43 protein-coding genes and 1 pseudogene (1 of these 44 running past the window's edge) are annotated in these 49,724 nt (G+C 65.5%); 21 read left to right on the top strand and 23 right to left on the bottom strand.

Features of this window, described 5'->3' with window-relative positions; genetic code table 11:
* The 3 genes and pseudogenes from RQI43_RS11970 to RQI43_RS11960 all read left to right on the top strand — a co-directional run.
* Positions 1–481: pseudogene (locus RQI43_RS11970) on the top strand (AI-2E family transporter); the annotation flags it as partial.
* Between the two features lie 4 nt (positions 482–485).
* Positions 486–1,874, top strand: a complete 1,389-nt coding sequence (locus tag RQI43_RS11965; RefSeq protein WP_056427349.1) for a pentapeptide repeat-containing protein — start codon at positions 486–488, stop codon at positions 1,872–1,874.
* 68 nt (positions 1,875–1,942) lie between these two features.
* Positions 1,943–4,921 carry a response regulator gene (locus RQI43_RS11960; protein WP_311275283.1) on the top strand — a complete coding sequence of 993 codons (2,979 nt, stop codon included), beginning with the start codon at positions 1,943–1,945 and terminating at the stop codon, positions 4,919–4,921.
* A 138-nt stretch (positions 4,922–5,059) separates the two neighbouring features.
* Here RQI43_RS11960 and RQI43_RS11955 read toward each other — a convergent pair whose 3' ends face one another.
* Both RQI43_RS11955 and RQI43_RS11950 read right to left on the bottom strand, forming a co-directional pair.
* On the bottom strand, positions 5,060–5,392 hold the full coding sequence (locus RQI43_RS11955; RefSeq protein ID WP_056427239.1) for a hypothetical protein: 333 nt from the start codon (positions 5,390–5,392) through the stop codon (positions 5,060–5,062).
* Between the two features lie 117 nt (positions 5,393–5,509).
* On the bottom strand, positions 5,510–5,707 hold the full coding sequence (locus tag RQI43_RS11950; protein WP_056427242.1) for a hypothetical protein: 198 nt from the start codon (positions 5,705–5,707) through the stop codon (positions 5,510–5,512).
* A gap of 273 nt (positions 5,708–5,980) precedes the next feature.
* On the opposite strand from RQI43_RS11950, the gene RQI43_RS11945 reads away from it, so the two are divergent.
* Complete coding sequence (locus RQI43_RS11945) at positions 5,981–6,898, top strand: glycosyltransferase (protein ID WP_311275282.1); 918 nt, start codon at positions 5,981–5,983, stop codon at positions 6,896–6,898.
* Between the two features lie 42 nt (positions 6,899–6,940).
* On the top strand, positions 6,941–7,891 hold the full coding sequence (locus RQI43_RS11940; protein WP_311275281.1) for a rhamnan synthesis F family protein: 951 nt from the start codon (positions 6,941–6,943) through the stop codon (positions 7,889–7,891).
* A gap of 554 nt (positions 7,892–8,445) precedes the next feature.
* On the opposite strand, the gene RQI43_RS11930 is transcribed toward RQI43_RS11940, so the two are convergent.
* The 4 genes from RQI43_RS11930 to RQI43_RS11915 all read right to left on the bottom strand — a co-directional run bounded on the left by RQI43_RS11930 (position 8,446) and on the right by RQI43_RS11915 (position 15,426).
* On the bottom strand, positions 8,446–12,657 hold the full coding sequence (locus tag RQI43_RS11930; protein ID WP_311275280.1) for a glycosyltransferase: 4,212 nt from the start codon (positions 12,655–12,657) through the stop codon (positions 8,446–8,448).
* Between the two features lie 136 nt (positions 12,658–12,793).
* Complete coding sequence (locus RQI43_RS11925; RefSeq protein WP_056427259.1) at positions 12,794–13,549, bottom strand: ABC transporter ATP-binding protein; 756 nt, start codon at positions 13,547–13,549, stop codon at positions 12,794–12,796.
* Between the two features lie 7 nt (positions 13,550–13,556).
* Positions 13,557–14,345, bottom strand: a complete 789-nt coding sequence (locus RQI43_RS11920) for an ABC transporter permease (RefSeq protein ID WP_156467756.1) — start codon at positions 14,343–14,345, stop codon at positions 13,557–13,559.
* Between the two features lie 148 nt (positions 14,346–14,493).
* Complete coding sequence (locus RQI43_RS11915; RefSeq protein ID WP_056427262.1) at positions 14,494–15,426, bottom strand: LysR family transcriptional regulator; 933 nt, start codon at positions 15,424–15,426, stop codon at positions 14,494–14,496.
* A 99-nt stretch (positions 15,427–15,525) separates the two neighbouring features.
* On the opposite strand from RQI43_RS11915, the gene RQI43_RS11910 reads away from it, so the two are divergent.
* The 3 genes from RQI43_RS11910 to RQI43_RS11900 all read left to right on the top strand — a co-directional run bounded on the left by RQI43_RS11910 (position 15,526) and on the right by RQI43_RS11900 (position 17,196).
* Positions 15,526–15,888: a hypothetical protein gene (locus RQI43_RS11910; RefSeq protein WP_056427265.1), complete on the top strand. Its 363-nt coding sequence runs from the start codon at positions 15,526–15,528 to the stop codon at positions 15,886–15,888.
* 162 nt (positions 15,889–16,050) lie between these two features.
* A complete protein-coding gene (locus tag RQI43_RS11905) occupies positions 16,051–16,233 on the top strand; it encodes a DUF3606 domain-containing protein (protein ID WP_056427268.1) in 183 nt (60 codons plus the stop codon).
* 111 nt (positions 16,234–16,344) lie between these two features.
* On the top strand, positions 16,345–17,196 hold the full coding sequence (locus RQI43_RS11900; RefSeq protein WP_244477999.1) for an endonuclease/exonuclease/phosphatase family protein: 852 nt from the start codon (positions 16,345–16,347) through the stop codon (positions 17,194–17,196).
* Here RQI43_RS11900 and cls read toward each other — a convergent pair.
* Positions 17,087–18,523 carry a cardiolipin synthase gene (cls, locus tag RQI43_RS11895; RefSeq protein ID WP_311275279.1) on the bottom strand — a complete coding sequence of 479 codons (1,437 nt, stop codon included), beginning with the start codon at positions 18,521–18,523 and terminating at the stop codon, positions 17,087–17,089. The two genes, RQI43_RS11900 and cls, sit on opposite strands and share 110 nt — an antisense overlap.
* Positions 18,524–18,591: 68 nt before the next feature.
* Positions 18,592–20,757, bottom strand: a complete 2,166-nt coding sequence (locus RQI43_RS11890) for an FUSC family protein (protein WP_244478000.1) — start codon at positions 20,755–20,757, stop codon at positions 18,592–18,594.
* Between the two features lie 276 nt (positions 20,758–21,033).
* Between RQI43_RS11890 and RQI43_RS11885 the strand changes: the two genes are divergently transcribed.
* From RQI43_RS11885 to RQI43_RS11855, 7 genes are all read left to right on the top strand, one after another.
* Positions 21,034–22,647, top strand: coding sequence for an ABC transporter substrate-binding protein (locus tag RQI43_RS11885; RefSeq protein WP_311275278.1), 1,614 nt, complete (start codon positions 21,034–21,036; stop codon positions 22,645–22,647).
* Positions 22,648–22,805: 158 nt separating this feature from the next.
* The gene (locus RQI43_RS11880) at positions 22,806–23,759 is read left to right on the top strand and encodes an ABC transporter permease (RefSeq protein ID WP_056427292.1); all 954 of its coding nucleotides are present in this window, start codon (positions 22,806–22,808) and stop codon (positions 23,757–23,759) included.
* On the top strand, positions 23,759–24,688 hold the full coding sequence (locus tag RQI43_RS11875) for an ABC transporter permease (protein ID WP_311275277.1): 930 nt from the start codon (positions 23,759–23,761) through the stop codon (positions 24,686–24,688). The genes RQI43_RS11880 and RQI43_RS11875 overlap by 1 nt, the downstream gene beginning before the upstream one ends.
* Positions 24,685–25,743: an ABC transporter ATP-binding protein gene (locus RQI43_RS11870; protein WP_056427298.1), complete on the top strand. Its 1,059-nt coding sequence runs from the start codon at positions 24,685–24,687 to the stop codon at positions 25,741–25,743. The genes RQI43_RS11875 and RQI43_RS11870 overlap by 4 nt, the downstream gene beginning before the upstream one ends.
* Positions 25,744–25,801: 58 nt before the next feature.
* Entirely contained in the window at positions 25,802–26,824 is a 1,023-nt protein-coding gene (locus RQI43_RS11865) for an ABC transporter ATP-binding protein (protein ID WP_311275276.1), read from the top strand.
* 146 nt (positions 26,825–26,970) lie between these two features.
* Positions 26,971–28,227, top strand: a complete 1,257-nt coding sequence (locus RQI43_RS11860; RefSeq protein WP_056427306.1) for a Zn-dependent hydrolase — start codon at positions 26,971–26,973, stop codon at positions 28,225–28,227.
* Between the two features lie 198 nt (positions 28,228–28,425).
* Positions 28,426–29,739, top strand: a complete 1,314-nt coding sequence (locus RQI43_RS11855) for a PAS domain-containing protein (RefSeq protein WP_311275275.1) — start codon at positions 28,426–28,428, stop codon at positions 29,737–29,739.
* 66 nt (positions 29,740–29,805) lie between these two features.
* Here RQI43_RS11855 and RQI43_RS11850 read toward each other — a convergent pair whose 3' ends face one another.
* Both RQI43_RS11850 and RQI43_RS11845 read right to left on the bottom strand, forming a co-directional pair.
* Entirely contained in the window at positions 29,806–31,890 is a 2,085-nt protein-coding gene (locus tag RQI43_RS11850) for a hypothetical protein (RefSeq protein ID WP_311275274.1), read from the bottom strand.
* A gap of 338 nt (positions 31,891–32,228) precedes the next feature.
* Complete coding sequence (locus RQI43_RS11845) at positions 32,229–33,782, bottom strand: DUF563 domain-containing protein (RefSeq protein ID WP_244478002.1); 1,554 nt, start codon at positions 33,780–33,782, stop codon at positions 32,229–32,231.
* Positions 33,783–34,046: 264 nt separating this feature from the next.
* Here RQI43_RS11845 and RQI43_RS11840 point away from each other — a divergent pair, with 264 nt between their 5' ends.
* Both RQI43_RS11840 and RQI43_RS11835 read left to right on the top strand, forming a co-directional pair.
* On the top strand, positions 34,047–34,457 hold the full coding sequence (locus tag RQI43_RS11840; RefSeq protein ID WP_056427317.1) for a histidine kinase: 411 nt from the start codon (positions 34,047–34,049) through the stop codon (positions 34,455–34,457).
* Between the two features lie 580 nt (positions 34,458–35,037).
* Positions 35,038–35,271 (top strand): GcrA family cell cycle regulator, encoded by a 234-nt coding sequence (locus RQI43_RS11835; protein WP_018043414.1) that lies wholly within the window; start codon positions 35,038–35,040, stop codon positions 35,269–35,271.
* Positions 35,272–35,393: 122 nt separating this feature from the next.
* On the opposite strand, the gene RQI43_RS11830 is transcribed toward RQI43_RS11835, so the two are convergent.
* A complete protein-coding gene (locus RQI43_RS11830) occupies positions 35,394–36,029 on the bottom strand; it encodes a hypothetical protein (protein ID WP_056427322.1) in 636 nt (211 codons plus the stop codon).
* 417 nt (positions 36,030–36,446) lie between these two features.
* Here RQI43_RS11830 and RQI43_RS11825 point away from each other — a divergent pair, with 417 nt between their 5' ends.
* Positions 36,447–36,986, top strand: a complete 540-nt coding sequence (locus RQI43_RS11825) for a superoxide dismutase family protein (RefSeq protein WP_056427325.1) — start codon at positions 36,447–36,449, stop codon at positions 36,984–36,986.
* 113 nt (positions 36,987–37,099) lie between these two features.
* Here the strand turns inward: RQI43_RS11825 and dxs are convergent, their stop codons facing one another.
* The 6 genes from dxs to RQI43_RS11795 all read right to left on the bottom strand — a co-directional run bounded on the left by dxs (position 37,100) and on the right by RQI43_RS11795 (position 42,519).
* Positions 37,100–39,085 carry a 1-deoxy-D-xylulose-5-phosphate synthase gene (dxs, locus tag RQI43_RS11820; RefSeq protein ID WP_311275273.1) on the bottom strand — a complete coding sequence of 662 codons (1,986 nt, stop codon included), beginning with the start codon at positions 39,083–39,085 and terminating at the stop codon, positions 37,100–37,102.
* A 97-nt stretch (positions 39,086–39,182) separates the two neighbouring features.
* Positions 39,183–39,467: an exodeoxyribonuclease VII small subunit gene (locus RQI43_RS11815; protein ID WP_311275272.1), complete on the bottom strand. Its 285-nt coding sequence runs from the start codon at positions 39,465–39,467 to the stop codon at positions 39,183–39,185.
* 160 nt (positions 39,468–39,627) lie between these two features.
* Positions 39,628–40,140 carry a tyrosine phosphatase family protein gene (locus RQI43_RS11810; protein ID WP_056423891.1) on the bottom strand — a complete coding sequence of 171 codons (513 nt, stop codon included), beginning with the start codon at positions 40,138–40,140 and terminating at the stop codon, positions 39,628–39,630.
* Complete coding sequence (locus tag RQI43_RS11805; protein WP_311275290.1) at positions 40,140–40,703, bottom strand: HD family hydrolase; 564 nt, start codon at positions 40,701–40,703, stop codon at positions 40,140–40,142. The genes RQI43_RS11810 and RQI43_RS11805 overlap by 1 nt, the downstream gene beginning before the upstream one ends.
* A gap of 26 nt (positions 40,704–40,729) precedes the next feature.
* The gene (locus tag RQI43_RS11800) at positions 40,730–41,350 is read right to left on the bottom strand and encodes a DNA-3-methyladenine glycosylase I (protein ID WP_311275271.1); all 621 of its coding nucleotides are present in this window, start codon (positions 41,348–41,350) and stop codon (positions 40,730–40,732) included.
* Positions 41,351–41,667: 317 nt separating this feature from the next.
* Positions 41,668–42,519, bottom strand: coding sequence for a folate-binding protein YgfZ (locus RQI43_RS11795; RefSeq protein ID WP_311275270.1), 852 nt, complete (start codon positions 42,517–42,519; stop codon positions 41,668–41,670).
* Positions 42,520–42,670: 151 nt separating this feature from the next.
* Here RQI43_RS11795 and RQI43_RS11790 point away from each other — a divergent pair, with 151 nt between their 5' ends.
* Positions 42,671–44,005, top strand: a complete 1,335-nt coding sequence (locus RQI43_RS11790) for a dihydroorotase (protein ID WP_311275269.1) — start codon at positions 42,671–42,673, stop codon at positions 44,003–44,005.
* A gap of 121 nt (positions 44,006–44,126) precedes the next feature.
* On the opposite strand, the gene RQI43_RS11785 is transcribed toward RQI43_RS11790, so the two are convergent.
* From RQI43_RS11785 to pdxH, 6 genes are all read right to left on the bottom strand, one after another.
* Positions 44,127–44,381, bottom strand: a complete 255-nt coding sequence (locus RQI43_RS11785; protein WP_311275268.1) for a hypothetical protein — start codon at positions 44,379–44,381, stop codon at positions 44,127–44,129.
* Between the two features lie 167 nt (positions 44,382–44,548).
* Positions 44,549–44,953 carry a TIGR02301 family protein gene (locus RQI43_RS11780; protein ID WP_311275289.1) on the bottom strand — a complete coding sequence of 135 codons (405 nt, stop codon included), beginning with the start codon at positions 44,951–44,953 and terminating at the stop codon, positions 44,549–44,551.
* A 143-nt stretch (positions 44,954–45,096) separates the two neighbouring features.
* On the bottom strand, positions 45,097–45,582 hold the full coding sequence (locus RQI43_RS11775; protein WP_207412056.1) for an NUDIX hydrolase: 486 nt from the start codon (positions 45,580–45,582) through the stop codon (positions 45,097–45,099).
* A gap of 13 nt (positions 45,583–45,595) precedes the next feature.
* Positions 45,596–46,759, bottom strand: coding sequence for a hypothetical protein (locus RQI43_RS11770; protein WP_311275266.1), 1,164 nt, complete (start codon positions 46,757–46,759; stop codon positions 45,596–45,598).
* Complete coding sequence (locus tag RQI43_RS11765) at positions 46,752–47,474, bottom strand: SDR family NAD(P)-dependent oxidoreductase (protein ID WP_056423904.1); 723 nt, start codon at positions 47,472–47,474, stop codon at positions 46,752–46,754. The genes RQI43_RS11770 and RQI43_RS11765 overlap by 8 nt, the downstream gene beginning before the upstream one ends.
* A 210-nt stretch (positions 47,475–47,684) precedes the next feature.
* Positions 47,685–48,350 (bottom strand): pyridoxamine 5'-phosphate oxidase, encoded by a 666-nt coding sequence (gene pdxH / locus RQI43_RS11760; RefSeq protein WP_405030602.1) that lies wholly within the window; start codon positions 48,348–48,350, stop codon positions 47,685–47,687.
* Between the two features lie 90 nt (positions 48,351–48,440).
* On the opposite strand from pdxH, the gene RQI43_RS11755 reads away from it, so the two are divergent.
* Both RQI43_RS11755 and RQI43_RS11750 read left to right on the top strand, forming a co-directional pair.
* Positions 48,441–48,968, top strand: coding sequence for an RT0821/Lpp0805 family surface protein (locus RQI43_RS11755; protein ID WP_405030601.1), 528 nt, complete (start codon positions 48,441–48,443; stop codon positions 48,966–48,968).
* A gap of 182 nt (positions 48,969–49,150) precedes the next feature.
* Positions 49,151–49,724: the 5' portion of a DnaJ C-terminal domain-containing protein gene (locus RQI43_RS11750; protein ID WP_056423910.1), read on the top strand. The gene runs 368 nt beyond the window's last position; only the first 574 of its 942 coding nucleotides appear in the window; its start codon is at positions 49,151–49,153; its stop codon lies beyond the right edge, outside the window.

The following is a 49,724-nucleotide window of genomic DNA, read 5'->3' as shown; positions in this document are numbered from 1 at the left end:
CCCCCCCCCCCCCCCCGGACCGGATCGCAGCAGCGCCGGCATCGTCCTGGCGCGGGACGATCTCGCTGCGAACTGGCGCGGCACCACCCCGATCCTCTGCGTCTCGAGCCGCGGTCCCTTCGACGAGGCGGCGACCCTGATGCTGAGCCAGATCCTCGGCCGCCATGGTCTGGCCGCCCAGATGACCTCGCTGGCCGACCTGCGCGCCGACAAACGGCCCGAACGCACCGACGAGATTGCGATGATCTGCTTCTCCTATCTCGAACCGGTCAGCCTCTCGCAGATCCGCCTCACCGTCCGCCAGGCCCGCAAGGAGCTTCCCGGTGTGAAGGTGCTCGTCGGGTTCTGGCGCGAGCGCGATCCCTCGACCCTCGACCGCCTTCGCCGGACCACCTCCGCCGACGTGCTGGTGACCTCCCTCAACGATGCCCTCGACGCGGCCCTGCGCTATGCCGCGCCGGAGCGGGCGGGACGCGGCTGAGGCCATGACCGCTCGCGACCCCGCCCAATCTCATGCCGCCACCGATGGGCTTCTGGCCGGTATCACGGAGGCGGATGGGTGTCCTTTCCGCGCGGATGAGGACCGGCTCGCCTTGTCCGGCCTCCGGGCCGGGCGCGAGGATCTGCTGGCGCGCATCCCGACCGGCGAAGCGGCTCCCCCATGGTGGGACGGCAGGCATCGCGGCCTCGGCCTGTCCCGCGCGCATCTCGACGGAGCCGATCTCGTCGAGGCCGACCTGTCCGGCGCCAACCTGTCCGGCGCCTCCCTCGTCGGGGCACTGGCGCGCTCGGCCCGGTTCGAGGGCGCCATCTTGGAGGAAGCGAATTTCAGCGAGGCCGATTGCAGCGGCGCGGATTTCACCGGCATCGTCGGCGGCGAAGCGCATTTCTCCGACGCCATGCTGGAGGACGCCAACTTCACGGGCGCGACGATGCGCTTCGCCCGGATGCAGCGTGCTCTGCTGGACGGCGCGACCTTCGCCCGCGCCGACCTCTGGGGAGCCGACTTCACCGGAGCGGATGCCGATTACAGCCGGTTCGATGGCGGCCGCCTCGATGAGGCGAACCTCTCCGACATGAACCTGACCTTCGCCAATTTCGACGGGGCGAGCCTCAAGAAGGCGCGTCTCACCGGCTCGCGCCTGCGCGGCGCAAGCCTCGCCGGCGTCGCCCTCGACGGGGCCGACCTGTCGGGGGCCGATCTGTCCGACACCAACCTCGTGCGCCTCAACTTGATGTCGTGCCGTCTGCGCCATGCGCGGTTCTCCGGCGCGCTCCTCACCGGCGTCCGCTTCCGGGTGGACCAGCTCGGCGGCGCGGTCGGTGAGGAGATCGCGGGCGAATACGAGGCCGCACAGGCGAGCTATCTCGCCATCGAGCACAACATGAAGAGCATCGGCAGCCACGACGAGGCGAGCTGGGCCTACAAGCGCGGCCGGCGCATGGGCCGGCTCCATGCCGGTGCCGAGGCGCGGGCGGCCTGGGCCCGACGGACCCGGGCGCCCCAAACCTGGAAGCCCGTCCTGCAATCGGGCTATCGTTGGGTCGCCGACCGGTTCGTGGAATGGCTGTGCGATTACGGGGAGAGCCTGTCGCGCATCGCCCGTGCCTTCGTGATCCTGATCTTCGTCTTCGGCGCCCTGTTCGGCATCGCCGGCGGGCTGATCCCCGAGGGCGGCAGCGGGGCCGCCACCTACAATCCCCTCGACCTCCTCAGCTACAGCGCCCTCAACATGATGACGGCGAACCCTCCCGAGATCGGCGTCAAGCCGGTCGGGAGGTTCACCAACCTCCTCGTCGGGATCGAAGGCGCCGCCGGGATCATCCTGATGGGCCTGTTCGGCTTCGTGCTGGGCAACCGGCTGCGACGATAGGCATTCGCCGGACGCGCCGTCCCCCGCACACCACCGATCCGTCATCGACATCACCGCGAGCCGCCCCGATGAGCACCCCGACCTCCTCCCGTCGCCTCTGGCGCTGGCGCAGCCCCAAGACGGTTCCCACCGCCCTGAAGGGGATCCCCGGATCACCTGTCGCCTTCGCCCTGTTCGCGGTCGCCCTCATCGCGGGCCTCGCCAACTACGTGTTCGCCGAGCGCAGCCGAACGGAAGCCACCCGCCAGCACGACATCATCACGCTGAACGAGCGCCTGCTCTCGACCATGAAGGACCTCGAGACGGGCATGCGCGGCTACACCCTGACGGGGCTGCCGAACTACCTCACGCCCTACAAACGGGCGCTCGACACCCTCGACGGACAGATCGGCGAGCTCGACCGGCTGGAATCGGAATCCGCCGACCCTGGAACCGCCCGGCGCCAGGAATTGCGGACCCTCATCACGGGTGAACGGGATTTCGCCCGCCGGGTGGTGGAAGCGCGGGATGCCAGCGGCTTCGAAGCGGCCGTGACCCTCGTCCGGACCGGGGAGGGCAAGCGCATGATGGACGGCATCCGCGAAGCCACCCGGGTCGGCCAGGACCATGCCCGCGACAGCCTCGCCCGCTCCGAGACGACGGAATTCTGGCGCGGGCTGATCCTGTCCCTCGTCTGCGCGGCCTCGGCCCTGGCTGCGATGGCGCTCCTCGGCCGCATCGCCCTGCTGCGCCGCCGTGACAGCCAGCGCATGACGGCTTTGCTCGACGGAGTTCTGGCCAACGCCCCCGTGGGCCTCGGCTTCCTCGACCACACCCTGTCGATCCGCCACATGAACCGCGCCCTGGAAACGATGAACGCGCGCGGATTCCAGGCGTCCCTCGGCGGCCCGATCTGGGCCGCCCTCCCGGAACTCGAAGACTTGCTCCGTCCGAAATTCGAGGCGGCGCGCGACAACGGCCTGATCACGCCCGATATCGACGTCGCGGTGCCGACCCCGAGTGCGCCGGGCGGCGTCCGCCATCTCCAGATCAGCGTCTATCCGCTGCCGGGCGCGGCGGGCCTCTCCGACGGGACGGTGGACGGCGTCGGTTTCGTCGTCACCGACGAGACCCTGCGCAAGCTCACCGAGGAGCGTACGCGCCAGAGCGAGCAGCGCTTCCGCTCTCTCACCGAGGCTACCTCCTCCATCGTCTGGGCGACTCCGCCGGATGGCGGCTTCACGGTCGCGCCGTCCGAATGGACCCGCTTCACCGGCCAGACGCCGAAGGAGGCCGCCGGCCACGGCTTCCTCGCGGCGATCCACCCCGACGACCGCGAGAAGACGCAACTCGCCTGGGATCATGCGGTCACCCACGTCACGCTCTACGAGATCGAGCACCGCCTGCGCCGCCATGACGGCGTGTGGCGCTACATGGCCGTGCGCGGCGTCCCCATCCTCGACGAGGCGGGGACGGTCCGCGAATGGGTCGGCGCCCATACCGACATCACCGCGCGCAAGGAGGCCGAGCAGGCGCTGGAAGCCGCCAAGGAAGCGGCGGAAGAAGCCAACCGCGCGAAAAGCCAGTTCCTGGCCAATATGAGCCACGAGCTGCGCACGCCGCTCTCGGCGGTGATCGGCTATTCCGAGATGCTGCAGGAGGAGATGGAGGATCTCGGCCAGGAGAGCCTGCTCGCCGACATGCGCAAGATCGAGTCGAATGCCCGTCATCTCCTCGGCCTGATCAACGACGTCCTCGACCTCTCGAAGATCGAAGCCGAGCGGATGGAGATCTATGCCGAGGCCTTTCCCGTGGGCGAGATGGTGCGGGAAGTGGCCTCCACCGTGGACGCCCTCGTGGCCAAGAAGGGCAATACCCTCGTCCTCGATCTCGCGGACGATCTCGGCATCGCCCATACCGACCAGACCAAGCTGCGCCAGTGCTTGATCAACCTTCTCAGCAACGCGGCGAAATTCACCGAGAACGGGCAGATCACCCTCTCGGCCGTGCAGGAAGGCATCGCCGGGTCCACCTCACTGGTCTTCCGTGTGACGGATACCGGCATCGGCATGAGCCCGGAGCAGCAAGCCAAGCTGTTCGAGCGCTTCACCCAGGCGGATGCCTCGACGACGCGCCGCTTCGGCGGGACAGGCCTCGGCCTTGCCATCACGCGGGCCTTCGCCACCATGCTCGGCGGACAGATCGACGTGGCGAGCCGGGAAGGGGAGGGAACCACCTTCACCATCCGGATCCCGGCGCAATACCGGGAGACCGCCACCGAGGCTCGGGAAGAGGCCCCCGACGGCTCCCCGGCGCAGCCGGCAGCCACGCCGAAGACCGGCGACCGGGTCCTGATCATCGACGACGACCCCGCCACGCGGGACCTGCTCACCCGCTTCCTCGAGAAGGAGGGCTTCCGGGTCGCGAGCGCGGCCGACGGCCGCGAGGGGCTGGAGCTCGCGCGCAGCCTGCGGCCCCGCGTGATCCTCCTCGACGTGACCATGCCGCGCATGGACGGCTGGTCGGTGCTGCGGGCCCTGCGCGCCGACCCCGATCTCGGGGCGACGCCGGTGATCATGGTGACGGTTCTCGACGAACAGAGCCTCGCCTTTTCCCTCGGCGCCACCGACTACCTGCACAAGCCCATCGAATGGGGGCACCTGAAGGAGGCGATGGAGCGTTTCAAGGCAGGGGCGTCCGATGGGCCGGTGCTCGTCGTCGACGACGATGCAGACGTGCGCGAGCGGATGACCGCGATGCTCACCCGCGAGGGCTGGCGCGTGGCCTCGGCCGAGCATGGCCGGGCCGGGCTGGAAGCGGTGGCCGTGAAGAAACCCTGCCTGATCCTTCTCGATCTGATGATGCCGGAGATGGACGGGTTCGGCTTCCTGCGCGCGCTGCGGGCGAAACCGGAATGGCGCGACATCCCCGTCGTCGTTCTGACCGCCAAGGACGTCACCGCCGACGACCGCCGGCGTCTCGCCGGCCAGGCCGACCGAGTGCTGCAGAAGGGCCAGCTCAGCCTGTCCGACCTCTCCGACGCCCTGCGATCCCTCGTGGCCTCATAAAGCGGTGGAGCTCAATTCCGACGCCGCGGCCGGCCGCGGCGTCGGCTCTGAAGCAGCGGGCGACGCCTCGATCCGCGAGCACAGGTCCCCGTCGAACATTGGCGGTCATCCTCAGGCGGGGAGACGGTTCGCGTCGGTTCAGATCGACTCGTAGGCGAAGAGGAGTGTGATCGTGGACAGGCCGATGAGGCCGATGACGAAGCAGATATCGGCGATCCGCTCCAACCGGAGAGCGAAGGGACGGCCATCGTCGAGGCGCATCGAGAGATACGAAGCCGCCGCACTGGCGAGAAACAGGATCGCCGTCAGCGAAACGGCCTCGTCCACATGGCTCGGGCCGATCCGGGCCTCGGCGATCTTCACCAATCCCACCAGCGTCGTGCAGACCCCGATCATCGTTCCCGCAGCGGGCAGGATGTGCCGAGAGAGGGCGCGGGTGCCGTACCCGCCCTTCGGGCTTCGTCCGTTCATGCGGAACTCCGGCGCTTGGAGGGTCGAGACCGCACGATCGCTGTCCCGTCGAGACCTGGGCACGACGACAGCGAAACGGGAAGGCCGGCCGGACATTTCCGGCCGGACGGCGAGCGGTCAGGTTGGGTTCTGCGGATCGATGGTTCCCGCTTCGGTCTCGGTTTCGCCGCCGGGGGCTTCGTCGAAGGCCTGCATCCAAGCCGCGTGATCGTCGCTTCCCTCGGAATAGGGGCAGCTTTCGCGTGTCCTGCCGTAGAGGCGGGCGTTCCGCCCCTTGATGAAAGGGCTGTCGCTTGCGGTGGCGCCGTCGCTCATGGTTCGTGTCCCATCCCGGATGTTGCTGGAACCTGGGAAACGCGGCAGCGGCGGGGAGGATCGATTGCGCCGTCACCCTGCGACGAAAAACCCGCCGCGGCGTGAGCCGGGCGGGTGAAGGGAGAGTCTCTTAGCTGAAGCATAACGGGCTCGCTCGCGGCCGGTTCCGTCATTCGCCCGGACGAACCGTTTCCCGCGACGCGACGTCCGAAGCTTGCGCGGCGCTCACCGGAATGGCAGTCCCGCCTCTACGTACCGCAACGGGAAGCAACCTTGTCCGCGCAAACGCAGACGATAGCCGGGATCGTCATTTATCATCCCGACCAGGCGAACCTTCTCCGTCTCGTCGGCGTACTGGCGCCCGACGTTCGGGAAATCGTGATCTATGCGAATTCCGCATTCTCCCAGCAGGACGAGGAAACCCTCCGCGCGGCGGCACACGGGACGGATCTGTCGGTGATGCGCCCCGGCAGCAATCTCGGCCTCGGTGTCGCCTATAACGTACTCCTCGACCACGCCACCAAGCGAGGCGCACCCTTCCTCCTGCTTCTCGATCAGGACAGCCTGCCACCGCCAGGTGCGATCCCACGGCTTGCCGCACTGCACGCACGGCTGGCGACGGCCGGAAAAAAGCCCGCCATCGTCGGGCCTCGCCCGACGGATTGGAGCGGCAAGCCGTTGCGATCCCCGCCCGAACAGGAGGGCGGCAGAGACGAGACGAAGGCGACCCGTGTCCAATTCGTGATTTCGTCAGGTTCCCTCGTGAATTGCGAGGTGGCGCGGGCCGTCGGTTCGTTCCGAGCGGATTTCTTCATCGACGCCATCGACATCGAGTGGTGCATGCGCGCCAATCACCTCGGCTACTCGATCTGGATGGCGGACGATGTTCTCATGGCACATGAACTCGGGCGCGGCCTGATCCGGCTCCCTTTCGGCCTCTTACTCACCGACCAGCCGCCGCGGCGGCTCTACACCTTCCTGCGCAACCAATTGGCGATGCTCCGCATGGCGCACGTGCCGCTCGCCCACAAAGCCAAGACACTGCTGGCCCTTCCCCTGCGCGTCGCCGCATACCTCGTCCATAACCGCTTCTCGAGGGAGACACGGAATGCTCTCTGGCACGGCCTGATCGACGGCGCCCGCGGCAAGCTCGAAACGCGAGAAAGCGTGCTCGGGAAATCCTCGCCATGATAATTCTCTCAATTACAGTTCAATTACCCCTTGGATAGTTAAATGTTTCGGAACTTATGCCTCTTCGCACATTTTGATCAAGACAATATTCTTGCAGATTATGTGCCTTATTACTTAGAGGCGATCCGGGCTGCGGGCTTCGACATTGTCGTCATTTCTACCTCGGACCTCTCTGCCGACGATATATTACGCCTCCGGTCTGTCGCCCACGACGTCATTCTGCGTGAGAACAACGGCCATGATTTCGCATCATGGGCGCTCGGTATCGAGAGGTACGCAAGCCTCGTTTCCGGGCAACTCATGATCGCGAATGATAGCGTTTACGGCCCGATCGGCGATCTGAGCCGGGCTATCGTACGCCTTACCAGCGTGTCGTCAGACGTTTACGGGATGATCGAAAGCAGAGAAATCAATCGCCATCTGCAAAGCTGGTTCATTATCTTCGAGCCGCACGTACACGCAAGCTTGGCGTTCCGAAGCGTGTTCAGGCAACCGTTTCACCAGATGTCGAAGGCAGAGATCATCCGGAAGGGCGAAGTGGGACTTTCGCAGAGTTTGATTGCAAACGGCTATAATATAAGAGCGTTGTTTGACGGCAACTTCAACAATGGTCAAAAATTAAAAATATCATCTAACACCAGTCATTTTCTATGGCGCGAGCTTATCGAAAATGAGGATATACCGTTCCTCAAAATTGAACTCCTCCGCGTAAACCCTTGCCGCATCGGTTCGATCTCCAGATGGATAGACGTCGTCGCGGCGAAGCGTCCCGAACTGGTACCGATGATTAAAGACCATCTTGTCCGCACGTCTAAGGGCCGAAAGGACGATGCCGCATCGCCACGTTGCGGACCGGCCTCCCGAAATGATCCGGAATTCTTCGTAGGGCGGGATTATGTCTACGCCGCAGCGGGACGCAGAGCAGCAAGCCTATTCAACTATATTTATAGTAGATTTTATTCACTAAAACGCATGATTCTGCGTCATATTTAGAATAAAACTAATCTTACATGGCATATTCCCGCAAAATAGAAGCAACGCTACGACCGCATATCGACGATTAACCTTTAGGTAAAATAACAGAATAGCACCGGGAGCGTCGGCGTCCCTTGGTATGACTCTGCCGGCACCCCTCGCTTTGACAATTCCTTGCATGAGGTCGTACCGCTGCTTCAACGGCCGTCAGACGACCATGGCTCTATCGAGAACCGTGCGACCGGCATCCCGTTCGTGCTGCGCTCCGGATTGTCCTGGGAGATCCTGCCGGCAGGGAAGGCCTCTGGCTGCAGCCTGAGCGAGTGGTGGAAGGTAAGGCGCGTGGGCGCGCCTGAACAGGGTACTGCCGGGGTGACTTAATGGAGCCGATCAGCGCGACTTGATGGGAGCGCATCCCTCAGCGGCGGCTATCATGGTCGGTTTTGGCGCCACCGGGCTGGGATTGCTCGCGCTGTTCCTTACAATCCGTAGCCAGCCGCCTCGGCAATGTTCGCAAGATCTTTTCCGGGTGCGGCAAACGCCGCACCCGATCGATCGCGTGAATCCGACTATCAGGCCTCGACCAGTCTTGGGGATACAGTTGGCTCGATTTCGAGATGCTCCTCCATCAGCGCAGCAAAACGTTCCGCAAAGATTTCCAGCGAAAGTTCCTTTTCGAACACCCGGCGCGCTGCGGCTCCCATCTGGCTTATCGTATCACGTTGCATGAAGGCCGAACGCATCTGCTCAGCGAGAGAGAGGGCATCACCTGTCTCAAACATGAAGCTAGAATCTCGATCGAACAGCGTGGAAACCCCCACCGCGTCACTCAGGATAATTGGCGTCGAAAGCATGGCGGCCTCGGCAACGACAAGTGAAAATGACTCGTCCCGAGAACAGCATACCAACACATCGGCGCCTGCCATGACTTCGAGCTGCGCCTTGTGATCCAGCACACCAATATATTCGATCTCGGGCATTCTCACCATCTGAGCCTTGATATTCTCCCAGTACTCATGATGGTGTGACCAAAATTTTCCGGTGAGAATAAAACGACACTGTAGACGAATCTCTTCAGGCAGCGCTGCGATCGCCTCTACGAAGATATCCTGGCCCTTGCGAGGCTCGACCGTACCGGACACCAGGAATGTGAATCGCGACGTCGGATCTACACGCTCGCTGAGGCTGCGCTGATCCGGAATGCCGTTGTGCAGAATCTTGACATTGATGTCACTCGACATGAACCGCCGAGCATAATCGCTGACACATACCGCCTGAATGCGCTCCCAGGAAACGCCCTTCATTTCGCTCTGCCGTCCAGCGAGCATTTTCGCTTCGTGCAGCCACCATATGGTACGAAGAATGGGAACGCGCGACAGCTGCTTCACCAACTCCACAGTTTCCATGGTATTGGCGACAACAAGGTCAAAATTTCGGGCGAAGCGCTCAACCAAGAAATGGTGATTGTTCATAGACGCGTCGATTATGACGACGATGCCCTCCTGCACGAGTTCATGACGCAAGGGGCCGTCGCTCGGAGCCACGACCACAGGAAACCCCCCGCGTTCTTTCACTATTTTCGCAGCATGAAACAACATGCGCGGCGCGCCCGTCATCGTGAGTTCATGCGAAGCGAAGAGAACGTCTGGACCAGAGTATTGAAGGTGCGGATCAATATGATCAGCAAATATCTTATATTCAAACGTGAAATCACGATACAGAACCGCCTTCATTGATTCCGTGAAGTTCGGATCCCGTGAAAGAAGCGATCCCCAGCGCTTGAGAGCGAATATATCAGCTTTGTATTTAGATTTTTTGCTTCCCCACGAGTGATTTCCAATATGACGGAGCACTGCATGCGGATTATAAACGCAACGCAGGCCCGATTCGATCAGCTTGTAGCTGAGATCCATATCGGAGTGGCCGTCGGGCGTGTTCACCTCATCGAAGGCCCCAATCTGCAGGAACGTCTCTTTTCGCAGAGCGCAACACGCGCCCGAAAGGATTGAAACGTTCCTGATCCACTGATGCATGGTGAGGAAAGAGTCAAAGCTGTTGACATGCACATGATTGTACGCCGTGCCACAAAGGCCCGGCGTTCCCGAGATCATGCCCGCGTACTGGATCGTGTCGTCTTCGTAGAGTAATTTAGGCGAAACGCCCCCTACTCCTGGGATCCAGAGGCATTCAATAAGGCGCTCGATCCAATCGTTCTGCATAGGAAATACATCGTCATTGTAAAAAACAACAATATCTCCATGCGCCGCTCGTGCACCTTCGTTGCATTTGTCAGAAAAATTGTATTTTTTATCATATTTGATGAAACGTGCCGACTTCCAATCGGCGTACTCCTCGCTGAGGAGTTCGGCCACCGGTCCGTTGCAAACCACTACGACTTCATAGTTCGGATACCCGGTGCCGACTCGAATAGCATCCAATGCAAGGCGCAGGTTCCTAGCGGAGTCCGAGGGAATGACGATAGAAACTTTTGTACTGTCGAAGGGCAAGTCAAAATTGGGAATATTAGCTAGAGGGCCAGGCTGCGCTTCGGCGGGAATGCCGCGGCGTCGAAACGAGTCATTGAGTGCTGCAATGTTCGACTCGCGCGCATAATCCTTTCCACCGCTTGCGGCAGATCCGGGAATCGCACGCCAGAGATAGAGAATACGTTCGATGTGAACAATGCGATCGGTAGCCTCCGACATTCGGAGAGCGAGGTCGTAGTCTTGCGAAAAATCGTACTCGCCCCGGAACCCACCGACCGATTCCACCAAATTTCTGCGATAGACCGTCAGATGACCAGTAACCATGCTATTCAGCATAACTTCAGGAGACCAGTCAGGCTTGAAAACAAAATGGAACAGCTTACTCTGCTCTGTATCGTCCACCTTGCACTCGTCTGAGTACAAAAAGTCGGCATCGGGATTTTGATTCAGCGCTTCGACAACGCGGAAGAAGGCATCGGGCGTGAGTTCGTCGTCATGATCTACCAAGGCGATAAATTCGCCGCGAGCCATCTGGAGCGAAACATTGGACGCCGCGGAAATACCTCCGTTCTTCTCCATCACAGAGAAGCGCACCCGTGGATCGCCTGCGGCAAGCTCCTTTAATAGATTACGTTGTTCATCGGTCGGCGAGCAATCATCGACCGCGCATAGCTCCCAGCGATCATAGTATTGAGCTTGCAAAGACTCTACTACGCGCCTTAACCACTTCACTGGCGTTTTATAGACTGGCATTATTACCGAAATTAACGGCTGGCATACAAAGGTCTTCTGGAGCTCGACGGCTTGGGCAATCGTGAGTTCCGATTGTTGCTTGGCAAAAATGTCTCGAGCAGTGTCATTGGGATCGCACGGGGATAGACCCAAATCTGTGATTATTGTCCCCGTTTCGAGCGAACGTAATTTGGCCCGAACACCACCGACACCATCGGCAAGCAATGTCCGAACGCCTAAACGTGCTAAATTTATTGGTCCACCGGCGCGCTGGCTCATGGCTGGGACCAGCCGGGCGATACGCCGGACCCGCCCGCTCTGAAGAGCGATCCACCCATGACGAGCCTTCCGCTGACCGCCCAGGCGCTGCATGGCGAGACTGACACCTCGCATCGGCGCTGTCACACGCCAAGATGTCGATAAGAGAAGAGCCTCACGATGCGCCTTCGCTAACGACAGGGGCCCTTCGATGCTCTCCAACTCATCCCGCAAACGCGCGCTCAGTTCGCTCAGGTGCGCGTAGTCCAGGGCCGCTTGTTCCGCGCGCGTACGGAGGACATAGACTTCCGCTTTTAGTTCGTCGCGCTCGGTCTCCCATGCCTCCTTCGCGGAGGACAAATCGGCCAGCGCGTCAGCATGTGTCTCTGCGCGTGTGCGGAGAACGCAGGCTTCCGCTTTTAGCTGGTCGCGCTCGGTTTCCCATACCTCCCTCACGGAGCGGAAATCGGTCAGTTCGCGCTCGAGGCGATCTTGCGACGACACCAATTGAGCAACTTCGGCGGCGAGCGTCGCGGAGTCGGCGCGCGCCTTCCGAAGTTCGAATTCCGCCTGCACCGCCGCACCGCGTGCTGCAAAAAAGCTTCGGACGCCCTGGAGATCGCTTCGATTGTCGACGGACTCAAACAGATGACGGATCGGCGCGGGAAGATGAGTTCCGACGCCGAGTACCCCAAGGCCATAACCATGCAGGAATTCGAAGTGAGGATAATCAGCAGCGAGCTCGTTCCATAATCTCCAGACACCGAAATCGTCCTGCCTAACATTTGTATCGTGAAACAGTACAACGGCAGATTTTGAAAGCTTAGGCTTCCACCCTTCAAAATCATTTCTCGCAGCCTCATAAGTATGAAGCCCATCGATATGCAAAACGTCGATCTGACCATCCGCAAAGTGCGTGATAGCCTCGTCGAACGTTGTGCGCATGAGCGACGAAAAGCGTTTGTATCGCTGATCGTTTAAAGAGCTGACTACGGAAAAAACAGATTCATCATAATAACCGGCGTGCTGGTCACCCTTCCATGTATCTACAGCAAAGCAATTCGTATCGAGATGCAACGATTCGACCGCCTGACAAAAGCCGGCGTATGATGTCCCCTTGTCAGTGCCGAGTTCCACGAGCATCCTCGGGCGCAGAATTTTCATGAGCCAGAAAGCAAAAGGAAGGTGCTCTATCCAAGCGCTCATCGCGAGGTGCTCGGGAGACCAATCCACTTCCGACCCAATACTAAGGCGAAGAATCATTCCACCCATATTTTCTGCATCGTAGGAGTGCTCATTGATGGGCATAAACAAATCCTTTTCCGGCGATCCACATTAGTTTATGCTCTCGACCTATTTAAATTATCGATTTTAATTTCTAGATGCAGGTCAACTCTGCGAAACAGTTAGAGTAAATCACTCCTCCGCGCAGATTATTCCCCCTTCAGCCGGCCCCGTCCGCCGCATACGCCGCCAACACCTCGTCCGGCGCGCCTTCCATCATCAGCGTGCCGCCCTTCATCCAGAGCGTGCGGTTGCAGAAGCGCTTGATCGAGGCGTTGTCGTGGGAGGCGAGGAACATGATGCTGGCCTTCTGGATCATGCCGTGGAGCCGCTTCTCGGCGCGTTCCGCGAAAGCGGCGTCGCCGACGCCGATCACTTCGTCGAGGATCAGGATGTCGGGATGAACCGCCGTGCTGACCGCGAAGGCGAGCCGCAGCATCATGCCGCTGGAATAGGTACGGATCGGAAGGGACAGGAACTCGCCGAGTTGGCTGAACTCTTCCACGTCGGGCACAATCGCCTGCGCCTGCTTGTGGTTGAGCCCCAGCATGATGCTACGCATCTCGATATTATCGTAGCCTGAGGCATCCGTATCCATGCCCATGGACAGATCGATCAGGGACGAGATGCGCCCCTCGATGGTGGCGGTCCCCGAGGTCGGCGGATAGACCCGGCTGAGCACCCGCAGGAGCGTCGTCTTGCCGGCGCCGTTGCCGCCGACGAGACCGATCCGGTCGCCATCGCGCGCTTCGAAGCTGACCGCGTTCAGCGCCTTCACCACCTGGACGCTGCTGTCGCGGTCGTTCTGCAGTCCTCCGCCGACAGTGCGACGCAGAATCTCGCTCTTCAGGGCACGGCCGCGCGAATTGTAGACGGCGAGCTCGACGCTCGCCTTGTCGAGGACGATATGAGCCATCCTGCCCTCAGAGCCAGTACACGACGCGGTGCGAATATTTGCCCGAGAATGCCAGGGCGATCAGCCAGCCAATGACCAGCAGGCCGAGCAGGATGAGGTAGGACGTTGCACTCGGCAGATGGCCCAGCAGAGGCTCGCGCATCACGTCCAGCATGCTGGCAAAGGGGTTCAAAATGAGCACGGGATGGTCGACCCGCAATTGAGAAGGCTTGAACACGACCGGCGAGACGAAGAAGGCGACTTGTACGACGCTCGCGACGATCTGCGGAATGTCGCGGAACCGCGCCGACAGGATGGCCAGGAGGTAGCCAATCCAGGCCAGGTTGGCGAGCACGAGCAGCAGGCCGGGAACGAACAGCAGGATGTGCCAGTCGATCACCGTGCCGGTGACGAGGAACAGGACCGGCAAAATGATCAGGTTATGGGCGAAGATGAAGAGGTTCCGGGCCATCGTCCGCAACAGGTAGGTGAACCGCGGCAGCGCGACCTGCCGGATGATGCTGTCGTTATCGGTAAAACTCGAACAGCTTTCGTTGATGGTCTGCGACATCAACCCCCAGAGCACGAGGCCTGTGCCGAGATGGGGCAGGTAATCGGCCATCGAGGTGCCGAAGAGCGAGGCGTAGATCCCGCCCATGCCGAAGATCATCACGGCCATGCTGAGGGTCAGCCACAGTTGGCCGACGCGCGAGCGGCGATACCGACGGATCACGTCGTTCTTGGCCAGCATCCACCACATGCGCCACGCGCCGAAGCCTCCGACGACGTCGGCGACCCCTCCTGCTACCAAACCCATGCGGCCTCTTTCCCGGAGCCCTGCTCCTGCGGAGCAGCCGATGCCGGCCCTCCCAAAGCACGCGCCTGCGCGCATTGGCAAGTTTTGGGTCGCCGGGGGCAGGAGATCCGGACCGGACGTTGTGCCGGGCCGCGCGAGTCGAAGCGCCTCACCCGACCTGTGCGGCGTCGTCGGCGAGAGCGAGAAGCGTCTGGCGCAACCAGCGATGGGCCGGGTCGTCGTCATAGGAGGCGTGCCACAGCATCGAGATCGCCACCTCGTCGAGGGCCAGCGGCGCCGGGCTGACGGCGAGGCCGAGGGTTCCGGCAAAGAGGGTGGCGAGGCGCTCCTGCATGGTGGTGAGAACGGGCGCGCTCCGCACGAGGAAGGGCACGGCGAGGAAGCGTGGCGTCGTCACCGCAAGGTCGCGGCGAAGGCCGAGGAGGGCGAGAGCGTCGTCCACCACGCCATGCGCCGTTTCCTTCAGGCTGGTGAGCACGTGGGGAAAGCGCAGGTAATCGTCCAGCGAGATCGGCGGAGTGAGCCCGACGAGGTCGGCGTTGAACAGGCAGACGTAGCGGTCCCGGTAGAGCAGCCTCTGCTTATGGTGGGTCTGGCCGTGGCTGAACGTGCCGATGCCGAGATCGACCCTGTCCGCATCGAGTTCCTGCAGGATGCGGATACGGTCGATGGAGCGCAGGAGCAGGCTGATCCCCGGTGCGTGCCGCCGCAGATAGGCCAGGAGCCGCGGGCCGAGCAGCACCTCGGTCGAATCGGGCAGGCCGATGGTGAAGGTGCGCGTTACGCTGCGCGGATCGAACGCCTCGTCGCGCCGGACCAGCGACTGGATCTGGCGCAGCAGGGTACGGACGGGTTCGGCGAGGGCGAGGGCGCGAGGGGTGGCGCGCATCCCCTCCGGTGCCCGGGTGAGGAGTTCGTCGCCGAAGGTGGTGCGGAGCCGGGCGAGGCTGCTGCTCATGGCCGATTGGCCGATGCCGATCCGGGCGGCGGCGCGGGTGACGCTGCGCTCCGCCAGCAAGGCATCGAGGGCCACGAGGAGATTGAGATCGATGCGCGACAGATCGACGTGATCAATAGTCATTATCGATTCTATCTTTTTGATCCATGCTGCAGCGCACAGCATATCCGGTCTCGAAGCAAGGGCGCGCCGCGCCCCGCCCAACGAGCGAGTCCAGATATCATGACCTTTCGCAACCTCATCACCAGCGCCGCCCTCACCAGTGCCCTTCTCGCCGGCCAAGCTTCCGCCGAGACGATCAGGCCCTTGGGTGGCGGCAGCGTCAGCCTCGGCGATCTCTCCGGCGTGGCCTATTATACCGCCGAACCCAAGGGCTACCGGGTCGTCGTGACCCTGGCCCGCACCGAAACCGGCCGCGCCATGCGGTTCGAGACGATTCTGGCTTCTGGCCAGAGCGTGACCCTCTCGACGCCGCAGGAACTCGGTGCCTCGGCCGATTCCATCGAGATCACCCGCTCCGGTGACACGGTCGCGGTGAGCAGGCCCCGGCCCGAGCCGCGACGGGAGGCCGCCGCCCGCGATTGAGGCAACACCAGACGACGATGAGTGTGGCTCATCGTCGTCTGCCCGGGCGATTGCTCGGAAGCGTGCGGGGGCCCTCTTCACGAAGCCTGTCCTGCGGGGCAGAACCGTCCATCATCGGTTGGACTTTCTCCGCGAGGTGGAATTCATGGTGGGACAGGATTCATGGCAGGACTGAAGGACAAGCGCGGCTTTATCGACAAGGACAGGCTCGATCTGTCCGAGCGGCAGGCCGTGGAGCACTGGATGAAACGCTGGGGCGTCACGCGCGATCAATTGATCGCCGCCCACCGCAAAGCGGGCCATATGGTCAAGGACATCGCCGCCGAACTCGGCAAGAAGCGCTGATCGGGCGGATGCCGGCCAGAGGTCGCCGGCACGAGACGCAGCGGGACGGGAAACGTCGGGACCACGAGACGCGTTGAGACGCGGCGACGGGCGAGAGCGGGAGGCGGGCGGGTGCCACTGAAGAGACACGGGCTGCTCCCCTGGGGCGGCATGCTGAACGACCGCCGCTACGCCGTCTCAGAATCCGCCCGCAGCGCCGACCTGCGCGCCCTCAGCGCACCGGACCGTGGCCGTTTCCGCAAGATCGTGAGCTGGAACCTGCTTCGGCGCACGGGTGCCAAGGTCGACAGCATCGTCGAACTCGTCCTACGCGAGCAGCCCGATCTCCTGCTGATGCAGGAGGCCACGAAAGAGATCGCATCGATAAAAGAGCGGCTCGGGGGCGACTATGCCTGGGCTCCGCTGCCCGGCCGTATCCATGGCCTTGCCATGTGGAGCCCGGTGGCCTGGGCCGCGCCTCCGATCGTCATCAAGCTGCCGTCCGGCGCCTTGGTCGACCGCGTCTGCCAGATTCTCGACATGGGGGATTTCGGGGTCGCCAATGTCCATCTCTCGCATGGGCAGGTGCTCAACCGGCGGCAATTGCGGCGGATCGAGCAGAGCCTTCCGGCGCGCGCGGCGGTGATCGGCGATTACAATCTCATCGGTCCGGCCCTGCTGCCGGGTTTTCGCGATGCCGGGCCGCGCATTCCCACGCATGCCATGGTGGACCTCGTGCCCCTGCGCATCGACCGCTGCCTCGTACGCGGCCTCGCCTGCCTCGGGCGTACGGTGCTGCCGCGCGGCGCTTCCGATCACCGGCCCATCGTCGTGCACCTCGCCCCGGCCCCGGCGCAGCCGACGGCGCACGATATCAGAGGTATGGCAGCATTAGTCGCACGGCTGCGTCGCGCAGCCGGACGGGAAGCGACCGCCGCGCCAGTTCTTCGGACGTCAGGCGCGCCTCCATCTTCGTCCGCATGAACCGGTCGAGCCGGTCGGCGAAGGCGCGGTCATAGACCTCGACATTGAGCTCGAAGTTCAGTCGGAAGCTGCGCATGTCCCAGTTCGCACTGCCGACGAAACTCCACTCGCCATCCACCACCAGCAGCTTCGAATGGTCGAAGGGCGGCTCGTCGAGCCAGATCCGCACACCGCTCTCGAGCAGGGGCGCCACATGCGCCCGCGTCGCCCAATCGACGAAACGATGGTTGCTCGCACGAGGGATGATGACGTCGACGCGGATGCCGCGGGTCGCCGCGAGGGCGAGGGTGGTCGATAAAATCTCGCTCGGCAGGAAATAGGGGGTCACCAGCCGGATGCTGTGCTGAGCGCAGCTGATCGCCGACATCACCGCGAACTCGATCTTCTCGATATCGGCATCCGGGCCGGAGGTGACGACGCGCGCCTCGATCTCGCCCGCCGCACCCAGCGGGGGAAACCAGCGCGAACCGTCGAGCTCCTCCCCCATCACGAAGGCCCAGTCGCTGGCGAAGGCCTGGGAGAGCTGTTCGACCACCGGACCTTCGATGCGAAAGTGACTGTCGCGCACGGGGTCGGGCGGCGACGTCGCCACGAGGTTCTCGTCGGCGATGTTGATGCCGCCCGTGAAGGCGATGCGCCCATCGACGATGAGGATCTTCTTGTGGGTGCGCAGGTTCAGGAACGGCATGCGCCAGGGCAGGGCGGAATGCATGAACAGGCCGACCGGTACCCCCGCCCGGCGCAGGCGCCGCGCCATGGCGGGAAAGAAGTAGCCGCTGCCGATCCCGTCGATGAGCACCCGCACTTCGACGCCGCGTTGCCGGGCGGCCAGCATGGCCTCGAAAAAGCGGCCACCGGTGATGTCGTTGCGGAAGATGTAGCTCGACAGGGCGACGCTCCGTTGCGCGCCCTCGATCGCCGCCAGCATCGCCGGATAAGCCTCGTCGCCGTTGCGCAGGGCCTCGAACGCGTTGCCGCCGAGGAGGGGTAGCTGGGTGATCTGCCGGACGGCGCGGTCGAGGGGCCGGAGTTCGTCCGGCACGGTGGCGTCGGGAAGGGCCGGGGCGTTCGCCCGCTGCGACGGCCTTACCCGCAACTGGCGCGCCCGGCGCGAGACCCGGTTCACGCCGAAGATCGCGTAGAGGGCCGTCCCGAAGATCGGCGACAGCCAGGCGAGGCCGATCCAGCCGATGGCGGTGCCGATCTCGCGCTTGCGCAGCAGGGCATGAACAGTGACGAGAAGCGCCAGCACGATGCCGAGGAGGGCCAGCACCTCGGCCCGGATCGACCCGGTCGCCTGCAGCCATCGGTGGAGGAGGTCTTCCAAGGATCACCCCAGCCTGAAAACGGGATCGCGCAACGCGGACCTCTTTAGCCCCGCGCCCGCGGAAAAACCTAGCCTTTGCCCGGCGCGGCGGCAGGCACCGGAGGAAGCGCCTCCGCACGCGAACGCGGTGGCCGCAGGGTCTCGGCGAGCAACTCCACCTGCGTCACGAGGCGGACGAGAGAATCGGGGCGGGGCAGATCCGGATGGGAGGGCAGGGCGCCGCCCTCCTGGGCGAGACGGGCGAGGGTCTCGGTGATCCAGGCGATCCAGGCGCAGCCGATAGGCCCATCGGTGCTGGGGTCGGCGGCATAGCGCAGGGCGGACAGGCGCGCGCCGATCCGGCGCAGGGTCGCATCGGCGACCATCGCGGTCTGGACCTGCGGGTGGCGCCCGGCGCGGGGCTGCTGGAGGGCGCGGGAGAGGGCGGCTTCCAGGGTGTTGAGGGCGAGGCCGCTGGCCCGCGCCGCGGCTTCGGCGGCCCCGCTCCGTTCGGCTTCCGCCCGGTTCGAAAGCACGGTGCGCGCAAAATCGGCATGCGCCTTCACCGCCTTTCGCAGTTCCAGGCGGACCTGATCCGGCTCCCAGACCGGCCATAGCAGCAGGCTGCTCACCACGGCGATGAGGCCGCCGAGCAGAGTGAAGAGCGCGCGCATGCCCGCCACTTCCCAGGAGGCATGGCCGGGCTCCATCACCTCCACGAGCAGCACCACCAGGGGCGTCAGGCAGGCGATGAAGAAGGCATAGCTCACCTGCCGGGCGGCGAAACCGATGATGCTCAAGGGGAAGATCAGGGCCGAGAGCGCCAGGGTCGTCGTGGCGAGGCTGGCGAGGAGGGCGCCGAACAGCCCGCCGAGCACCGTGCCGCCGATCCGCTCCAGCGCCCGCTGCCAGGTAGCGGCGTAGAAGGGCTGCATCGTCAGCACCACCGTGATGGTGAGCCAATGCGTGAACGGCCCCGGCCAGAGCAGGGTTAGGCCGAGGACAGGCGCGGTGACGACGCTGGCGCGGATCGCGTGCCGCAGGTTCGGCGAGGCGAGGGTAAAGTTCGCCTTCAACGGGCCGAGCAGCCGTTGGCGCAGGGGCAAGCTGGCGCTCCCCAATAATGTGCCGCCGGGGCGATACCCTTCCGGCGTCGAGAGCTTGGCCCCGATGCGGACGCGGTCGAGGATGCGCTCGGCCAGCGCCTTGAGAGCCGGGTCGGATGCGAATCCGCGCCCCGCCCGCGCGATCGAGCGCTCGATGCGCGGCAGGTCGAGGACGGTGTCGTCGCGGATCGCCCGCGCGACCACGAGGAGGAGCGGTCTCAGGCGACGCAACAGACGCCGCGTCCGGACCTGCCGATTGGGATTGCGGTCGGCCTCGATCCGGTCGGACAGGGCGATGAGGGCGGCGAAGATCTGCTCCGCGGTCTCCAGCCGGATCAGGGCCTGGGCGGTGCGGTCGGAAACCCTCTCGCGGCTGCGGGCGATGTCGACGATGAGGCTGCGGGCGAGTTCGATCGCTTCCCGCGCGCCGCGGCGATGGGCGCGCGCATGGTCGTCGAACCCGGTCGCATCGGCTTCCTCGGCGGCCGCGAGGTCTTCGAGATCGCCGCTGAGCAGAGCGAGCCTGCGCCAGACCTCGGCGACGGCCCGCTGGGTCGGGCGATAGGGGTTGAGCCGCCAGAGGGCGAGGGCCAAAACCGTCGCCCACAGGCCGCCGGCCAGCACCATCGCACCGGCGATGACGGCCTCGCCGCCGGTGAGCGGACGGTCGAGGGCGAAGGCCAGGACGAGGACGAGGACGTTGCCGGCGGTCTGCTCCTGCACGCCCCAGACGCGGGCATAGGTGCAGCAGAAGATGACGAGGGTGGCCAGTGGCACGACCACGGCCGGGCCATGGGGCTGGAGCAGGCCGAACAGGCTCCAGATCAGGCTGCCGAGCACCGAGAACACGGCCAGCACCATCAGGCGGGAGCGCACCGGACCGCCGATATCGGCAAAGCAGGTGAGGTTGGCCGCCAGCGCCATGATGAGGAGCGGCGACCACGCCACGAATTCGTGGAGAAGGATGACGGTGCCGAAGGCGCAGGCCGCCCGTATTCCCTCGATGATGCTGAGCCCGCGCGGGTCGAGGGCGACGGGCAGGCGGGCCAGGTTCGATCCCGGCGCGGACAGGGAGCCCCGGCCCATCAGGAAGTCCGCCACGCGCCCGCGCCGGAGGCCGCCGGACCTTGGGGCACCCGTCTTGGCCATGGGTTTCGGGGAGAGAGGCAACTGGGGCGCTCCGCCGGGCGGCCTGCACGAAGACGGGCGGTTTAGAGCCTATCGCGGCGGCGCAAAACCCTCTATGGCCGCCTCGCCACCCGGGCCGGCATCCAGCGCATGCCGACCCGGCGGGCTTTCACATGAATCGTATACATTTTTCTCCCGGTGAGCTGGAAGGAGCCCAGTCTGGCCGGTGCTTTGCATGGGGGGACCGGAGACCGGCAAACTTGCCGGACGTGGATCCTCGAGGAAAAGCACAACACGATGAGAGCCTTGGCAGAACGTCTTCGCGTTGGACTCGTGGCCGCGGCGCTGGCCAGCGGCGGCATGATGCCGGCGGCTTGGGCTCAGGGAACGCTGCGGATCGGCATGACCGCATCGGACATTCCGCTCACCACGGGTCAGGCCGACAATGGCGGCGAAGGCATGCGCTTCACCGGCTACACGGTCTACGACGCCCTCATCAATTGGGAACTATCGAGCGCCACCAAGCCCTCGGAACTCGTCCCGGGCCTCGCCTCGTCCTGGGCGGTGGACGCCACTGACAAGACCAAGTGGATCTTCACATTGCGGCCCGGCGTGACCTTTCACGACGGCTCGCCCTTCACCGCGGAATCGGTGGTGTGGAATCTCGACAAGCTCCTGAAGAACGACGCACCGCAATTCGACCCGCGCCAATCGGCGCAAGGGCGCTCGCGCATCCCCGGCGTCGCCAGCTACCGCGTCGTCGATCCGATGACGGTGGAGATCACCACCAAGGCGCCGGACGCGACGCTGCCCTACCAGATCGCCTGGATCATGATGTCCTCGCCGGCGCAGTGGGAGAAGCTGGGCAAGAGCTGGGACGCCTTCGCCAAGACCCCGTCGGGGACCGGCCCGTGGAAGCTGACACTGTTCGCCCCGCGCGAACGCGCCGAGATGGCACCCAACGCCGAGTATTGGGACAAGGCACGGGTTCCCAAGCTCGACAAGCTGGTCCTGGTGCCCCTGCCGGAGGCCAATGCCCGCGTGGCGGCCCTGCGCTCGGGTCAGGTCGACTGGATCGAGGCCCCGCCGCCGGACGCTGTCGCGTCGCTCAAGGGGGCGGGGTTCAGCATCGTCACCAATGCCTATCCGCATAACTGGACCTGGCACCTGTCGCGAGCCGAGGGCTCGCCGTGGAACGACATCCGCGTGCGCAAGGCCGCCAACCTCGCCGTGGACCGCGAGGGCATGAAGGAGATGCTCAACGGGCTGATGATCCCGGCCGAGGGATTCATGCCGCCGGGCTCCGCCTGGTTCGGCTCGCCGACCTTCAAGCCGACCTACGATCCCGAGGCGGCCAAGAAGCTCCTGGCCGAGGCCGGCTACGGCCCGAACAAGCCCATCGTCACCAAGATCCTGATCGCGCCCTCGGGCTCGGGCCAGATGCAACCCCTGCCGATGAACGAGCTGATCCAGCAGAACCTCGCCGATATCGGAATCAAGGTGAATTTCGAAGTCGTCGAGTGGAACGCGCTCATCAACCTGTGGCGGGCCGGCTCGAAGGCCGACGTGTCGCGCGGCGCCACGGGAATGAACTTCTCCTACTTCATCCAGGACCCTTTCACCGGCTTCATCCGCCATCTCCAATGTAATCTGGCCGCCCCCAACGGCACGAACTGGGGCCATTACTGCGACCCCGAGATGGACAAGCTGTTCGACCAGATCCGGACGACCTTCGATCCCGTCGAGCAGATCAAGGTGCTGCAGAAGGTCCACGAGAAATACGTCGACGAGGCGCTGTTCCTCATGGTCGCCCACGACACCAACCCGCGCGCCATGAGCTCGAAGGTGAAGGGCTTCGTCCAGGCCCAGAATTGGTACCAGGACTTCTCGCCCATCACGGTTGGGAAGTGAGACGCATCCTCCCTCCCCCTTGTGGGGAGGGACCGAGGGTGGGGGTCGCTCCGCTAGCCTCCGCAGGAAGAGGATCGCCCTGCCACCCCCACCTCCAACTCCTCCCCACAAGGGGGAGGAGAGCCGCCACACTCGATTGAGGTCCTCCGGATGCTCCCATGCTGAGCTTCATCCTCCGCCGCCTCCTCACCGTCACCCCGGTGGCGCTCGGGGTCAGCATCGTCTGCTTCTCGCTGGTACATCTGGCGGAGGGCGATCCGCTCAGCTCCATCCTGCCGGTGGACGCCACCCAGGAGACGATCGACGCCATGCGGATCGCCTACGGCTACGACAAGCCGCTGCCGGTCCAGTACGCCTTGTGGCTGTGGAAGGTGCTCCATGGCGATCTCGGCACGTCTATCGCCACCGGCAGGCCGGTCTTGAGTGAAGTCGGTCGCGCCGTCGTCAACAGCCTGATCCTCGCCTCCGTGGCGACCCTGATCGGCTTCACCTTCGGCTGCCTGTTCGGTTTCGTCGCCGGCTATTTCCGCGATTCCGTCCTCGACCGGGCGGCCTCCGCCATCTCGGTCTTCGGTGTGAGCGTGCCGCATTACTGGCTCGGCATGGTCCTGGTGATCGTGTTCTCGGCCCAGCTCGGCTGGCTGCCCTCTACCGGAGCCGGCCCCGACGGGTCGGGCAACTGGAAGCCGGATCTCGAGCACCTTCGCTACATCATCCTGCCCGCCATCACGATGTCGGTGATCCCGATGGGTGTCATCGCCCGCACCGTCCGTGCGCTGGTGGGCGACATCCTGTCCCAGGATTTCGTCGGGGCACTCAGAGCGAAAGGCCTCTCCGAGTTCGGCGTGTTCAAGCATGTGGTGAAGAACGCCGCCCCCACCGCTCTCGCCATCATGGGGCTGCAGCTCGGCTACCTGCTCGGCGGCTCGATCCTGATCGAGACGGTGTTCGCCTGGCCCGGCACCGGCTTCCTCCTCAACGCCGCGATCTTCCAGCGCGACCTGCCGCTGCTGCAGGGCGCCATCCTCGTCCTGGCGATGTTCTTCGTCGCCCTCAACCTCATCGTCGACGTCGTGCAGACGGCGCTCGACCCGCGCATCGAGAGGGGCTGATGGCACTCGGAACCAGTCCGGCCGCATCGGCCATCGACATCGCCGGCGGGGCGCCCCCGCTCACCTCCACGCCAGATGCCTTCGTCGCCTCGCGCGGCTTCTGGGGCAACGTGCTGGCCAAGCTCCTGCGCGATCCCGTGGCGATGACAGCGGCGTGTCTCATCCTCGCCATCGTGGCCATCGCGTTGCTGTCACCCTGGATCACGCCCATGGATCCGTATCGCGGCTCGATGGTGCGGCGGCTGAAGCCCGTTGGCGACGCCACATACATTCTCGGCTCGGACGAGCTCGGGCGCGACATGCTGAGCCGCCTGATGCTGGGCGGGCGCCTCTCCCTGTTCATCGGCGTCACGCCGGTGATCCTCGCCTTCCTCCTCGGTTCCAGCATCGGCATTCTCGCCGGCTATGTCGGCGGCTGGCTGAACACGGTGCTCATGCGCACCGTCGACGTGTTCTTCGCCTTCCCCTCGGTGCTTCTGGCCATCGCGCTCTCGGGTGCGCTGGGAGCGGGCGTGTTCAATTCCATCGTCTCGCTGACCTGCGTGTTCACACCCCAGATCGCCCGCGTGGCCGAGAGCGTGACGACGCAGATCCGCTCACGCGACTATGTCGATGCCGCCCGCCTCTCCGGCGCCTCGACCCTGACGATCCTGCGCGCGCAGGTGCTCGGCAACGTGCTCGGACCGATCTTCGTCTACTCCACCAGCCTCATCAGCGTGTCGATGATCCTGGCCTCGGGCCTCTCCTTCCTCGGCCTCGGCGTGAAGCCGCCGGAGCCCGAATGGGGCCTGATGCTCAACACCCTGCGCACGGCGATCTACGTGAACCCGATGGTCGCGGCACTTCCGGGCCTTGCGATCTTCATCGTCTCGATCTCGTTCAACTTGTTCTCGGACGGCCTGCGTTCGGCAATGGAAGTGAAGTCATGAGCACGCCCATCGCGTCGAGCCCGCTCTCCCCCCGCGACCGCGGCGGCCCGGGCCAGCCACTTCTCACCGTCGAGGGGCTGGTGAAGCATTTCCCGGTCAAGAAGGGGATCGGCGGAAAGAAGGCCGTCGTGCGCGCCGTGGACGGCGTCGATTTCGACATCAAGAAGGGCGAGACCCTGGGGGTCGTCGGCGAATCCGGCTGCGGCAAGTCCAGCACCGCCCGCCTCATCATGGGCCTGACCCAGCACGACAAGGGAGAGATGCTGTTCGATGGCGAGCGCATCGGCAGCCGGGCCCTGCCTCTGCGCGAGTTCCGCGCCCAGGCCCAGATGGTGTTCCAGGACAGCTACTCGTCGCTCAACCCGCGCATGACCATCGAGGGGTCCATCGCCTTCGGCCCACGGGTCCACGGGGTGCCCAAGCGCCAGGCCATCGAGCGGGCGCGCAGCCTGCTCGCCCGCGTCGGCCTGGAACCGGCGCGTTTCGCCGCCCGCTATCCGCACGAACTCTCCGGCGGCCAGCGCCAGCGCGTGAACATCGCCCGCGCCCTGGCACTGGAGCCGCGCCTCGTGGTCCTCGACGAGGCGGTCTCGGCCCTCGACAAGTCGGTGGAGGCGCAGGTTCTGAACCTGCTGATGGACCTCAAGCAGGAATTCGACCTCACCTACCTGTTCATCAGCCACGACCTCAACGTCGTCCGCTTCATCTGCGACCGGGTGGCAGTGATGTATCTCGGGCAGGTGGTGGAGATCGGCCCGGCCGACACCGTGCTGGCCGACCCCGCCCATCCCTATACCAAGGCGCTCCTGTCCTCGATGCCCTCGATGGACCCGGACAACCGCACCACCGTTGCGCCCCTCGCCGGAGACCCGCCCAACCCCATCGACCCGCCGCCGGGATGCCGTTTCAACCCGCGCTGCAGCCTCGTGGAGGATGTCTGCCGGAGCCAGGTTCCGCCCCTCGCCCCGGTCGACCCCGTCCACCGCGTCGCCTGCCTCGCCCGCCAGCCGGGATCCGGCCATTCGGCGGCGCCCGCCCTGTCGGTGGCCGCATGAGCACGATCCTTCGCCACCGAGGCACGCCCCGATTCGCGCCGAACCCGAGATGCGACCGATGACCCGAGCGGTTGGCAAGGAACCCGCCGTCGAAATCCAGGGCCTGAAGGTCACTTTCGGCGGCAAGGTCCGCGCGGTCGATGGGGTCGATCTCACCCTCGGCCGAGGCCAGGCCATCGCCCTCATCGGCGAGTCGGGATCGGGCAAGAGCGTGACCCTGCGCGCGATCATGCGCCTCAACCCCGAGCGCAAGACTGCGATCGAAGGCCGCATCCTCGTCGCCGGCCGCGACGTGATGGCCATGGGCAAGCGCGACCTGACGGCATTGCGCGGCCGCGAAGTCGCGATGATCTTCCAGGAGCCGCTGCTGGCCCTCGATCCGGTCTATACGGTGGGCCGCCAGATCATAGAGGCGATCCGCCAGCACGAAGGAATCGGCGCAGCCGAAGCGCGGGCCCGCGCGCTTCAACAGTTCGAACGGGTGCGCATCCCGAGCCCGGAGCGGCGACTCGACGCCTATCCGCACGAGATGTCGGGGGGTATGCGCCAGCGCGCGATGATCGCCCTCGCGCTCGCCTGCAACCCCAAGGTCCTCCTCGCCGACGAGCCGACGACGGCCCTCGACGCCACGGTGCAGATCCAGATCCTGCTTCTCCTGCGCGACCTGCAGGCGGAACTCGGACTGTCCACTCTCTTCGTCACCCACGATCTGGGTGCCGCCGTCGAAGTCGCCGACCGGATCGCGGTGATGTATGCCGGCCGCATCGTGGAGGAGGGCTCCGCTCGGCAAGTGGTGCTGAACCCGCATCATCCCTACACGATCGGCCTGCTGCGCAGCCGCGCCGACGGGGCGCTCGCCAAGGGCTCCCGGCTCCAGACCATCCCGGGAAGCCCGCCCGACCTCGCCAACCGCCAGCCGGGCTGCCCCTTCGCACCGCGCTGCTTCCTTGCCGAGGAACGCTGCCGCGTGGGCGACCCGCCGGTGGTCGAGGCCGGACCGGGCCATCGCGCCGCCTGCTGGAAGACCGACGAGGCGGCGCGGAGCTTCCAGGCTCAGCGGGCGGAGTTGGCGGACGCGTAGCCCCCCTCCCACGACCTCGCCCTGAAGTGCCGAAGCGAAGCACGGACGTTTTTCGAGGCCCCTTCGCGCGGCACCTTGGACTGAGGTTGAAGGTTGAAGAACCGCCCCCATTCCCCAGCGACTGAACCGAGACAACGGATAGGCATATGAGCACGACCCACAATCTCCGCGTCGACGGCGCGCGCCTGTGGTCCACGATCATGGAGACCGCCCGGTTCGGCGCCACCCCCGCCGGCGGAATCAACCGGCTGACCCTATCGCAGGAGGATGGCCAAGTCCGGGACTGGTTCCGGGATGCCTGCGAGGCGGCGGGCCTCGAAGTGGGTGTCGACGCGCTGGGTACGCAATTCGCCCTGCGGCGCGGACGCGACATGACGCGCCTGCCCGTCGCCTGCGGCTCGCATCTCGACACACAGCCCACGGGGGGCAAGTTCGACGGCATCCTCGGCACCCTGGCGGGGCTGGAGGTTATGCGCGCCCTCAACGATGCCGGCATCGAGACCGAGGCGCCCCTGCTTCTGGTCAACTGGACCAACGAGGAGGGCTCGCGCTACGCACCCGCCATGATGGCGTCCGCCGCCTATGCGGGCGAGTTCACGGTGGAGGACATCCATTCCCGTCGCGATGCCGCCGGCATCGAGGTGAGGCAGGCGCTGGAGGCCATCGGCTATCGCGGAGACGAGCCGGTGGGCGAGCGCAGGATCGGCGCTTTCGTAGAACTGCATATCGAGCAGGGTCCGATCCTGGAGGCCGAGGAGACCACCATCGGCGTGGTCGAGGGCGGGCAGGGGATCGCCTGGTTCGACGGCGTGGTGACGGGTTTCGAGAGCCATGCCGGCACGACACCGATGCTGCGCCGGCGCGACGCCCTCAACGGCTTCGCCGAGATCGCACTGGCCGTCGAGCGGATCGCCCATGCCCACGGTCCCACGGCGGTGGCGACGATCGGCGAGGCGGCGATCGGCGCGCCATCGCGCAACGTCATTCCCGGCCGCATCCGCTTCACCCTCGATGTGCGTGACCCGAAAGCCAAGACCCTCGATGTGGTCGAGAGTGAATTGCGAGCGGAACTCGACGCCATCGCCGGTCGGCGCAAGCTCACCATCGAGCTGACCCGGATCTGGCGCAAGGAGCCGGTGCCGTTCGATGCCGGAGTGGTGGGCGCCGTCGAGGCGGCGACCAAGGGTTTGGGCTTCAGCCATCGCCGCATGGTCTCGGGCGCCGGCCACGATGCCTGCAATATCGCCGCCCTCGCCCCGACGGCCATGATCTTCGTGCCCTGCCGAGACGGGATCAGCCACAACGAGGCGGAATCGGCGACCCAGGGCGATTGCACCGCTGGCGCCGACGTCCTGCTCCAGACCCTTCTCACCCTGGCCAATTCACCGGTTCGGGCTGGCTGAACCGGAGTCGTCCGGGTTGGTTGGCGAGGTTCGGCAGCGACGTCATACATGTCTGCTGGAACGCACGCTCCGGCCTATCGGCGTCGAGCTCAGTGGATCGACCATCTCCCTCTCTCGCAGCGACAGGCATGCAATATGATGCTTTGCGCTGCCGAGGTGCGGGGCGGGGCCGGTTGTGGCCTCGCATACAGCCCCTTCATGGCGCAGCCGGAAGACCGCGGCGAAGTGAGGGAGATGCATGACAGAGACAATCTATGTGAATGCGACAAGCCCCCACAAAAGCAACTACAGGAAAATCCCTTTATCCCCTCTTCATTGGGTTGTGTTGCGCGCAAAAAACACGCAACGACATATTCTCCAAGCATATCCTGGAACAAATTCATTCCTGTAAGGCGGCATATTGGCCGAGGAGAAAGTAGCATGTCGCCACGGTCGCCGATGGATCCATCCGGACGGTCGGATGGCGCATCGCGCCGTGTCCCGTCTCGCCGCCTGCTGAAGCTCATGGACAACGCCACGGATATCGCTTTCTGGTCGGCCGATCTCGAAGAACTCGGCATCCATGGTTCGATCGGGCTTCACCGCGTTCTCGGCCTGCCCCCCTCCGTCGCCCTGAGCTTCGGCGTCGTCGAGGCCATGATGCATCCCGATGACCGGGCCGCGCATACGGACATGCTGACCGTTCTCCGCAATGGCCGGCCTCTCAAGCGCGAGTTCCGCATCATCCGGCCGGACCAGACACTGCGCTGGATTGCCAGCCATGCGGAGGTTGTGCATGGCCCCGGCAATCGCCCGAGCCAAGCCATCGGCGTCGTCGAGGATGTGACCGACCAGTACGACGCGAAACACTCCGCCGAACAAGGATACGATCGCTTCAAGGCCCTGCTCTCGGCTACCGCCGCCGTGGTCTGGATCGTCAGCCCCGACGGCAAGTCGATCGACATGCCGCTCTGGGAAGAGCTCACCGGACAGCGACACGAGCAGTTCCAGGGGCTTGGCTGGCTCGACGTGCTTCATTCCAACGACAGGGAGCGTACGAACTTCGCCTGGCGCACGGCCCTCAGCCACGACACGGCCTATAACACCGACTATCGGATCCTTTGTGTCGACGGGATCTATCGCTGGTTCAACGCCCGTGGCGTGCCGATTATGAACCGAGACGGCTCAGTGAAGGAATGGGTCGGCGTGTGCCTGAGCGTCCCAGGACAGAGCCGATTCCAGGCTGCTTCATCGACAACGGAAGTACGCGGCCCCGCGAGCGATATCGGTCGCGGCGGCGGGGAGATCACGTCCGCACAGGTTCGGGCCGCCCGCGGGATGACCGGCCTGTCGAAGGACGAGCTGGCTCGACGCGCGAGCGTTTCGGTTTCGACCATCGTCCGGATCGAAGACCCCGACGCCACGATCCGGCCGCGACGCGACACGATCCAGGCGGTGCGTCAGGTTCTCGAACAGGCCGGCGTCGTCTTCACCTTCGATCCAGGGCACAAACCCGGCGTGCGAGAGGCGTAAGGCTGGGCCTCGTCGAGTCTGATCTGTGTTTCCGGTTCACCGATATGGGGTCGAGACCACCTTCGCTCACGCGCCCGTGTCGCTGGAGACTGGCTGCCTAAACCGTTGCTTCAGCCGCTTGCCGAGTTCTCCCCTGCGCGCATACCAGGCTTGACGGATCGCGCGATCGAGCTCGGCAGGGGCGACCTCGTTGAGCTGATCCGCCAATGCCATCATGCGCTCGTCATCGGCAAAGGCGAGTTCGCTGCGAAAGAGCAGGATCAGCCCGCGAACGTGTCGTGGGTCGATATGAAGCAAGCGTGACAGGACCTGAGATGACTCACTGGCAGCGCCGTAGCGGAACAGCCGATCACCGGCTTCCACCATAAGGTTGAGATCCCCACCCGCCACATGTGCCACGGCGCGCCACGCGGCCAGGATGGATTCCTCGTCCCCTGTCGATTCGAGGGCCTTGGCAGCTAGCCGCCGAACCCTGCCCTGATTGTTCGTCATCAGCACGGAGATGTAAGAGCTGAGCCGATCCTCGTTCTTCTCTTCCTCGGCGAGACGGCCGAGAGTCTTCCAGGGCTCTTGCAACTCCGCATCCGTCTGGCAGGCGCGCAGGATCAGGTCGCCGCCGCGCTCGCGGTCCCCCTTGATGAGGGCGATTTCGCCGAAGAGCCATATGCCTATGGCGCTGTCCGCGTCCCGCCGGAACTCAGCCTCGGCGATCTCGGCCATGGCAGCGACATCCTGTAGTTTCATGGCGCGCCGAATCCGCACCGGAAGCGCTTCCTCGACCTGCGCTTCCAGTAGGGCGGGCGCGCCATTCTCGTCGATCAGCTTCGCCTCCAAACGGCGCGCCCGCTGGGCGAGGCGGATCGCCCGTTCGATCTCTTCCGGGCAAACCGTCATCATGAGAACCACCAGATCGGCCAAACGCTCGTTGTCGGAGAAGAGCAGTTCGCTGCGGTACAGCATCAGCAGGATGCGTCCATTGGTCGGATCGTCCGCAAAGGCTGCCTCGAAGATCCGTGCCGCATCCTCCCCCGCTCCCGCGCGGAGCAGGCGGTCTCCGGCCTCGATCTGGAGGTTCACATCACCCTGAGCCGCCACCGCGACCTGACGCCATGCTTCGACGGCCGCTTCGTCGGTGCCGGTCCGCTCGATGATCTTGGCGGCTATCCGCTTGATCCGGCCTTTACCGTTGGTCATCAGCACGCTGGCCAGGAGCTTGAGCCGCTCCTCGTCCTGTTCGTCTTCGGCGATTCGCGCCAACGCCTTCCACGGCTCCTCGAAAGAGGGGTTGGCCTGACAGGCACGTAGGATCAAGTCGATGCCACGTCGACGCTCTCCGCGCGACAGGGCGAGTTCCCCATACAGCCAGATCGCCGTTGTACTGTCCGGATCACCCTCCATCTCGGATGCGGCGATGGAGGCCACCATCGGCCAATCCTCGAGCTTCAGAGCGCGACGGATCCGTGCCAGCAAAGTCTCTACGGCATCGACGTCGGGCCTGTTGAGGTCGACTAGCCTCATGTATTCGTGGATGGCCCGCTGAGCGTTAGAGTAGAGGACGATCTTGTCGCTCTGCACTACGCCGACGATGTCGCAGAATTCCCGAACCAGCGTGACGTTCGACGAGATGACGATGAAGCCGCTCGCGGCCGAGCGCTGCTTAACAACGCTGGCGAAACGGTCGGTGAACTCGGCCGTCTGCGGAATAATGTCCCCGTCAACGAAATACGTCTCGTAGGGCAGCCCATAAGACAGGGCATACCGGAAGGAGAGGGCGATATCGGCAGGCACCTGCTTGTAGGGCACGTCCATGAAAGCGTCGATATTGGCCACGAACGCGACGAACTTGATAAGGCTCGTCGGCTCGATCCGGTGCATCTTGGCGGCGAATACGCAGTTCCGCCTCAACGTGTGTTGCACCACGATTCCCGCCATACGGCCGACGGGGCTCGAAATCTCCGCCTCGCGCCGGACTTTGCCGATACTGGGCGCCCGCACCCCCATGATGAGGTCGCTGAAAGCACGGCGCTCGATCTTCGAAGCGCAGAGAATCCCGACACGCCGGTTCGTCGGGATGACCCCGGTGAGGCCGCACAGAACCGCGTGCGACCGCGACTGAAGCGACCTGAGCCAGACGTTCTCCAAGATCAGCATGAAACATCTCGTACGGAGAGCGATAGGCACCGTTTCACCGCACGTGTCGCCGGTCGCGCGCTCAATCCCGATCTCCCAATCCGAAATCTAAAACCGCGTCACGCGAGGAAGCAACATCATGCCTCGATCCAGCATGCGTCGACAGAGACCGAACCGAATTTCCCTGTCCGACCTTCCTTGGCGAACCAAGCCCCAATCCCGGCCCTGACGTCGATCCGGCGTGTTTGTCACGATCGACGGTCCTGCTGCAACGACATGGCCGGAATGAGGTCCCGCGATTGTCGGCTCTTGTCCAACAATCACGTGATCCGCTCGTTTTCCCGTCGCTATCGGCCCTGTCATATTCCCCGGGAACGGTCGCCGACGGGATGCGCCAGGGCCGAGAGGCCCGTACCGCTCATCCCTCCATCGAGAAAATCGAGAAAGGCCGGCGTATCCACGGTCCAGCTGTCCATGGCGCCGAGATGCGGCTCCAACCAGCCTCGATAGCGGTGTCCCATCACGAGGCTAAGCCGGGCGAAGTTCAGGCGCAGGAAGTAAGTGCCGTCCTGCACCGGCACCATCTCCGTAATCTGCGCTCCCGATTGCGCGAAGAGGATATGCGCCAAGCCCGCACCATGGGGAGCGACGATCCGCGTCGCCGACGATACGGTGAAAACCTGCTGCCACAGCGGCATGGTTCCTAGGGTGATGCCCGCGTATTCTCGCTTCGCGATCTGCGCCTCGAGTTCGGCCTCGTTCCTCATGACGCGCCGGCCCGAGTCGCGGCGAGAGATGTAGATCGCGTCGCAAGCACTCACCATCTCCCGAGCGGCGATGGCCCTGGCGGCCTGCTTCACCCGTTCGATGACCGGCGCCACCTGGTCCCAATAGGTGAAGCCCTGCATGCCGCTGCGGGCGATCAGCAATCGCTCCACGAAGACCGCTTCCCCCACACCGACCACCGCGTGGGAGAGGCCGGCCAATTGCAGCGTCTCCCTCTCGAAGGAAGGGGCCTGGTCGCTGAGGAGGACTGCCGCCTCCGGCGCCCCGTCCTCGAGCATCCAGGAGAAGAGCGGGAGACGGTCCACCAGCCAATGATAGATGCCGCGTGTGGCCTTGATGGCGAAGAAACCCGTCGTGATACGGGGGGCGTCCTGGCGCGACAGGCTGGGGATGGGAGCCCCCTTCGAGACGATGACGCTGCCGTCCTCCTTCCAGATCTGGCCGTTCCGGTCCACGAACACATCCCGGTATTCGATGATTTCGGGCGGCTTCGCCCGGGCGGCCTTTTGTCGGAAACTCTCGATATCGGCCGCGATCCGCACCGCGTGTCGCGGCGGGGTGCGCTCGCTCGACACGATCTCGACGGTGCCCTGAACCTGTCGCCCGGACCCGGAGAACGGAAAACGAATCGCTGTCGACATCGCCATTGCGGCGCTGGCCGTGGCACCGGGAGCAGGGGGGCTGGCCTTCGCCATGGCCGCCTTGATCTCGGACCGCAGGGCCGGATCCTTGGTATGGGGGAGAAACGATTTCGCCTGCTGCGCAAATCGCGGCTCGGCCATCATCGATGCGTCGGCCAGGAAGACCGCCCAGGCGGACGACGCCTCGCCGATCAGCAGGAACCTCTGGCTCACCGCATAACGGTCTCGCTTCGGCCATTCCGCACGAAGGGACTCCTTCTCGGCCCAACGAAGCGCCTCCACGTCCCGCATCTCACCGGCGGCGCGAATGAACATGCCCATCATCGAGGGGCTGTTCTTGAGCCGGTTCGCCTTACGCGCCCGCGTCAGGATCGTCGTCCAATCGCCGCGTTCGAAAGCCGCCTCGAAATCCCGGTACTTGAACCCACGTCCTCCGAGGACGGTCCAACGCCAGACGCGTCTCAGCAGATGACGACCACTTTCCATGATTGGCCGAAACATAGCGATCGATCACATCCTTTGTCGTTCAACTACGGCACCGCCTCTTCAGGTTGAAGAAGGAAAAGACCGGGGTCTTGCGGGCGGGGATCGCCGGACGGACGCTCCCATGTCAATCCAGTTCGTCCAAAGCGACGGATCGGCCATCCACAGCTGGCCTACAAACGAGCCGCTGCCCTGCAACAGGACACCTTCGCATCTGCGAAGGCGTGTGATAGTGCCACTATGCTGATTAACTTAGGAGCTTTACGCATGATTGCACGTTCCAAATTTCCTATTTTCCTTGCCATCGCCGCCCTGGCCGTCCCCGTCGCTCTCGCCACTCCGGCCTCCGCCAAGGGCAACAAGATCATCTCGATGATCGACACCGACAATGACGACACGATCGACCTGAAGGAAGTCCAGGCCGTCGCAAGCGCCAAGTTCGACGCCCTCGAAGGCGATAAGGACGGCACCCTCGACGCCAAGGAACTGAAGGGCCGCGGCGGCAAGAAGGTGATCGCCGAAGCCGATCCGGACAAGGACGGCACCCTCGACAAGAAAGAATATCTCGCTCTCGTCGAGTCCCGCTTCAAGGCGGCCGATCCGGACAACGACGGCACCCTCGATGCCGCCGAGCTGAAGACCCCGGCCGGCAAGGCCTTGGTGAAGCTGCTCAAGTAAGCACGCGGCTCACCCTCGCGACGAGCCGCTAGCCAAGTCTTACGGCGTCGATAGAACGACCAGACCCCATGCACCGGCTCGAACCGGCGCATGGGGTTTTTGTCTTGCCGTTCCGGAACCGCAGGCAGCTTGGGCCATCTGCCGCCGGAACGATCCCGTCAGGCCATCGACCCGGTACCACGAAGCGACCCAAGCGGGTCGAGCACCTATGCTACCGGCGAATCACTCGGCGTTTTCGAGCCTATCGCGGACGACTCACGTTGCCGGAACTCCCCGAATCGAAAGAGACAGGGTGCGAAAAAGCCCAACCCTCGTCCGCTGAACGCGCAGAAATGCACGAATTCCTGTGCGCTGCAGCACCTTGGTGCACAGAGACTTGTTTAAGGGCGAAAGATCCCTAGATACAACGACATCATGACAGCGTCGTATCGTGACTTTCCAGATGTCACGGGGCGGATCGGAAGGAACTGGAGCACGAATCGTGTTCCGGAACCGAAGAAACGTTCGCGCGGCGGATTTCAATCCGGTCCCATCGGGCGTGCGCCCGCCAGAGACGCAGAACCCTGCGAGTACGTTTTACATGAATCAGCTCGTTCGCCTGTCACAGATCGGCGATGCAGACGCCATTGCCGAGCCATCGGCTGAACTGCGTGTCCCCTTCGCGCAGTCGGGTGCCTTCGTGTGTAAGTTCATCATCGGCGAGCCTAACGATCGCGCGGTGTGCTGTGGAGCGCCTGCGCCGGATGGCAAAAGCTGGTGTGCCTTCCACCGTCGTATCGTGTTCGAGCCGGCCCGCCCCGGGCGGCTTCGCTAACGCGCCACTCATTCCGCGTAGATCTCAGGCCTCGCTGGCATTCCCGGCGGGGCTTTTTGCGTGAGCGTCACCGGACGCGCCCATACGCAGCGAAAATCTCAGCGACCTAGTTTGGTCAGGGATCAATCCTCGGGATCGTCCTGATCCTCTGGCTCGCGGAGGGTCTCCAGGGGCCGTCCGCGAAGAGTACGAAGATCGCTGCCACGGACGACGAGATATCCCGCTTCCCGTGCCTGGCGCAGACGGGCCGCCCGGTAATCCGTCACTCCGTCCTCCCTACGGTGATAGACAGGAGCCTCGTCCGAGACATAGCCGTAGCGATAGGCTGGCGCCTCCTCCCGTGACGGCTGAAAGGCCCGGACGGTCCAGGCACGGTCTGCTGTGGATCGGTGGGTGGGAGCGCGGACGGCCGTGCGTCGGATCGGCTGGCGGTCGGCGGGAGCGATGCGGCGCGCGACCTTGGGTGCAGATGCCTTCCTGCTCACTTGCCGATGAGCCACCGCGTCGCGACGGCTGCCGGCAACCTGTCTCGCGCGAGTCGGCGCGTTCCCCTTACGAACCTCCTGCGGCTTACCCTCCTCGCGGGCGGCGACAGGCGAGGGAGTGGCCTTACGATCGGGCGGGTCGGTCCATGCTCGCCCGGCGGGAGGGGGCGAAGCATCCTGAGCGAGAGCGGGATCGACCGGGGACATGGCCCAGATCGCCAACAGGCCGAGCGCTGCAACGATCGTCGAAACCCGATGGATCCGCACTGGCATCGACGTTCTCCAGGCTGGTGCCGAGAGATCGGACGCATATCGGCGATCCACCTCTGCACGCGCCGCCCGGCAATCGGAAGCGGACAGCGGCGAGAGCTTAACGAAAGCTTACGATGGCGTCCACGATGCTATGTTAACCGACCGCCGATGGGGACATCGACCTATGCAGGGCGGCGCGGCGGCGTCACTGCGCCCGACCTGTCGCGTGGCCATGGTCGGCCCTACGCTGTGCAAACGGAGCATGGCCGCCCGCACCATGCCCACCGCGACCGGTTGCCGTCCGGGGTCTGCCGACACACATGGCTAACGACTCGAAAGCGAAGGCGTCGCCGCTCCAGCGATCGTCCTCGGCTACGGTCGGCCGGGATTTTCCCTGTATCGCTCCACAATCACCCCGGCGTGGAGAGGAGAAACGCCATGAGACGATTCCTGTCGGTCCTCGCCCTGCTGGGCAGCGTCGCGCCAGTCCTCGCACAGGCCCCGGCCCCCGCGACGCAGAATGCCGCGCCGCAGACCTATGAGAGCAAGGTCGTCAACGGGAAGGGTGAACCGATCGGTACGGCCACGATCCGCGACGGAGCGAGCGCGCTGGTGCTACGCTTGGCGATCCAGCCCGGTGGGCTGCCTCCCGGCTGGCACGGCATCCACTTCCACGCCGTGGCGGATTGCTCGGACATGGAGAAATTCGAGAAGTCGAAGGCCCATGTGAACCACGACCAGAGCAAGCACGGCCTGCTCAATCCGGAAGGACCGGATGAGGGTGACCTGCCGAACGTCTATGCCAATGCCGATGGCTCGGTGAATGCCGAGGTCTCGAGCGAGACGCCACTTACGGGCGAAGGCGGCCTCAAGGATGCCGACGGCTCGGCATTGATCATCCATGCCAATGAGGACGACCATACGAGCCAGCCCATCGGTGGCGCCGGCGCCCGCATCGCCTGTTCGGTGATCAAGTAACCCGCCATCGCATCCCCGGCCCGATGCCGGGAGGGGATGCGAGCGCGGAGGGCGACATCACGATCGCCGCGACCGCGGAGCCGTGATGTCTGCCCCGGTTCAGTAACGGTCGGTCAGCGTTGGGCCTTGCCGATGCTGACGAGCTTGGCGCCGGCCCGTGCCTTCTGCTCGGGCAGGGTAGCCTGAACGGTGCGGACGATGCTGTCGGCATCGAGGCCGGCCTCGGCGTACATGGTGTCGGGGCTGTTGTGGTCCTGGTAGGTGTCCGGCAGCGTCAGCGTCCGCACCCGCACCCGGCCCGCATCGAGCGCGCCCTTCTCCGACAGGAGATGCAGCACCATAGCCCCGAAGCCGCCGACCGAGCCCTCTTCCAGGGTGATCAGAACCTCGTGGCTCGCCGCCAGATCCAGGATCATCGCCTCGTCGAGCGGCTTGGCGAAGCGCGCATCCGCCACCGTCACGGCGATCCCCGCCGTCTCGAGCAGGTCGGCCGCCTTCAAGGCTTCGCCCAGACGCGTGCCCAGGCTCAGCAGCGCCACCCGTGCGCCCTCGGGACGCCGCACGATCCGGCCCTTGCCGATCGGCAGCGGCACGCCGCGCTCGGGCAGGTCGACACCGACCCCCTCGCCGCGCGGATAGCGCAGCGCGATCGGGCCGCTGTCATGGGCATGCTGGGTCGCCACCATGTGGACCAGCTCGGCCTCGTCGGAGGCCGCCATCACCGTCATGTTCGGCAGGCAGCACAGATAGGCGAGATCGAACGCACCCGCATGGGTCGCCCCGTCCGCACCCACCAGACCCGCCCGGTCGAGGCAGAACCGCACGGGCAGGTTCTGCAAAGCCACATCATGCACGACCTGATCGTAGGCCCGCTGCAGGAAGGTCGAGTAGATCGCCACGAACGGCTTGTAGCCCTCCGTCGCCAGACCGCCCGCGAACGTCACCGCATGCTGCTCGGCGATGCCCACATCGAAGGTCCGGTCCGGATGCGCCTTGCCGAACAGGTCGATCCCGGTGCCGCCCGGCATCGCCGCGGTGATCGCCACCACCTTGTCGTCGGCATCCGCCGCCTTGATCAGGCTCTCGCCGAAGACCCGCGTATAGGCCGGCGCGTTCGGCTTGGCCTTGGCCTGCACGCCCGACAGGACGTCGAACTTCACCACCCCGTGGTAGCGGTCGGCCGACGCCTCGGCCGGGGCGTAGCCCTTGCCCTTCTGGGTCACGACATGGAGCAGGATCGGGCCCTGGTCCGAATCGCGCACGTTCTTCAGGATCGGCAGGAGATGGTCGAGGTTGTGCCCGTCGACCGGGCCGACATAGTGGAAGCCCATCTCCTCGAACATCGTGCCGCCGCCCACCACCAGCGAGCGGGCGTATTCCTCCGCCGCCGCGGCGCGCTGGTAGATCGCCTTCGGCAGCAGCTTGCCGAGCTGCTTGGCCGTCTCGCGCAGGCCGCGATAGGTCCCGCCCGAGGCCAGGCGCGCGAAATAGGCCGACATCGCCCCCACCGGCGGGGCGATCGACATGTCGTTGTCGTTCAGGATCACGATCAGCCGCGAATGCAGCGCGCCGGCATTGTTCATCGCCTCGTAGGCCATGCCCGCCGACATCGAACCGTCGCCGATCACCGCCACCATGTTGCGGCGCTTCGGAGCGGGCTGGCCCTTGGCCTTGGCCGTCGACTCGTCGAGATCGCGGCCCACCGCCATGCCGAGCGCCGCCGAGATCGAGGTCGAGGAATGCGCCGCCCCGAACGGGTCGTAGACACTCTCCGACCGCTTGGTGAAGCCCGACAGCCCGCCCGGCTGGCGCAGCGTCCGGATCCGGTCCCGCCGCCCCGTCAGGATCTTGTGCGGGTAGGCCTGGTGCCCGACATCCCACACGATCCGGTCGTCGGGCGTGTCGAACACGTGATGCAGCGCCACCGTCAGCTCGACCACGCCGAGCCCCGACCCGAGGTGACCGCCCGTCACCGACACCGCGTCGATCATCTCCAGACGCACAGCGTCCGCCACCGCCTGAAGCTGGCTCTCAGGAAGCGCGCGAAGAGCAGACGTCTCGTCAAGCCCGTCGAGGATCGAGGTTTCTATCCGTGACACCGAAGCAACCTCACGCCCGGAGGGAAGACATGCGCGCAAACTCTTGCGGCAGATGAATATTTTCGAAACAGCCACAGATCATCACGATCTCCAGGGCTCAGCCGACATCAAGGGGAGCGACCCCCGCCGCGCGCCCATCGGGCCCGAGCGTGATCGTCTGGATCCGCGCCTCGGCCTTCCGCAGCAGGCCTTCGCAATGCCGCTTCAGGGCCTCGCCGCGCTCGTAGATCGTAACCGACTCGTCCAGGGGCACATCGCCCTTCTCGAGCCGACGTACGATCTCCTCGAGCTGTTCGAGCGCCTTCTCGAACGGCAGATCGAGCCCCTCACCGGACACATTCGAATCGGTTGTCGCCGCCACGGCGGATCGCGCTGCGGTCATCCCAAGCTACCCCTCATTGTGCCGGTCTAAGCCTGCGCCCGCCCGCCGGACAAGCCCAAGGGGGCGTCAGCTGCTCTATCGGCGTGCAGTTCGTCAAGGGTGGCGTCGTTTCGGCCACACTCGATTCGGCACAATTCTAAGCTGGGCCGAGGCCTGTTCTTCACCCCAACGTGAGAACGAACGGGGTTCCCTCGAACGCATCCGCGCCCCGCCCGATCCCAGCGATGGCGGCCGACATCCGTCCCTCGCGCGCCAGTAGCCGATCGGCGATGTCTACGAACAGGGCGTTGGGCGTCGCCGACGGCGATGCGGCGCGCAGAGCAAGGGCGATCTCGGCCTCGTCCCGTTCCGGGGACAGAGCGCAGGCGGCGATATAGGCCGCTGCCGTGGAGCGGCTGATCCCGGCATAGCAGTGGATCAGCAGCGGACGCTCCCGATCCCATGAAGCGGCAAAATCGAGGATTCGACGCACATGAACCTCGCCCGGAAGGACATGCCCGTCGAGGGGAGCGACGATGTCACTGACTTCGACCACGCAATGGCGCCCGTCGGCAATACTGTCGGGCCGGTCGATCGCGGTGCCGACCTTCATCAGCGTCATCAGATGGTTCGCCCCGATGCGTTCGAGGGTCTGGGGCAGTTGCGACAGAGGGCAGACGTGAATGTCCGACATCAGAAACCGTGGCTAAGAGACTGAAAACGAGCGAGGAACCGGGTTTGCGCCTCGGCGATGGGCCACGGCTCGACCAAGGCCAGCGCCTCAGGCCCCGTTTCGTCGGGGTGGCCGAAGATGGTACCGGCTTCCTCCTCGGAAAAGCCCGCAAGGCGTGTGGCCTCGAGATAGGCCGCGACCGCATCGGCACGCTTGACGAGGCGAACCTCTTCCTCCGTGGGTTCCGCCAAGCCGAAGCGCCGGCGGATCGCCGCCATCAGGCGCAACTCCACGCTCTTGTAGGACGGGCCGATCGCCGCCTTGAACGGCGAGATGATGTCACCGATCACGTATTCCGGGGCGTCGTGCAGCAGGAGTTCGAGACGCTGCATCCGGCTCCGGCCGGGCGCCAGATCCGCCCCGAGAGCCTCGACCAGCAAGGCGTGCTGGGCCACGGAAAACGCGTGCGGTCCGGCGGTCTGGCCGTTCCAGCGGGCGACGCGGGCGAGACCGTGGGCGATGTCGGCGATCTCGATATCCTGCGGCGAGGGGTCGAGGAGATCGAGGCGCCGGCCCGACAACATCCGCTGCCAGGCGCGGGGGGCGGTGCTCACCGATCCACCCCCATGGCGGCGCAGGGAGCCTGTCGATGGCAGCCCATCAGATGGTCGTTCACCATGCCCACCGCCTGCATGAAGGCATGCACGATGGTGGGGCCGCAGAAGCTGAACCCTTCCGTCTTAAGGGCGCGGGAGATGGTACGCGAGACCTCTGTCTCGGTGGCGATGCCGGCCCGGTCCGTCGCCCGGCCCTGGATCGGCCTGCCCTCGACGAAGTCCCACAGGAAGCGCGAGAAGCCGGGGCCGCGCTCCTCGATGGCGAGAAAGGCGCGGGCGCCCGCGATGGTCCCGACGATCTTGGCGCGGTTCCGGATGATCCCGGTATCCTGCATCAGCCGCTCGATATCGGCTTGTGTGAACCGTGCGATAGCCTCCGGCTCGAACCCGGCGAAGGCCCGGCGGAACCCCTCGCGCCGCCGCAGGATGGTGATCCAGGACAGGCCGGCCTGGAACCCGTCGAGGATCAGTTTCTCGTACAAGGCCAGGCCGTCACGCTCGGGCACGCCCCATTCGGTGTCGTGATACGCGACGTAGACCGGGTCGAGCCCGGCCCACCAGCAGCGCGGGCAGCCGTCGGGATGATGGATCAGGCCTGTGGAATCGTCTGACATGGGATTGAGCGTAATCGGAACGGATCAAGAACACCAGATGGGCTGAGAACGCCGGGAGGCCAGGTCGTCGTCAGGAGCGATCGAGTGAGCATTCCCTCTCCCCGCACGCGGGGAGAGGGCCGCGACGACCCCGTCGTCGGCGCGGCGAGGCGGCAGCCGAAGGTGAGTAGGCTCGGTCCAAGGAGCCTCTTCCGAAATCGCCCCCTCACCGTCGCTCCGGCTTCGCCTCCACTCACCGAAGGCACGACGGGGTGCCTTCGGTCCTCTCCCCGCAAGCGGGGAGAGGTGCGCTCACCGGGTGTCATTGTCGCCACCGATCACCCGGCCGGCGTCACCTTCGGGAAGGCGAAGGTGGCGAATGAAGGTTTTTCGACGCCGAGGATCGCCGCACCGGCGCGCACCGGCTCACCGGCGGCGACCGCATCGGCGAGGCGGTCGAGACGGAGCATGGCGAGGCCGCGCGCTCCCGACACGCTCCCGATCGTGCCGAGCCCCCGCGCTCCCGCAGTCACCTCCGCGCCGGAGGTCACGGCCTCCCCGTCGCGGGAGATCACCGGAACGATGCGGGTGCGGGCCGTGCCGCGATGCTGCATGCGCGACACGACTTCCTGGCCGACATAGCAACCCTTCCTGAAATCGACACCGCCGAGTTGGTCCATCAGCGCCTCGTGCGGGAAGGCATCGCCATAGGTGAAGTCGCGTCCGCCCTCGGGAATGCCGAGGGCGATGCGGTGGGCGTGGTAATCCGCCTCGGTGGCATCGGCCGAGAACGCACCCTCGGCAAAGACGAGGCGCTCGCCCAACGCCGCGAGGCGTCCGTCGCGCAGGCGCTCGGTCTCGGAGGTTGTCTCCGCTCCATCCCAGGCGGCGGCGAGCCCCAGGGTCGGATCGACGGCGATCGTCGCCTTGGCGCGCAGGCGGTAAAGCGTGAGGCGCTTGGCCAGGGCCGGGGCCTGATCGGCCGGGCAATCCAGGCGGAAGCCGTCGCCGGAGCGCCAGATCAGGAAATCGAACAGGATCTTGCCCTGCGGGGTCAGCAGCCCGCCGAGCCGCGCCTCACCCGGTTCGAGGGTCTCGATATTGCAGGTCACCACGCCCTGGAGGAAGCTCATAGCATCCTCGCCCGCGATGGCGATGACGGCGCGGTCCGGCAGCAGGGCAATCGGCATGACAACTCCTCGACATTCTCCCACGAAGTCCTCGGCGCGCCAACGTGAAGCTGCGCCGCGAGCCCATCCGCGAGGTACGACGTTGCGCGCCGCACGAGGCTGACATAAGCCGCCGCCACCCGCGTCTCAACGCCGTTCAGGAGCGACCCCGATGGACCAGCCCTTCGATCTCCTCCTCACCGGCGGCACGATCGTCAATCACGACGGCGAGCACGCTGCCGATCTCGGCATCAGGAATGGGCGCGTTGCCGCCATCGGCGACCTGTCCCGGGCCGAGGGCGAGCGCCAGGATTGCACCGGCCTGCACCTGCTGCCGGGTGTCATCGACACCCAGGTCCATTTCCGCGAGCCGGGCCTCGACCACAAGGAAGATCTCGAATCGGGCTCTCGCGCGGCGGTGATGGGCGGCGTGACCGCCGTGTTCGAGATGCCCAATACCAGCCCGCTGACCACCAGCGCCGAGACCCTCGCCGACAAGGTGGCGCGCGGGCACCACCGCATGCATTGCGACTTCGCCTTCTGGGTCGGCGGCACCCACGAGAACGCCCATGAGGTCGCCACCCTCGAGCGCCTGCCGGGCGCGGCGGGGATCAAGGTCTTCGTCGGCTCCTCCACCGGCGCGCTCCTGGTCGAGGACGATGCCGGCGTGACGGAGATCCTGAAGCGCACCCGGCGCCGGGCCGCCTTCCATGCCGAGGACGAACCTATGCTGCGCGAGCGCAAGGGCCTGCGGGTGCCGGGCGATCCGTCCTCGCACCCGGTCTGGCGCTCGCCCGAGGCCGCGCTGAAGGCGACGCAGCGCCTCGTGCGGATCGCGCAGGAGACGGGTGCCCGCATCCACATCCTGCACATCTCCACGGCGGAGGAGATGGTGTTTCTCGCCGACCATAAGGACGTGGCCAGCGTCGAGGTGACGCCGCACCACCTCACCCTCGACGGGACCGAGGCCTATGCCCGCCTCGGCACCCTGGTGCAGATGAACCCGCCGGTGCGCGACGCGGCGCATCGCGACGGGATCTGGCACGGGCTGACGCAGGGCGTCGCCGACATCCTCGGCTCGGACCACGCGCCGCACCTGCTGGAGGAGAAGGCCAAGCCCTATCCGGATTCTCCTTCCGGCATGACCGGCGTCCAGACGCTGGTCCCGATCATGCTCGACCATGTCGCCAACGGACGGCTGTCCCTCGCCCGCTTCGTCGACATGACCAGCGCCGGTCCGAAGCGCCTGTTCGGCATCAGCCGCAAGGGCCGGCTCTCGGCGGGCTACGATGCCGACGTGACGGTGGTGAACCTCAAGCGCCGCGAGACCATCCGCAACCCATGGATCGCGTCCAAATGCGGCTGGACCCCTTATGACGGCGTCACCGTCACCGGCTGGCCGGTGGGCACGATCGTGCGGGGAAAGCGGGTGATGTGGCAGGGCGAGCTCGTCGGGCCTTCGAGCGGCGAAGCAGTGGTGTTCGACGAGGCCCTGCCGACGAGGTGAGGCCCACGCTCCAAGGCCGACCCGGCCCATAAACGCATCGAGCCGCCCGGACATGCCCGAGCGGCTCGTTTTTGATCATAGGCTCATCGTCAATGGGCCAGGTGCGGCCCCGTAGCGTGTCTCAATGCTGCGGAGCGGTGGTGAAGGCGCCGCCGCGGATGCGCTCGGGAAAACCCTCGGCATAGCGCGCCGTGGCATCCTCGCCATAGGTCATGACCAATTCCTGGAACGCGGCGAAGAGGGCCGCCTGCGCCATGCAATCACCGTCGATACCGTCGAGACAGCCTTCCGCGAACGCTTCCGAGACGTAGCCGAGGGCTACGCGCTTGTCGTCGAGATCGGCCTCGAAGGGCGCGGGGGCGGTGTCGATCTGCATGGCGATAACATCGGTTGCGCCGAAGAATGGCTCGGCGGATGACCGAAACATAGGCTGAGCTTCGCGCGTCGGGAAGCCAAGAATTGCGAAGCGGTTAACGCCGGCGCTCGAATACGACGAATTTCCTTCAGCCTTGCGCCCTGTATCCCAAGCGCAACATCTCCGCGTCATCCCCCGAAACGGCTGGCCAGGGCGTGCGAAAGCCGTTCCCCTTCAGCGACATAGCGGGACGCAGCCTCGGTCGCCGAAGGCGTGCAGGCCCGGTAGGTGAGGGAGTAACCGCGATACCCTCGGTTATACGCCCCGGCGAGGCGGTCCCGCCGGCCGGGCGTCACTCCCTCGGCCTCCATTAACGCCTTCATCCGTGTCGGCCATTCGGCGGCGTCCGGTGCCGCGCAGAGGCTGCGCAGGAAGGAGAGGGAGCCGATGATCTCGGAGAGCCGCATCAGGTCCCGGTCGTAGGGAGCGGGCGGCGGCTCGGCGGGGGCAGGGGGCTCCTTGTCCTTCTCGGGGGCCTTCTGCGCGGGTCGCCCTGGGTTGGCGCGCTGCTGAGCCGAAGCGAGATCGGGCATGCCCACCGCGAGGGCGGCGAACAGCAGCACAGGCGACAGGCATCGCCTCACCCACGACACAGCCACGCCCCGTCCTCCGTCGCCCCGAACCTCGTCCGTCAGGCTTACACCGTTTCCCGGCCAAGACGAGGCGCGCGTCGGCCTCATCGTGATTCCGCTTGGCCGCCGAAGCCTGCGACCTGCGCAAAGGCCTCGTCCACCGTGTCCCGCAATCCCGGCGTGGTGGCGAGATCCGCGAGCTCCTCGGGAAGAGCCCAGCGCACGCCGAGAGCTTCGGGACCGGGAGCCGGCTCGCCGCTTGCCCAGAGGGCGGCATGGGGATGGACGACGTAATGATGGCGCACGCGCCCGTCCTCGCCCTTCAGGATGATTTCCGTCGGGGTCAGGGAGCGAACGACCACGGCCGAGACGCCGACCTCTTCGCTCAGTTCGCGCAGGGCGGCCTGCGCCAAGGTCTCACCGGGCTCCACCAGCCCGCCGGGAAGCGTCCAGACTCCGCGAAGGGGCTCGTTGGCCCTGGCGGCCAGCAAGACCCGTCCGTCGCGGATGACGGCGATGGACGCGCCGACAAAGGGACGTGTCGGGAAAAGTCGCCCCTCTGAGCCGTCCTCGCTCGCTGTATCGCTCATGAGGCTCGCCGATTCACGGTTGCGGAGAGATGAGCGCGACCCGGCCGTCGGCGAGGCCGACGAGCAGGCGCGTGCGGGTGCCTTGGCCGATGGCGGCAACGCCAAAGGCGGCAAGGCCGGGCAGGGGAACGCGCTTCACCTCGCGGATGCCGTCCTTCAATGACAGGATCGCCAGGGCGCTCCGATCCGCCACCGGCACAGCGAGTTCCGGGACGCCATCCCCATCGGCATCGACAAGGGCCGACAGATCGGCCCCGCCCTCCCCTGGGGACAGGGTGGTGTAGCCTGGTGCCTCTCCGATCAGGCGAAGGGCTCCACCCTCATAGGCCCAAAGCTGGAGGATGCCGGCCCCGTCCGGAGCCGCCACGGCGACGATACGGGGCTGTCCGGCTTTCGAGACGTCGCCGATCGCCGCGAGGGTCAGCGCCTGCCCGCCCGCTCCCGGCTCCTGGACGGGACTTCGGGCAAGGACGGTCCAGGCCTTGTCGGCTTCCGCCGGGGGCTTGTTCGCGTCGGTTGTCGTCTTGCCCACGACGGCCAAAGCCGATCCGCCGCTTTGCGCCGTCACCGCGACGACGACCAGCCGACCATCGACGAGGGCGGCAATCGGTCGGCGCAGGGCGAAGGCCGCCCCGGCCCCGGCGGCGACGGCGGTGGTCACGATGGGCACGGGCTTCGGGTCGGCGCTCATTCCCACCGGCTGGCGCTCGCGGATGGTGAGCGTGGCCGCGCGTTCGGGCTCGCTGGCATTGGGACGGACGGAATCGGACAGGTAGGCACTGACCGCACCGAGGGTCGCGCGCCGGGTGCCGGGAATGGCGCCGCGCGGCGTCTCGGAAGCGATGAGGCCGTCGATGGCCTCGACACCGAGCAGGGTTGTGGCGACCTTGCCGTCGGCGAGGGTCAGCGCCGCACCGCCCTCGTCGCCCCACAGGACGGCCAGCGGCACATCCTCCACCACCTCGCCCTTCAATCCCTTGGGACGGGCGAGCGGAAGGAGGCCGGAGGTCGCCACCGCAAGGGACACCTCGCTGCCGGGGCCGCGCATGGCACGCGCCCTGAACGGCAGGTCGAGGATCGTCACCACCGGGTCGGCTCGGACCGGCTGCGGGCTCAGGGACGAAGCGACGAGAAGGGAAACCGCGAGGAGCGCCGAGCGCGCACCTCGTTCAGACATGCTGGCCGCCGTTGATGTGCAACTCGGCGCCGTTCACGTAGGACGAGGCCTCCGTGCAGAGGAAGTAGATCGCCTTGGCCACCTCGTCGGGCGTGCCGAGGCGCCGCTGCGGGATGCCGGCCACGATCTTGTCGGTGCCGGGCGAAAGGATCGCCGTGTCGATCTCGCCGGGCGAGATCGCGTTCACCCGCACACCGAGGGGCCCGAAATCGCTGGCCATCTCGCGGGTCAGGCCGGCGAGCGCCGCCTTCGACGTGCCGTAGGCCGCACCGGCGAACGGATGGACGCGCGAGCCCGCGATCGAGGTGACGTTGACGATGGAACCCTTGGCGCGGGTGAGTTCCTGGCAGAGGCCGCGCGCCAGGAGCAGAGGGGCGAAGACGTTGACCTGGAAGACCTTGCGCCAGTCGCCGAATTCCGTGGCGATGGCGCCGAGGCGCTCGCCATTGGCACCCTTGGGCGAGATGCCGGCATTGTTGACCAGGGCATGGAGCAGGCCGCCCTCATCCGCCAAGCGTCCGGCCACTTCGGCGACGCCGCGCATCGTATCCTCCGGGTCGGAGAGATCGACCTGGAGGTGATCCTCCGGCCCCATCTCCCACGGACAATTCTCCGGGAAGGCGTGACGCGAACAGGTGATCACCCGCCATCCGGCCGCGGAAAAGCGCTTGACCGTGGCGTGGCCGATTCCGCGGCTTGCGCCCGTCAGCAGCATGACGCGGCGGCGTTCATTGCTCGATATGGCCAAAGCCGTTCCTCAGGATTCGGAGGCGGTGGACAGCCGAGATCATCCCGCCGTGCCATGCCAAGGTCTAAGCCGCGGCGGCCGGGAAATCCAGGGTCGATCCCGCGTCGCAGCAAGACTGGAATCGCTCCAGGAAACTCTTGCCGCGAGGGAACCTGTCTGGCGGCGGAACTCCAGCCCTCAGGGATAGAGCCTCGCCCCATTCCAGCCGCTGCCGTCCCTGGTGAAGCGGACGCGGTCATGGAGGCGGTAGGGGCCGTCCTGCCAGAACTCGATCGAGACCGGGGCGATGCGGAACCCGGTCCAGTTCTCCGGGCGCGGGACCGGCTGGTCCTCGTAGCGGGCCGACAGGGCGGCAACCTCCGCTTCCAGAGTAGCACGGTCCGTGAGGGGGCGTGACTGGCGGCTGGCATGGGCGCCAAGTCGGCTCTCGCGGCGGCGGCTCGCGAAATAGGCATCCGCCTCTTCGAGCGACACGTGGCTCACCGGGCCCCGCGCGCGCACTTGGCGGCGCAGACTCTTCCAATGCAGGACCAGGGCGGCCTGCGGGTTCTGCGCCAGCTCCTCGCCCTTGGCCGAGTCGACATTGGTATAGAAGACGAAGCCGCGCTCATCGACGCCCTTCAGCAGCACCATCCGTACGTCCGGCAGCCCGTCGGAGCCGGCCGTGGCGAGGGCCATGGCGTTGGGATCCTCGGGCTCCGCGCGTTCGGCCTCGCCCATCCAAGTGGCGAACAATGCCCAGGGGTCTGTGGACAGCGTGAAGTCTCCACCGGCCCCGAGGGGGGACGAGGGGGGTGAGACAATGCCGGACGGGGCCGGCTCATCGATCCTTAACCGATCCAAGGCGTAATCCTGTGAGTGAGATCCGGGTCGGGGGCACCGACGTGGGACACGATTTGTCGTCGTTCAAGTCACGTCGTGAGAACAGGTGTAATGCGTCGGAGCGAGAGTAAAGCCCTACCCGCCGTCACCCGTGACGGCGCCGCACCCTGCTTCGCCCGCGTCCGATGCACCGCCATGCTGATGTCGGGGGGCGTGGCGGTGGCCTTGTCGCTCGCCGGCTGCGGCATTCCGATCCTCACTTTCCAAAGTGAGAGCAAGGCGGAACCGGAAGTGACTGTCCCGGAGCCCCTGGTCACGGGAAGCATCGACAAGCGCCCGAAGAGCTTCGGCAACGAGATGAGCGACGAGGATTGGCGCCGGGCCCATGCGGCTCTGGCGGTGGCCCTCGATCCACAGGGCAACGGCCGTCCGGTCAAATGGGACAACCCGGATTCGTCCCTGCGCGGATCGATCAGCCCGACGGGACTTCCCTATGTGGCCAACGAGCTGATCTGCCGCGACTTCCTCGCCTCGGTCATCGCCCCTGTCCGCAGCCGCTTCGTTCGCGGCACCGGGTGCAAGCCTTCAGGGGGAGAGTGGGAATTGACCCGCGTCCGCATGGCGAAAGCGAAAGGGTAGGGGCAAGATCGTCCGCCGCCAGGGATCGTCCGGCGGACCCATGGGTTGACGCCTGGATCGAACCGTCGAATCCTGTCGAACGACCGTTGCAAAGAAGCAACAGCCATTCCACATAGCGGAAGATTTCGACAGGGAGCGGGCATGAGCCCGGCCCCGTGCGGCACCGAGACCGATAACAGACGATGCGCAATCCCTACGACGTGCTGGGTGTGGCCAAGGGCGCCAGCGAGGCCGACATCAAGAAGGCCTATCGCAAGCTCGCCAAGGCCTACCACCCCGACACCAACAAGAACGATGCCAAGGCCAAGGACCGTTTCTCGGAGGCTAACAGCGCCTACGAGATCCTCGGCGACGCGACCAAGCGCGCCCAGTTCGATCGTGGCGAGATCGACTCCGACGGCAGGCCTCGTGCGCCATCCGGCTTCGATGGGTTCGGCGGCTTCGGTGGTGGCCCGGGCGGCGCCCGCTCCGCGGGCTTCGACTTCGAGAGCGCCGCGCGCAGCCGGGCCGGTGGCGGCGGGATCGGCGAGGATATCTTCTCGCACCTGTTCGGCGACACGTTCCGGGGCGGTGCCGGTGGCGGTCCGGGCGCGAGGGGACCGATGAAAGGCGAAGATCTCGCCGCCGAACTCTCCGTGACCCTCGAACAGGTGGCGAGCGAGGAGAAGCTGCGCATCTCGCTGGGCTCACGCGACGTGGACGTGGTGATCCCCAAAGGCGTCGTGGACGGGCAGACCATCCGCCTGCGTGGCCTCG

This window comes from Methylobacterium sp. WCS2018Hpa-22, from assembly GCF_031843785.1.
Lineage (GTDB): Bacteria > Pseudomonadota > Alphaproteobacteria > Rhizobiales > Beijerinckiaceae > Methylobacterium.
This window is presented reverse-complemented; position numbering and strand designations above follow the sequence as displayed.

Coding starts and splice junctions, on each gene's coding strand:
- RQI43_RS11965 (WP_056427349.1), top strand. CDS start 486: ATGACCGCTCGCGACCCCGCCCAATCTCATGCCGCCACCGATGGGCTT.
- RQI43_RS11960 (WP_311275283.1), top strand. CDS start 1,943: ATGAGCACCCCGACCTCCTCCCGTCGCCTCTGGCGCTGGCGCAGCCCC.
- RQI43_RS11955 (WP_056427239.1), bottom strand. CDS start 5,392: ATGAACGGACGAAGCCCGAAGGGCGGGTACGGCACCCGCGCCCTCTCT.
- RQI43_RS11950 (WP_056427242.1), bottom strand. CDS start 5,707: ATGAGCGACGGCGCCACCGCAAGCGACAGCCCTTTCATCAAGGGGCGG.
- RQI43_RS11940 (WP_311275281.1), top strand. CDS start 6,941: ATGTTTCGGAACTTATGCCTCTTCGCACATTTTGATCAAGACAATATT.
- RQI43_RS11930 (WP_311275280.1), bottom strand. CDS start 12,657: ATGCCCATCAATGAGCACTCCTACGATGCAGAAAATATGGGTGGAATG.
- RQI43_RS11925 (WP_056427259.1), bottom strand. CDS start 13,549: ATGGCTCATATCGTCCTCGACAAGGCGAGCGTCGAGCTCGCCGTCTAC.
- RQI43_RS11920 (WP_156467756.1), bottom strand. CDS start 14,345: ATGGGTTTGGTAGCAGGAGGGGTCGCCGACGTCGTCGGAGGCTTCGGC.
- RQI43_RS11915 (WP_056427262.1), bottom strand. CDS start 15,426: ATGACTATTGATCACGTCGATCTGTCGCGCATCGATCTCAATCTCCTC.
- RQI43_RS11910 (WP_056427265.1), top strand. CDS start 15,526: ATGACCTTTCGCAACCTCATCACCAGCGCCGCCCTCACCAGTGCCCTT.
- RQI43_RS11905 (WP_056427268.1), top strand. CDS start 16,051: ATGGCAGGACTGAAGGACAAGCGCGGCTTTATCGACAAGGACAGGCTC.
- RQI43_RS11890 (WP_244478000.1), bottom strand. CDS start 20,757: ATGGCCAAGACGGGTGCCCCAAGGTCCGGCGGCCTCCGGCGCGGGCGC.
- RQI43_RS11885 (WP_311275278.1), top strand. CDS start 21,034: ATGAGAGCCTTGGCAGAACGTCTTCGCGTTGGACTCGTGGCCGCGGCG.
- RQI43_RS11880 (WP_056427292.1), top strand. CDS start 22,806: ATGCTGAGCTTCATCCTCCGCCGCCTCCTCACCGTCACCCCGGTGGCG.
- RQI43_RS11875 (WP_311275277.1), top strand. CDS start 23,759: ATGGCACTCGGAACCAGTCCGGCCGCATCGGCCATCGACATCGCCGGC.
- RQI43_RS11870 (WP_056427298.1), top strand. CDS start 24,685: ATGAGCACGCCCATCGCGTCGAGCCCGCTCTCCCCCCGCGACCGCGGC.
- RQI43_RS11865 (WP_311275276.1), top strand. CDS start 25,802: ATGACCCGAGCGGTTGGCAAGGAACCCGCCGTCGAAATCCAGGGCCTG.
- RQI43_RS11860 (WP_056427306.1), top strand. CDS start 26,971: ATGAGCACGACCCACAATCTCCGCGTCGACGGCGCGCGCCTGTGGTCC.
- RQI43_RS11855 (WP_311275275.1), top strand. CDS start 28,426: ATGGCGCAGCCGGAAGACCGCGGCGAAGTGAGGGAGATGCATGACAGA.
- RQI43_RS11850 (WP_311275274.1), bottom strand. CDS start 31,890: ATGCTGATCTTGGAGAACGTCTGGCTCAGGTCGCTTCAGTCGCGGTCG.
- RQI43_RS11845 (WP_244478002.1), bottom strand. CDS start 33,782: ATGGAAAGTGGTCGTCATCTGCTGAGACGCGTCTGGCGTTGGACCGTC.
- RQI43_RS11840 (WP_056427317.1), top strand. CDS start 34,047: ATGATTGCACGTTCCAAATTTCCTATTTTCCTTGCCATCGCCGCCCTG.
- RQI43_RS11835 (WP_018043414.1), top strand. CDS start 35,038: ATGAATCAGCTCGTTCGCCTGTCACAGATCGGCGATGCAGACGCCATT.
- RQI43_RS11830 (WP_056427322.1), bottom strand. CDS start 36,029: ATGCCAGTGCGGATCCATCGGGTTTCGACGATCGTTGCAGCGCTCGGC.
- RQI43_RS11825 (WP_056427325.1), top strand. CDS start 36,447: ATGAGACGATTCCTGTCGGTCCTCGCCCTGCTGGGCAGCGTCGCGCCA.
- RQI43_RS11815 (WP_311275272.1), bottom strand. CDS start 39,467: ATGACCGCAGCGCGATCCGCCGTGGCGGCGACAACCGATTCGAATGTG.
- RQI43_RS11810 (WP_056423891.1), bottom strand. CDS start 40,140: ATGTCGGACATTCACGTCTGCCCTCTGTCGCAACTGCCCCAGACCCTC.
- RQI43_RS11805 (WP_311275290.1), bottom strand. CDS start 40,703: ATGTTGTCGGGCCGGCGCCTCGATCTCCTCGACCCCTCGCCGCAGGAT.
- RQI43_RS11800 (WP_311275271.1), bottom strand. CDS start 41,350: ATGTCAGACGATTCCACAGGCCTGATCCATCATCCCGACGGCTGCCCG.
- RQI43_RS11795 (WP_311275270.1), bottom strand. CDS start 42,519: ATGCCGATTGCCCTGCTGCCGGACCGCGCCGTCATCGCCATCGCGGGC.
- RQI43_RS11790 (WP_311275269.1), top strand. CDS start 42,671: ATGGACCAGCCCTTCGATCTCCTCCTCACCGGCGGCACGATCGTCAAT.
- RQI43_RS11785 (WP_311275268.1), bottom strand. CDS start 44,381: ATGCAGATCGACACCGCCCCCGCGCCCTTCGAGGCCGATCTCGACGAC.
- RQI43_RS11780 (WP_311275289.1), bottom strand. CDS start 44,953: ATGCCCGATCTCGCTTCGGCTCAGCAGCGCGCCAACCCAGGGCGACCC.
- RQI43_RS11775 (WP_207412056.1), bottom strand. CDS start 45,582: ATGAGCGATACAGCGAGCGAGGACGGCTCAGAGGGGCGACTTTTCCCG.
- RQI43_RS11770 (WP_311275266.1), bottom strand. CDS start 46,759: ATGTCTGAACGAGGTGCGCGCTCGGCGCTCCTCGCGGTTTCCCTTCTC.
- RQI43_RS11765 (WP_056423904.1), bottom strand. CDS start 47,474: ATGCTGCTGACGGGCGCAAGCCGCGGAATCGGCCACGCCACGGTCAAG.
- RQI43_RS11755 (WP_405030601.1), top strand. CDS start 48,441: ATGCGTCGGAGCGAGAGTAAAGCCCTACCCGCCGTCACCCGTGACGGC.